The organism is Mesorhizobium sp. CCNWLY176 (assembly GCF_037153935.1).
GTDB classification, from domain to species: Bacteria; Pseudomonadota; Alphaproteobacteria; order Rhizobiales; family Rhizobiaceae; genus Mesorhizobium_M; species Mesorhizobium_M zhangyense.
Map to the genome: position 1 here is coordinate 57,672 of NZ_JBBBDZ010000002.1, position 57,671 is coordinate 115,342.

The 57,671-nt window shown below is 62.1% G+C and carries 44 protein-coding genes (1 of these 44 only partly in view); 17 read left to right on the forward strand and 27 right to left on the reverse strand.

Annotated features, from left to right (window positions below):
* Window positions 1–206: 206 nt before the first annotated feature.
* Window positions 207–1,415 (forward strand): type VI secretion system-associated FHA domain protein TagH, encoded by a 1,209-nt coding sequence (gene tagH, locus WBQ96_RS03155; RefSeq protein WP_336547343.1) that lies wholly within the window; start codon window positions 207–209, stop codon window positions 1,413–1,415.
* A gap of 30 nt (window positions 1,416–1,445) precedes the next feature.
* On the opposite strand, the gene WBQ96_RS03160 is transcribed toward tagH, so the two are convergent.
* The 14 genes from WBQ96_RS03160 to WBQ96_RS03225 form a co-directional block, all read right to left on the reverse strand.
* Window positions 1,446–2,714 carry an RNA polymerase sigma factor gene (locus WBQ96_RS03160; protein WP_336547345.1) on the reverse strand — a complete coding sequence of 423 codons (1,269 nt, stop codon included), beginning with the start codon at window positions 2,712–2,714 and terminating at the stop codon, window positions 1,446–1,448.
* On the reverse strand, window positions 2,711–3,085 hold the full coding sequence (locus WBQ96_RS03165; protein ID WP_165119841.1) for a YciI family protein: 375 nt from the start codon (window positions 3,083–3,085) through the stop codon (window positions 2,711–2,713). Before WBQ96_RS03165 ends, WBQ96_RS03160 begins: the two co-directional genes overlap by 4 nt.
* Window positions 3,086–3,240: 155 nt before the next feature.
* Window positions 3,241–5,205, reverse strand: coding sequence for an LTA synthase family protein (locus WBQ96_RS03170; protein WP_336547348.1), 1,965 nt, complete (start codon window positions 5,203–5,205; stop codon window positions 3,241–3,243).
* 112 nt (window positions 5,206–5,317) lie between these two features.
* Window positions 5,318–6,586 (reverse strand): branched-chain amino acid ABC transporter permease, encoded by a 1,269-nt coding sequence (locus tag WBQ96_RS03175; RefSeq protein WP_336547350.1) that lies wholly within the window; start codon window positions 6,584–6,586, stop codon window positions 5,318–5,320.
* Window positions 6,586–7,608 carry a branched-chain amino acid ABC transporter permease gene (locus WBQ96_RS03180; protein WP_336547352.1) on the reverse strand — a complete coding sequence of 341 codons (1,023 nt, stop codon included), beginning with the start codon at window positions 7,606–7,608 and terminating at the stop codon, window positions 6,586–6,588. The genes WBQ96_RS03175 and WBQ96_RS03180 overlap by 1 nt, the downstream gene beginning before the upstream one ends.
* Complete coding sequence (locus tag WBQ96_RS03185; RefSeq protein ID WP_336547354.1) at window positions 7,608–8,324, reverse strand: ABC transporter ATP-binding protein; 717 nt, start codon at window positions 8,322–8,324, stop codon at window positions 7,608–7,610. The genes WBQ96_RS03180 and WBQ96_RS03185 overlap by 1 nt, the downstream gene beginning before the upstream one ends.
* Window positions 8,321–9,103 carry an ABC transporter ATP-binding protein gene (locus tag WBQ96_RS03190; RefSeq protein ID WP_091911970.1) on the reverse strand — a complete coding sequence of 261 codons (783 nt, stop codon included), beginning with the start codon at window positions 9,101–9,103 and terminating at the stop codon, window positions 8,321–8,323. The genes WBQ96_RS03185 and WBQ96_RS03190 overlap by 4 nt, the downstream gene beginning before the upstream one ends.
* Window positions 9,104–9,240: 137 nt before the next feature.
* Window positions 9,241–10,452 carry an ABC transporter substrate-binding protein gene (locus WBQ96_RS03195; protein ID WP_336547357.1) on the reverse strand — a complete coding sequence of 404 codons (1,212 nt, stop codon included), beginning with the start codon at window positions 10,450–10,452 and terminating at the stop codon, window positions 9,241–9,243.
* 381 nt (window positions 10,453–10,833) lie between these two features.
* On the reverse strand, window positions 10,834–12,459 hold the full coding sequence (locus WBQ96_RS03200; protein ID WP_336547359.1) for an AMP-binding protein: 1,626 nt from the start codon (window positions 12,457–12,459) through the stop codon (window positions 10,834–10,836).
* A gap of 6 nt (window positions 12,460–12,465) precedes the next feature.
* Window positions 12,466–13,623 (reverse strand): acyl-CoA dehydrogenase family protein, encoded by a 1,158-nt coding sequence (locus WBQ96_RS03205; RefSeq protein ID WP_336547361.1) that lies wholly within the window; start codon window positions 13,621–13,623, stop codon window positions 12,466–12,468.
* Window position 13,624: 1 nt separating this feature from the next.
* Window positions 13,625–14,437, reverse strand: coding sequence for an enoyl-CoA hydratase family protein (locus WBQ96_RS03210; RefSeq protein ID WP_336547363.1), 813 nt, complete (start codon window positions 14,435–14,437; stop codon window positions 13,625–13,627).
* Window positions 14,430–14,918, reverse strand: coding sequence for a MarR family winged helix-turn-helix transcriptional regulator (locus WBQ96_RS03215; protein WP_165119833.1), 489 nt, complete (start codon window positions 14,916–14,918; stop codon window positions 14,430–14,432). Before WBQ96_RS03215 ends, WBQ96_RS03210 begins: the two co-directional genes overlap by 8 nt.
* Window positions 14,915–15,676, reverse strand: a complete 762-nt coding sequence (locus tag WBQ96_RS03220) for an SDR family NAD(P)-dependent oxidoreductase (RefSeq protein ID WP_336547366.1) — start codon at window positions 15,674–15,676, stop codon at window positions 14,915–14,917. Before WBQ96_RS03220 ends, WBQ96_RS03215 begins: the two co-directional genes overlap by 4 nt.
* On the reverse strand, window positions 15,673–17,973 hold the full coding sequence (locus tag WBQ96_RS03225; protein WP_336547369.1) for a bifunctional salicylyl-CoA 5-hydroxylase/oxidoreductase: 2,301 nt from the start codon (window positions 17,971–17,973) through the stop codon (window positions 15,673–15,675). The genes WBQ96_RS03220 and WBQ96_RS03225 overlap by 4 nt, the downstream gene beginning before the upstream one ends.
* A gap of 213 nt (window positions 17,974–18,186) precedes the next feature.
* On the opposite strand from WBQ96_RS03225, the gene WBQ96_RS03230 reads away from it, so the two are divergent.
* A complete protein-coding gene (locus WBQ96_RS03230) occupies window positions 18,187–19,017 on the forward strand; it encodes an alpha/beta hydrolase (protein ID WP_336547371.1) in 831 nt (276 codons plus the stop codon).
* A gap of 47 nt (window positions 19,018–19,064) precedes the next feature.
* Window positions 19,065–19,301 (forward strand): Lrp/AsnC ligand binding domain-containing protein, encoded by a 237-nt coding sequence (locus WBQ96_RS03235; protein WP_165119829.1) that lies wholly within the window; start codon window positions 19,065–19,067, stop codon window positions 19,299–19,301.
* A 45-nt stretch (window positions 19,302–19,346) separates the two neighbouring features.
* Here WBQ96_RS03235 and WBQ96_RS03240 read toward each other — a convergent pair whose 3' ends face one another.
* The 4 genes from WBQ96_RS03240 to WBQ96_RS03255 form a co-directional block, all read right to left on the reverse strand.
* Window positions 19,347–20,111: a heme ABC transporter permease gene (locus WBQ96_RS03240; RefSeq protein WP_336547373.1), complete on the reverse strand. Its 765-nt coding sequence runs from the start codon at window positions 20,109–20,111 to the stop codon at window positions 19,347–19,349.
* 83 nt (window positions 20,112–20,194) lie between these two features.
* Window positions 20,195–21,970: a glucan ABC transporter ATP-binding protein/ permease gene (locus tag WBQ96_RS03245; RefSeq protein WP_165119827.1), complete on the reverse strand. Its 1,776-nt coding sequence runs from the start codon at window positions 21,968–21,970 to the stop codon at window positions 20,195–20,197.
* A 244-nt stretch (window positions 21,971–22,214) separates the two neighbouring features.
* The gene (locus WBQ96_RS03250) at window positions 22,215–30,767 is read right to left on the reverse strand and encodes a GH36-type glycosyl hydrolase domain-containing protein (RefSeq protein WP_336547375.1); all 8,553 of its coding nucleotides are present in this window, start codon (window positions 30,765–30,767) and stop codon (window positions 22,215–22,217) included.
* A gap of 369 nt (window positions 30,768–31,136) precedes the next feature.
* A complete protein-coding gene (locus WBQ96_RS03255; protein WP_336547377.1) occupies window positions 31,137–31,481 on the reverse strand; it encodes a RidA family protein in 345 nt (114 codons plus the stop codon).
* Window positions 31,482–31,765: 284 nt separating this feature from the next.
* Here WBQ96_RS03255 and aztA point away from each other — a divergent pair, with 284 nt between their 5' ends.
* The 8 genes from aztA (at window position 31,766) to WBQ96_RS03295 (ending at window position 41,105) form a co-directional block, all read left to right on the forward strand.
* Window positions 31,766–32,608 (forward strand): zinc ABC transporter ATP-binding protein AztA, encoded by an 843-nt coding sequence (aztA, locus tag WBQ96_RS03260; RefSeq protein ID WP_336547378.1) that lies wholly within the window; start codon window positions 31,766–31,768, stop codon window positions 32,606–32,608.
* Between the two features lie 8 nt (window positions 32,609–32,616).
* On the forward strand, window positions 32,617–33,483 hold the full coding sequence (gene aztB, locus WBQ96_RS03265; RefSeq protein ID WP_336547380.1) for a zinc ABC transporter permease AztB: 867 nt from the start codon (window positions 32,617–32,619) through the stop codon (window positions 33,481–33,483).
* A 22-nt stretch (window positions 33,484–33,505) separates the two neighbouring features.
* A complete protein-coding gene (gene aztC, locus WBQ96_RS03270; protein ID WP_336547382.1) occupies window positions 33,506–34,450 on the forward strand; it encodes a zinc ABC transporter substrate-binding protein AztC in 945 nt (314 codons plus the stop codon).
* Between the two features lie 174 nt (window positions 34,451–34,624).
* Window positions 34,625–35,824 (forward strand): zinc metallochaperone AztD, encoded by a 1,200-nt coding sequence (gene aztD, locus WBQ96_RS03275; RefSeq protein WP_336547384.1) that lies wholly within the window; start codon window positions 34,625–34,627, stop codon window positions 35,822–35,824.
* Between the two features lie 71 nt (window positions 35,825–35,895).
* Window positions 35,896–37,098 carry a zinc metallochaperone GTPase ZigA gene (zigA, locus tag WBQ96_RS03280; protein ID WP_336548170.1) on the forward strand — a complete coding sequence of 401 codons (1,203 nt, stop codon included), beginning with the start codon at window positions 35,896–35,898 and terminating at the stop codon, window positions 37,096–37,098.
* 197 nt (window positions 37,099–37,295) lie between these two features.
* Window positions 37,296–39,368 carry a 3-hydroxyacyl-CoA dehydrogenase NAD-binding domain-containing protein gene (locus WBQ96_RS03285; RefSeq protein ID WP_336547385.1) on the forward strand — a complete coding sequence of 691 codons (2,073 nt, stop codon included), beginning with the start codon at window positions 37,296–37,298 and terminating at the stop codon, window positions 39,366–39,368.
* 31 nt (window positions 39,369–39,399) lie between these two features.
* Entirely contained in the window at window positions 39,400–40,584 is a 1,185-nt protein-coding gene (locus WBQ96_RS03290; protein ID WP_336547386.1) for an acetyl-CoA C-acyltransferase, read from the forward strand.
* Between the two features lie 179 nt (window positions 40,585–40,763).
* Entirely contained in the window at window positions 40,764–41,105 is a 342-nt protein-coding gene (locus WBQ96_RS03295; protein ID WP_336547388.1) for a TIGR01244 family sulfur transferase, read from the forward strand.
* Window positions 41,106–41,122: 17 nt separating this feature from the next.
* Here WBQ96_RS03295 and WBQ96_RS03300 read toward each other — a convergent pair whose 3' ends face one another.
* The gene (locus WBQ96_RS03300; protein WP_336547391.1) at window positions 41,123–41,590 is read right to left on the reverse strand and encodes an Lrp/AsnC family transcriptional regulator; all 468 of its coding nucleotides are present in this window, start codon (window positions 41,588–41,590) and stop codon (window positions 41,123–41,125) included.
* A 136-nt stretch (window positions 41,591–41,726) separates the two neighbouring features.
* Between WBQ96_RS03300 and hppD the strand changes: the two genes are divergently transcribed.
* Window positions 41,727–42,839 carry a 4-hydroxyphenylpyruvate dioxygenase gene (gene hppD, locus WBQ96_RS03305; protein ID WP_336547392.1) on the forward strand — a complete coding sequence of 371 codons (1,113 nt, stop codon included), beginning with the start codon at window positions 41,727–41,729 and terminating at the stop codon, window positions 42,837–42,839.
* On the opposite strand, the gene WBQ96_RS03310 is transcribed toward hppD, so the two are convergent.
* Genes WBQ96_RS03310 through hmgA form a run of 4 tightly spaced genes read right to left on the reverse strand, consistent with a single transcriptional unit; the run spans window position 42,840 to window position 46,628 of the window.
* A complete protein-coding gene (locus WBQ96_RS03310) occupies window positions 42,840–43,394 on the reverse strand; it encodes a DinB family protein (RefSeq protein ID WP_165119816.1) in 555 nt (184 codons plus the stop codon). It abuts the gene before it with no gap.
* Between the two features lie 28 nt (window positions 43,395–43,422).
* Entirely contained in the window at window positions 43,423–44,436 is a 1,014-nt protein-coding gene (locus tag WBQ96_RS03315; RefSeq protein ID WP_336547393.1) for a fumarylacetoacetate hydrolase family protein, read from the reverse strand.
* A 12-nt stretch (window positions 44,437–44,448) separates the two neighbouring features.
* Entirely contained in the window at window positions 44,449–45,318 is an 870-nt protein-coding gene (locus tag WBQ96_RS03320) for an MBL fold metallo-hydrolase (protein ID WP_336547394.1), read from the reverse strand.
* Window positions 45,315–46,628: a homogentisate 1,2-dioxygenase gene (gene hmgA / locus WBQ96_RS03325; RefSeq protein WP_336547396.1), complete on the reverse strand. Its 1,314-nt coding sequence runs from the start codon at window positions 46,626–46,628 to the stop codon at window positions 45,315–45,317. The genes WBQ96_RS03320 and hmgA overlap by 4 nt, the downstream gene beginning before the upstream one ends.
* A 76-nt stretch (window positions 46,629–46,704) precedes the next feature.
* Between hmgA and WBQ96_RS03330 the strand changes: the two genes are divergently transcribed.
* Window positions 46,705–47,163: a MarR family winged helix-turn-helix transcriptional regulator gene (locus tag WBQ96_RS03330; RefSeq protein ID WP_336547397.1), complete on the forward strand. Its 459-nt coding sequence runs from the start codon at window positions 46,705–46,707 to the stop codon at window positions 47,161–47,163.
* 16 nt (window positions 47,164–47,179) lie between these two features.
* Here WBQ96_RS03330 and tdh read toward each other — a convergent pair whose 3' ends face one another.
* Both tdh and WBQ96_RS03340 read right to left on the reverse strand, forming a co-directional pair.
* Window positions 47,180–48,214: an L-threonine 3-dehydrogenase gene (tdh, locus tag WBQ96_RS03335; protein ID WP_091912020.1), complete on the reverse strand. Its 1,035-nt coding sequence runs from the start codon at window positions 48,212–48,214 to the stop codon at window positions 47,180–47,182.
* Window positions 48,215–48,267: 53 nt separating this feature from the next.
* On the reverse strand, window positions 48,268–49,455 hold the full coding sequence (locus WBQ96_RS03340; RefSeq protein ID WP_336547401.1) for a glycine C-acetyltransferase: 1,188 nt from the start codon (window positions 49,453–49,455) through the stop codon (window positions 48,268–48,270).
* Window positions 49,456–49,622: 167 nt separating this feature from the next.
* Here WBQ96_RS03340 and WBQ96_RS03345 point away from each other — a divergent pair, with 167 nt between their 5' ends.
* Window positions 49,623–50,603 carry an isopenicillin N synthase family dioxygenase gene (locus tag WBQ96_RS03345; protein WP_336547403.1) on the forward strand — a complete coding sequence of 327 codons (981 nt, stop codon included), beginning with the start codon at window positions 49,623–49,625 and terminating at the stop codon, window positions 50,601–50,603.
* 124 nt (window positions 50,604–50,727) lie between these two features.
* Window positions 50,728–51,846: a mandelate racemase/muconate lactonizing enzyme family protein gene (locus WBQ96_RS03350; protein WP_336547405.1), complete on the forward strand. Its 1,119-nt coding sequence runs from the start codon at window positions 50,728–50,730 to the stop codon at window positions 51,844–51,846.
* Window positions 51,847–51,909: 63 nt separating this feature from the next.
* On the opposite strand, the gene WBQ96_RS03355 is transcribed toward WBQ96_RS03350, so the two are convergent.
* On the reverse strand, window positions 51,910–53,115 hold the full coding sequence (locus WBQ96_RS03355) for an acyl-CoA dehydrogenase (RefSeq protein ID WP_165119808.1): 1,206 nt from the start codon (window positions 53,113–53,115) through the stop codon (window positions 51,910–51,912).
* A gap of 243 nt (window positions 53,116–53,358) precedes the next feature.
* Here WBQ96_RS03355 and WBQ96_RS03360 point away from each other — a divergent pair, with 243 nt between their 5' ends.
* A complete protein-coding gene (locus WBQ96_RS03360; RefSeq protein ID WP_336547406.1) occupies window positions 53,359–55,434 on the forward strand; it encodes a putative bifunctional diguanylate cyclase/phosphodiesterase in 2,076 nt (691 codons plus the stop codon).
* 16 nt (window positions 55,435–55,450) lie between these two features.
* Here WBQ96_RS03360 and WBQ96_RS03365 read toward each other — a convergent pair whose 3' ends face one another.
* Entirely contained in the window at window positions 55,451–56,311 is an 861-nt protein-coding gene (locus WBQ96_RS03365; RefSeq protein ID WP_165119806.1) for a DMT family transporter, read from the reverse strand.
* Window positions 56,312–56,415: 104 nt separating this feature from the next.
* Between WBQ96_RS03365 and WBQ96_RS03370 the strand changes: the two genes are divergently transcribed.
* Window positions 56,416–57,671, forward strand: the 5' portion of a protein-coding gene (locus tag WBQ96_RS03370; RefSeq protein WP_336547407.1) for an aminotransferase-like domain-containing protein. The gene runs 145 nt beyond the window's last position; the window shows 1,256 of its 1,401 coding nt (coding positions 1–1,256); its start codon is at window positions 56,416–56,418; the stop codon falls past the right edge of the window.

Here is a 57,671-nt window from a genome sequence, read left to right on the forward strand (position 1 = left end):
ATTGCGCAATATGACTGTCAACTTTGCATAGAGCATTTGTTATATAAATATAGCCTGATTATATTCCACCATAAGATGTATAAAACGGGTTTGCCTCCCCCCTTTGTCGCCCAAAAATCCGTGACGCCTTCCCCCGTATGGGACCCACCAGGGCGATAGACACCGGGCCGCCGCGATTGCCATCCATCTGTCGCGGCGGTTAGACTGTGACGTTAGCTATCGGGATCGCGCGCCCCAAGCCGCTGGCCACTCGCGACGGACTTTTCCTGATGACGATCAACCTGACGATCGAGAACCTGACCGAACTGCCGACCGGCGGACCCACCCGATTCCGGTCGCAGGATCGCAGCTTCGAGATCGGGCGGGAAAATTGCGACTGGGTGCTGCCCGATCCGAACATGTTCATTTCCGGCCGGCACTGCGAGGTCCGGCATGAGAGTGGCAGCTATTGGCTGCATGATCTCTCGCGCAACGGAACCTTCGTCAACGGGGCGACCCAGCGCGTCAAAAGCCCTTATCAGTTGAACGATGGCGATCGGCTTCAGATCGGCCATTATCTCGTTTCCGTGGCAATATCCGCTGATGCCGGTGTTCAACAGTCGCAAGCGCCTTGGGGACCGGAGAATGTCTGGGGAACCGACGCTCCGCTGAGCCCACGGCCTGTCCAGCCCGCATCGTTCGATCCCCTTGGTGCCGTGCCGGTGCGTCCGCTGGATGACTTTTCGTTTCCGTTTGAAAACGCGCCTGCTGCGGCTCCAGCGCAACCGGTAGCGCAGCCGTTTCAGCCGCAGGCTACGCCACGGCCCTCACCGGCCCCCGCTCCGATGGGTGCGGCGCAGTCTGGCGACGCGGAGGCGCTGTTGCGGGCGATAGCGGTCGGGGCCGGCGTCTCGCCGGATATTTTCATGCAGCGCGACCCCTCCGATGTCGCCGCAGAGATCGGGCTCGTGCTGCGCACGGCGGTGGAGGAACTCGCTTTGCTGTTGAAGGCACGCGCATCCGCCAAGGTGCTCGCCCGGAGCAACAGTCGTACGATGATCGGCGCGGTCGACAACAACCCGCTGAAATTCGTGCCGCGCCCCGAGGAAGTGCTGGAAATCATGTTCACCCGGCGCCGGGCCGGCTATCTCGACGCCAAGCACAGCATCGACGAAGCGTTTCGCGACCTCAAGACCCACGAATTCGCGACCTTTGCCGCGATGCAGACGGCACTGTCGCGGTTGCTCGAGGATTTGTCGCCCGAGGCTATCGAGAAGAAGGTGCCAGCGTCCGCCTTCGCCTCCAGGAAGAGCCGCGCCTGGGACACCTTCGTTGCGACCTGGGAAGCCAAGGAAAAGCCGCATGAAAACGGCATGCTGGATGTGTTCCTGACCTATTTCGCCGACGCCTATGCGAAGGCGTCAAAGCCGAAATAGCGCATCAGCGTTCTTGCGATTTGATGAGGCTCAGGCCCGCTTGCCGGAGCGCGGGCTGGCGTCCTTCATCAGGCGATCGATATGCATCCTGATATGGGCCGCTTCAGCGGCGGTGTTGGCCCGGGCGATCGCACAGTCGAAGGCGACGCGGGCTTCTTCGTTGCGGCCAAGCTGCATCAGCAGGCCGCCTTTCAGGCCATGAAAATGGAAATAACCGGATAGCCGCTCTTCCAGCGGCTCGATCATCTCGAGTGCAGCGGCGGGACCCTTTACTTTCGAAACGGCAACAGCGCGGTTGAGCGTGACCACCGGCGATGGCTGCAAGCGTTCCAGCGTGGCATAGAGCAGGTCGATCTCGGCCCAGTCGGTATCTTCCGGTCGCGCAGCGCGGGCATGGAGTGCTGCAATCGCAGCCTGCACCAGATATGGCCCGACACGACGGTGCCGCATTGCCTTGTCGATCAGGGCCAGCCCCTCGTCGATCATCTTGCGATTCCAGAGGTTTCGGTCCTGATCTTCGAGCAGAACGATCTCGCCGTTTTCATCGAAACGGGCGGCCGTGCGTGCATGCTGCAGGAGAAGCAGTGCCGTCAGCCCCATGATCTCGGGCTCGGTCTGGAACAGCCGCAGCAAGAGCCGCGCCAGCCGGATCGCCTCATCGCAGAGCGGTGCGCGTGCATGTGCCTCGCCGGGGCCGGCGGAATAACCTTCGTTGAAGATCAGGTAGACCATCGCCGCGACGGCCGCCAGCCGCTCGGAGCGCTCCACCGCGCCGGGCGTCTCGAATGGCACGTCGGCGCCCTGGATGCGGCCCTTGGCGCGGGTGATGCGCTGTTCCATGGCGCTTTCGCCGACCAGAAAGGCCTTGGCGATCTGCGTGACCGAAAGACCCGAAACGATGCGCAGTGCGAGCGCAATCTGCTGAGCTGCAGGCAGGTCGGGATGGCAGCAGATGAACAGCAGCCGCAGGATATCGTCGCGGTAATCCGCCCCGTCCAGCCGTTCGGCCATGCTGGTCTCGGCGTCTTCCAGATCCGATACCAGTTCCTCCGGCGGCAGCGGCTGCTGCTTTGCCCTGCGCCGCGCGGCGTCGATGCCGGTGTTGCGCCCGACGAAGATCAGCCAGGCGGCGGGATCGCGCGGCGGGCCGTTCTTCGGCCAGGTCTTCAGGGCGCGCAGGCAGGCTTCCTGAAAAGCCTCTTCGGCGGTATCGAGGTCGCGAAAATAGCGCAGCAATGCACCCACCGCCTGCGGGCGGGCCGCCGTCAATGCCGCTTCTATCCAGTGGGGGTCGGTCATGTGGGTGCCGGTCCGGGCCTGAAAATGGAAATGGGACGAATTTCATAGGAACCCGTGCCGGGATTGGCGACGGCCAGTTCGCGTGCCACCTCGACGGCCTCGTCGAGCGAGGCGCAATCGACGACATAAAAACCGAGGAACTGTTCCTTGGTCTCGGCAAAAGGACCGTCGATGACGAAGGGTTCGTCGCGGGTCTTGCGCAGGGTCGTTGCGGCAGTGGTCGGCATCAGGCGCGCGACCGGGCCGAGCTTGCCGGCTTTGGCGAGCTTTTCCTGCACGACGGCAAGATCGGCCATCACCTTGTCGTCCTCTTCCTTGGTCCAGGAACCGACGACATCTTCGGAATTGTAGCACAGGATGGCATATTGCATTGGGGTCTCCTTCCCTAAAGACGAATGGGCAAACCAATAGCCGACAGCGGGCAATCAATAAATGTCTGCGATTTTCAAAGAGTTGCCCCAGAATGCAAAAAGGCCGGAAGAATGCGTCTTCCGGCCTTGGTTTCAGGCAATGTCGGTGGCGCGCGTCAGTTGGTCTTGGCGTACCACGGCGCCGTCAGTTCGCCCGTCTTGAAGGCGCGTGAAGCCGTTTGATAATAGGCGATGGCTTCTTTCGCCAGCGTCGCGTCGACCGGCCCCGGCGTCGTGTCGAAAGTGATCGGATCGACCGTAAAGCTCTCCACCACCTTGCCCGGCTTGAGCACCGTCAGCTTGTTGTTCTTGTAGTAGCCCAGCGATTGATAGTTGCTGATGAACACGCCCTGCGGATCGGCTTTCAACTCACGCGCCGAGCGGCCGTAGAAGTAGGATTCTCCCGGCTTGCCGAGCACATCGAGCAGGGTCGGCGGCACGTCGAGTTGGCTGATATTGTCGGTGAAATGACCGGGCTTCACGATTCCGGGGCCGTAGAAGATCATCGGGATATGATAGCTCTCGACCGGAAGCTCGACCTTGCCAGCCACGGAAGCGCAATGGTCGGCGATGATGACGAACATCGTGTCCTTGAACCACGGCTTCTTCGACGCCTCGTCGATGAAGCGGCCGATGGCGTAATCGGTGTATTTGACGCCGCCTTCATGCCCGCCCGGCGACGGCACATCGATGCGCCCGTCCGGATAGGTATAGGGACGATGGTTGGTGGTCGTCATGATCTGCACGAAGAACGGCTTGTTTGCCGATTCGGGCTTCGACAGCATCGCATCGACATTGGAGAACAGCGCTTCGTCGGCAACGCCCCAGACGTTCGCGGCCGGGATGGTCTCGGCAGGAAATTCGGTGCGGTCGAAGACGGCATAGTCGTTGCCCGAGTAATAGGCGGCCATGTTGTCGAAATAGCTGTAGCCGCCATAGGCGAAGGTGGAGGCATAGCCGTCATGCGCGAGAATGCCGCCGACCGTCGTCAGATGCTCATTGTTGGGACGGCGCACGATCGCCTGCCCCGGCACTGGCGGCGTGCCGAGCGTCGTCGCTTCAAGGCCGCGCACGGTGCGCGTGCCGGTGGCGAACATGCGGTCGAAAAGCAGCCCCTGACCGGCAATGCGGTCCAGATTGGGCGTCCAGCCGCGCTTGTCGCCAAGCGCGCCGACAAACTCGCCCGAAAGGCTCTCGACGGTGATCATGACGATGTTCTTCGGACGCCGCAGCAGGAAGTCGGGCATGGGTCCCGAGGCATCGTTGGCAACAGCCGCTTCCGACGCCGGGCCTGATTTCTTCACGCCGAGATCCCTGAGGATCGTCTTCGCCTGACCATCCGGGATCGTCGCATAGAAGCGGTCGTAATCGAGCTCATTGCGGCGAAACGCTGCGACCAGGCTGAAAAGCCCGTTGCCGGACAGTTCGTTGGCGTAGTTGTTGGCCGAGACATACATCTGGTCGAGATCGACGAAGGTGTAGGCGGCAAGCGGCCAAAGGACGAGAAGAGCAACGAGGACAATGCGGGTTGTTTTGCTGTAAGTGCTCGCTTCAATTTCTAGAAACCAGCCACGCATCAGCCAGACAGCGCCGGCGGCTAGCAGACCGATTGCGGCCACCAGCGTCTTGATCGGATAGGATTGCTCGATATTGCCGATCACCTCCTGCGTGTAGATAAGATAATCGAGCGCGATGAAGTTGAAGCGGTTGGAGAACTCCAGCCAGAAGAAGAACTCACCGATCGCGGTGAACAGAAGCACGGCTATCAGCAGCCATGCAACGAAGCGCCCGAGATAGGTGTGAAACCGGGTATGCCGCCATTTCTCCGGCGTAACGGCTGCGGCAAACAGGAATGGTATGAGGATAAAACCTAGCGTCGCCAGATCGAACCACAGGCCGCGCAGGAAGATGTAAGGCCAGGACGACACCGGCACATTGTCAAAGCCGGTGAAGACGGTCAAAGCCAGCCTTGTCGCGAGAAAGATCGCGAAAGCCGAGATGCCATAGAGCATCGGCAGCGTGTTCCAGAGGTCAGACAGGGTACGATTGGGATGGGAAGTGGTTACGGAGGTGATGGCCACGGCAGGCACGCCTTTGCGAAACGATCAAATGTCGTCAAACGCCGCGCGCCGCAGCGCCACATGGCGCTGCCAATCCGGAAATTCGGTGCGTGCGGGTCCGGCCCGCCAGCACTCACTCGTATTTTGTGACTTTTTCGGGGAGAAGCCCTTTCGGCGCAAAACGCAGCACCAGAATGATCGTCAGGCCGATGACGAAGACGCGCATCTGCAGCGCCCGCGTCGGCAGGTCTGCGGGTGGCGCGATATCGAACACTTGCTGGATGAGGTTCGCGCCGTGCTGGAACAGGAACAGCGCCGCCGGCTCCGACATAGTCCAAATGATGTAGACCAGAAGAGCACCGAAGATCGCGCCGAGATTGTTTCCCGACCCGCCGAGCACGACCATGATCAGCACCAGGAAGGTGTGGTTGATGGGCGAGAATCCGCTCGGATCGAATATGCCGCCGAAGGTGACGAGGGCCGCGCCGCCGATACCGACGATGAAATTACCGAGCACGAACATCTCGAGCCTGCGCCGGTTGACGTCCTTGCCGACTGCCTCGGCGGCGAGTTCGTTGTCGCGGATGGCGCGCATCATGCGGCCCCATGGCGAGGCCCAGCCGCGCTGCAGCAGCACGAAGATGACGACGATCATCGCAGCCGTGACGCAGAGATAGGCCGAACGCGCGGCGATGAAACCGATCTCGGTTGCGGTCGGCACCGGTGACGGCAACGGCGAGACGGTGAGCGTGCCGCGGGTCAGCCAGTCGGCGTTCTTCAGGAATGCCCTGACGATCTCGGCGATGCCGAGCGTGGCGATCGCCAGATAGTCGGAGCGCAGGCCGAGCGTGATGCGGCCGATGAACCATGCAAGCACGGCGGCGAATAGCCCGCCGACCAGCCATCCCAGCCATACCGGCAGGCCAAAGCCGCCGACGAAACCGGAATTCTGCTCGATGATCGCGGCGGCCGGCGCCAGCGCGCTTTCAGCCATCAGATAGGTTGTGGCGGCGGCGATGATCGTCAGCACCGTGCGCAGCTTCTTCGGCACGCCATAGCGGTTCGAGCGGCTGAGCAGGAAGGTGATGGCCCCGCCGATGATGATGATCAGCCCCATGCGCCCGAGCAGGCCGGGTGCTTCCGACTGCCAGAAGACTGGGTTGAGCGGATAGGAGATCAGCATAGTGCCGAAGGCGGCAATCGCGATGAAGCCCATGACGCCGGCGTTGAACAGGCCGGCATAGCCCCACTGTATGTTGAGGCCGAGGGCGACGATCGCCAGGCAGCTTGCCTCGACCAGCATGCGCAGGCCATAGGCATTGCCCTGCCAGATGAAGACGAGCGCGACGATGACGGCAAGGCCGCCCAGCAGGGTGATGGTGCGCAGATCGATCGACTTCATCACAGCACCTTTCCCTTGAAGATGCCGTTCGGCCGCCAGATCAGCACCGCGACGAGAATGACGAAGGGCACCACGATCTTGTACTCGGTCGGCACGAAGGCGATGCTGGCGGGAATCTCGATCCAGTCCGGCAGATGCGGTTTCAGCGGCCTGAGCAATATCGACCAGTTGAACACGGCAATCGTCTCGGTGAAGCCGACCAGCAGCCCGCCGCTGATCGCGCCGTAAGGCTGGCCGATGCCACCGACGATCATGGCAGCCACGATCGGGATCAGAATGTTGAAGCTGAGGTCAGGCTTCAGGCTGACATCCATGGCCAAAAGCGTGCCGGCAGCGGCTGCAAGGCTTCCCGCGATGATCCATGTCGTGCGCACGACCTTGTCCGTGCTGATGCCGGAAATGCGGGCCAGATCGGCATTGTCCGACATTGCGCGCATGGCCTTGCCGGTGCGCGAGCGCGTCAGGAACAGGTGCAGCGCGACGATGGCAACGACCGTGAAGACGATCAGCAGAAGCTGCGGTTCGGTTATGATGATGTCCTTGCCGGCAAAGGGAATGCGGTAGATTTCCTTTGATGTGACATACATGTTGCGCGGCGCGGTGCCCCAGATCAGGCGGATCAAGCCCTGCAGCATCAGCATCACGCCGAAGGAAGCGATGACCAGCGTGATCGGCTTGGGGTTGGTCTTGCGCAGCGGCTGATAAAAGGCCTTGTCGAGGCCGACGGTTATCAGCGCGGTGATCGCCATCGCTATCGGCATGACGACGAAGGCCGTCGGCAGCCCGACCGCCGCACCAAGACCCGGCATTGCCATGGTCAGCACGAAGGCGATGAAGGCGCCGAGCGTCATCAGGTCGCCATGGGCGAAATTGGCGAAGCGCAATATGCCCCAGACCAGCGTCAGGCCGACCGCGCCCAGCGCATAGACCGAGCCGATGATAAGCCCGGCGACGACCACCTTGTTGATGAAGAAGACGATCTCGTTGATCGGCACGGCGGAGAGGAAACCAACCTGTTCCATCAGTGTTTTACTCCCCCGCCGAGGAAGCTTTCTGCCACTTCCGGATTGTCGAGCAGCGCCTGCCCGGTGTCGGTGAAGGAATTCCTGCCGCCGGCAAGCACAAAGCCCTTGTGTGCGATGGCCAGCGCCTGGCGCGCGTTCTGCTCGACCATCAATATGCCGACGCCCGATGCGTTGATGGCGATGACGCGCTCGAAAATCTCGCCCATGTAGCGCGGCGAAAGGCCTGCGGTCGGCTCGTCTAGCAGAAGCAGCTTCGGTTCCATCATCAGCGCCCTGCCGATCGCCACCATCTGGCGCTGGCCGCCGGAAAGCTCGCCTGCCGGCTGCTTCTGCTTGTCGCGCAATGGCGGGAAATATTCGAACATCTTTTCAATGAGATGGCGAAAATCGTCGCGCCGGACATAAGCGCCCATTTCGAGATTTTCGCGCACGGTCATCGCCGGAAACACGTTGAACTCCTGCGGCACGAAGGACAGCCCGCCGCGCACGAGATTTTCCGGCTTTGCGTTGGTGACGTCCTTGCCGTCGAAAACCACGCTGCCTTCCGAAACGGTCAACAGACCGAACAGTGCCTTCAGCGACGTCGACTTGCCAGCGCCGTTGGGACCGACAATGACGCCGATCTCGTTGGCGCCGATCTCCATATTGACGCCGTTCAGGATGTTCGCTCCGCCATAGCCGGCATGGACATCTGTCATCTTCAGGATGCTCATGCGGCATCCCCCACCGGCGCGCCGCCGAAATAGGCCTCGATGACTTCCGGGTTCTTGCGGATTTCGGCCATCGGCCCCTGCACCATGACGGAGCCTGCCGCCATGACGATGACGGGATCGCAAAGCCGCGCGATCAGGTCCATGTCGTGCTCGATGACGAAGAAGGTCAGCCCCTTGTCGCGGTTGAGCGTTTCGACCACGGAGGCGAGATCGTTGAGCAGCGTGCGGTTGACGCCGGCAGCCACCTCATCGAGCAGCACGACCTGCGGGTCGGCCATCATCACGCGGCCGAGTTCCAGAAGCTTCTTCTGGCCACCGGAGAGATTGCCGGCGCTCTCGTTCTTGACGTGGGTCAGCCGAAGAACCTGCAGGATTTCCTCGGCCTTGCGCCGGGTTTCCAGTTCGTCGCGCACGACCTTGCCGCGCCGGAAACAGGCGTCGAAAAAGGACTCGCCGGATTTGCCGGCGGTCACCACCATCAGGTTTTCCAGCGATGTGAGATGCGAGAATTCCTGCGCGATCTGGAAGGTGCGCGACAGGCCGTGCTCGAACAGCTCGTGCGCCGGCATGCCGGTCACGTCCTTGCCGTCCAGCCAGATCGAGCCGGAGGTCGGCGCAAAGGCGCCAGCGACCATGTTGAACATGGTGGTCTTGCCGGCGCCATTGGGGCCGATCAGCCCCGTGATCGTGCCGCGCTCGACCTTGAGCGAACAATTATCGACGGCCAGCACACCGCCAAAGCGTTTGCTGACGTTCCTGACTTCGATGAGCGAGCTCACGCCACCCCCACTATTTTCCCGTTTTTCTTTTTTGGACGCTGTCGAAACCGTTCTCCCGCTATCCCCATAGCCGGCAGTCTCGCGCATCGATCTTGGAAGGAGGTCCGGGCGAACCCGGACCTCGCGCCTCGAAAGGCTTACTTGGCAGCGGCTTCCTTGAAGCCCTTGCCGTCGACGACCATCTCGATGACATTGCCAGGCACGTCGCCGTTCTTGTCGAACTCGTGGCTGCCGGCAGCGCCTTCGTAGTTGATGTCCTTGCCTTCGGCGATCAGCTTCTTGGCCTTCTCCCATTCGCCGGGCAGGATCACCTCACCCGGAGCCGAGGAGACTTCGCGGAGCGCCGCGCTCAAGCCTTCGCGCGAATCCTTGCCGAGCTTCTGGATCGCCAGCGAGATCAGGAAGGCAGCGTCATAGGACTGCGCTCCGAAGTTGGCGTTCGGGTCGAGGCCGGCATCCTTGGCGATCTTGGCGTAGACTTCCGTACCCGGGCTGACCGAGTTGCCGATGCGGGTCGCGACCATGCCATCGACCTTGCCTTCGCCGACATTCTTGACCAGCGCGTCGCTGACCATGCCGTCACCGCCGGCGAACTTCGAGAAGTCGCCGCCTTCGAGCGCCTGGCGGATGATGGTCGAGCCGGAGCCGTCGACATAGGCGAGAACGACCAGCGTGTCGGCACCAGAAGCCGCCAGCGAGCCGACTTCTGCGCGGTAGTCGGCCTTGCCATCCTCATGCGCTTCCTTGGCCGAGACGGTGCCGCCGAGCGTCTTGAAAGAGCCTTCCAGCGCGTCGGCAAAGCCCTTGCCGTAGTCGTTGTTGACATAGGTGATGGCGATGTTGTCGGTGCCCTTGTCCTTCAGGATCTTGGCCAGCACTTCGCCGCTGTAAGCATCCGACGAGGTGGTGCGGAACACCAAATCCTTGTCGTCGAGCGTGGTCAGCGCCGGCGAGGTGGCGGCCGGGGAGATCAGGAGAACGCCGCCGGGAATGGCAGCATTGTTGGCGGCAGCGATGGTCTCGCCCGAGCAGAGCGGGCCGACGAGGGCCGTCACCTTCTCGGAATTGACCATGCGGTCGGCGGCATTCGAGGCAGCCGTAGCGTCAGCGCAGGTCGAGTCGCCCGAGATGATCTCGAGCTTTTGCCCGTCGAGAATGCCGCCCTGGTCGTTCACATCCTTGACCGCCAGCTTGGCCGCCTCGAAGATCGGCGGCAGCATGCTTTCGATCGGGCCGGTGAAGCCGCCGAGAAAGCCAATCTTCACATCGGCCTGGGCCGATGCTGCGCCTGCCATGATGGCGGTGCCGACCATGGCGGTTGCCAGAAGCCGTTTGGTGATGCGTTTCATGATAGTTTCCTCCGAATGTTGCGTATGAGACTTGCCCGCCTTGGTGCTTTGCTGCGCCAAACCGGGATTCCGAACCGGCAGGTCAACCCGACGTCACGCCTTTGAAGACGTGCTCGCCGCCCATTTTCCAGCCCTGGTCCGGTCCTACAGAAGAGCGCCAATTCCAACAAGCCTCCCAGCTTGAAACGAACCGCACTCCGTTTTCGGCAATCCTCCTTTGCCGATATTTCGCCGGCGGCGGGTTTAAACCCTTGTTTCCGGCATCTCTAAACAACCAGCCTCAGACAGGCAGAGAAATCAACAGGCTTTTGCGTCATTCGACCAGCGAAAGCAGGTGACGAAAGGGAAGCTGATCGATAATGCAGCATGCCCTTGCGCCTCTCAATTGACGGTCCTGCCGCGCAGTGCGAAGCGCTGGATTTTTCCCGTCGCAGTCTTCGGCAGTGCGTCGACGAACTTGACCGAGCGCGGATATTTGTAGGGCGCGATGACCTGCTTGACGTGATCCTGCAACGCCTTGATCGTCGCGGCATCGGCCGGCACATCAGCCACCAGCACAATATGCGCCTGCACGATCTGGCCGCGCTCCTCGTCATCGGCGCCAACCACCGCGCATTCGGAGACGAAATCGTGGCTCAGCAGGGCTGCCTCCACTTCCGGTCCGGCGATGTTGTAGCCGGCCGAGATGATCATGTCGTCGGAGCGGGCGGCGAAATGGAAATAGCCGGCTTCGTCCTGGTAGAAGGAATCGCCGGTCAGGTTCCAGCCGTCGCGGACATATTTCGCCTGCCGCTTGTCAGCGAGATAACGGCAGCCGGTCGGCCCGCGCACCGCCAGCCTGCCGATTTCGCCGCGCGGCTTCTCGTTCATCTCGTCATCGACGATTTTCGCCTGATAGCCGCCGACCGGCTTGCCGGTGGAACCGGGGGCGGAATCGCCGAGCCGGTTGGAAATGAAGATATGCAGCATCTCGGTCGCGCCGATGCCGTCAAGCATCGGCTTGCCGGTCTTCTTCATCCAGGCATCGTAGATCGGCGCGGGCAGCGTTTCGCCGGCCGAAACCGCGATGCGCAGCGAACTGAGATCCGCGCCCTCCTCCATCGCGGCCAGCATGACGCGGTAGGCGGTCGGCGCGGTGAAGCTGACGGTCGCCTTGTAGGTCTCGATGATCTCGATCATCTTCGGCGGCGTCGCCTGTTCGAGCAGGGTTGCGGCGGCCCCGAAGCGCAGCGGGAAGATCGCCAGCCCGCCTAGGCCGAAGGTGAAGGCGAGCGGCGGCGAGCCGACGAAAATGTCATCCGGCGTCACCGACAGAACTTCCTTGGCGTAGGCGTCGGCAATGATCAGCAGGTCGCGATGGAAATGCATCGTCGCCTTGGGCTCGCCCGTCGTGCCGGAGGTGAAGCCGAGCAGCGCGACATCGTCGCGGCCGGTCGGCACGGCTGCGAATTTCACCGGCTTGTCGAGGGCGATGCGGTCGAGTTCGGCATCGTGATTGGCGGTGCCGTCGAAGCCGATGACCTTTTTCAGGAAGCGGCTGTCCTTGGCGCAGGCGACGAGTTCGTCCTTGATGCGCGTGTCGCAGAGCGCAAATTCGACCTCAGCCTTGTCGATGATCTGGCCGAGTTCGCCGGCACGCAGCATCGGCATGGTGTTGACGACGACCGCGCCCGCCTTGGTGGCGGCGAGCCAGCAGGCGACCATGGCAGGGTTGTTGGCCGAGCGGATCAGCACGCGATTTCCGGGCTTTACGCCATAATTCTCGACCAGCGCATGGGCGATGCGGTTCGACCAGTCGGTGAGTTCCTTGTAAGTGCGGCGGCGGCCATTGCCGATCAGCGCGGTATGATCGCCAAAGCCCTTGGCGACCATTGCATCTGTGAATTCGACACCGGCATTCAGCACTTCCGGGTAGTCGAAGCCGTCGAGCAATAGTTCCGGCCACTCATCATCCGGCGGCAGGTTGTCACGTGTGAAAGTGTCGGTATGCGCCGATGGTCCCAGCATTTGTTATTATCCCCTCGCCAGTGTTTGCCTGGCTATTATGATTTTCTGCACGTCCGACGCGCCCTCATAGATGCGCAGCGCCCGGATTTCGCGATAGAGGCTTTCGACGACGCTGCCCTTGCGCACGCCGTCGCCGCCATGGATCTGCACCGCCTTGTCGATCACGCACTGGGCCCGATCCGTGGCGTAGAGCTTGGCCATCGCCGCCTCGCGGCTGACGCGGGCAGCGCCAGAATCCTTCAGCCATGCGGCGCGGTAGACGAGCAGTGCTGACGCATCGATGTCGAGCGCCATGTCGGCGATATGGCCCTGCACCATCTGCAATTCGGACATCGGCGCGCCGAACAATTCGCGCGAGGTCGAACGCGCGATGGATTCATCCAGCGCCCTGCGCGCAAAGCCGAGGGCTGCCGCCGCGACCGTCGAGCGGAACACGTCGAGCACCGACATGGCGATGCGGAACCCATCGCCCGGTCTGCCGAGCATGGCCGACTTCGGCACGCGGCAGTTCTGGAAGGACAACCGCGCCAGCGGATGCGGCGCGACCACCTCCAGCCGCTCGGCAATCGACAGGCCTGGCGTATCGGCGGGAACGATGAACGCCGAAATACCCTTCGCGCCCGACCCTTCGCCGGTGCGGGCGAAGACGGTGTAGACATCGGCGATGCCGCCATTGGAGATCCAGGTCTTTTCGCCATCGAGCACGTAGAAATCGCCGTCCTCGCGCGCGGCGAGATCGAGATTGGCGACGTCCGAGCCGGATTTCGGCTCGCTCAGCGCAAAGGCCGAAAGCGCCTTGCCGGCGCGGGTTTTGGTCAGCCATTCGCGTTTCTGCTCGGGCGTGCCGAACAGCGAAATCGCGCCGGTGCCGAGGCCCTGCATGGCGAAGGAGAAATCGGCAAGCCCATCATGACGCGCCAATGTTTCGCGGATGATGCAGAGGCTGCGAACGTCGAGACCGCTTTCGGGATTTTCCGGATCGACAGCCGAATGGGTCAGCCAGCCGCCCTCGCCCAGTTTTGCCACCAGTTCGCGGCAGGCGGCATCGACATCGCCGTGGTCGCCATGCCTGATGTTGGCAGCGGCCCAGGTCTCAAGCCTGTCGGCCAGCGCCCGGTGAGGGTCTTCGAAAAACGGCCAGTCGAGAAAGCTGCGGTCCGGCATCTCAATCGCCCTGGAAAACGGGTTTCTGGTGCGCGACGAAGGCGTCGTAGGCGCGCTTGAAGTCCAGCGTCTGCATGCAGATGGCCTGCGCCTGCGCCTCGGCCTCGATCGCCTGCTCAATCGACATCGACCATTCCTGATTGAGCATGGTCTTGGTCATCATGTGACCGAAATTCGGGCCGTCGGCGAGGCGTTTCGCCAGCGCCAGTGCCTCGGCGTCGAGCGATGCGGGCTCGACGATGCGATTATAAAAGCCCCAGCGCTCGCCTTCCTCCGCGCTCATGCTGCGGCCGGTGTAGAGCAGCTCGGACGCTCGCCCCTGCCCGATGATGCGCGGCAGGATCGCACAAGCGCCCATGTCGCAGCCGGCGAGGCCGACGCGGGTGAACAGGAACGCAGTCTTTGCCTCGGGCGTTGCAAGGCGAATGTCGGAAGCCATGGCAATGATGGCGCCGGCGCCGACGCAGACGCCATCGACAGCGGCGATGATCGGCTTGCCGCAATTGACCATCGCCTTGATCAGGTCGCCGGTCATGCGGGTGAAGCGCAACAGGCCCTTCATATCCATGTCGAGCAGCGGGCCGATGATGTCGTGGACATCGCCGCCCGAGCAGAAATTGCCGCCGTTGGAGCCGAACACCACGGCCTTGATGTCGTCGGCATAGACCAGTGCGCGGAACGCGTCCCGCAGCTCCGCGTAGCTGTCGAAGGTCAGCGGGTTCTTGCGCTCCGGCCGGTCGAGCGTGATGACGGCAACGCCGTCCTCAACGCGCCAGCGGAAATGTTTCGCGACGTAGCCCGCCATATCAGTCATCGCCATTCACCTTTGCTGTCAGTTTCGGCGAATTGCCGATTGTATCGAGGTGGCCGATCATCTGCTCGCAAGCTTCCGGCGGCAGCTCTTCCAGAATGGCGCTGACCCATGTCGCATGCGCTGCCGCCATTTTGGAAAACTCCTCGTTGCCCTTCTTCGTCAGGCGCACCAGCGTGGCGCGCTTGTCGCCGGCCACCGGCACGCGCAGCACCAGACCGTCAGTCACCAGGCGCTCGATGATGCCGGTAACATTGCCGTTGGAGACGCGAAGGGCGGCTGAAAGCTCGCTCATCTTCAAGCCGTCCTCGAAGCGGTAGAGCGCGGCAAGCACGTCGAAGCGTGGCAAGGTGGTGTCGAACTCGACGCGCAGGTTCTCGCGCACCGTCGCTTCAACCAGCCTCGTCGCCTTGAGCAATCGCAGCCAGACACGCAGGCGCTGCCTGGCCGTGTCGGGAGCTTCGCCCGGTTGCGGCATGCTCATACTTCGCCTCCCGAAATGGACAGGGCCTGCCCGGTGACCGAGGCTGAATGCGGCCCGCAGAGATAAAGCACGCTTTGCGCCACCTCTTCCGGCAACACGAAACGGCGCTGCGGGTTGGTCTTGGTCAGCGAGGCAATGGCCTCGTCGCGGCTCTTGCCGGTCTTTTCGACAATGGTCTCGATCGAGCGCTCGAGCATCGGCGTCAGCGTGAAGCCGGGGCAGACGGCGTTGACGGTGATGGCGGTGTCGGCGAGTTCCAGCGCCAGCGAGCGCGTCAACCCAAGGACACCGTGCTTGGCGGTGCTGTAGGCGGAAACGTAAGGGTAGCCTTTCAGGCTGGAGGTCGAGGCGATTGCGATCAGCCGGCCCTCCCTGCGCTTCATCATACCGGCAAGCGCTGCCTGGAAGGTCAGGAAAACGCTGGTCAAATTGACGTCCAGCATCTGCCGCCACAGATCGAGACTGGTGCGGTGGAAGGGCGCGCTTTCGGCAGCCCCCGCATTGGCAACGACGATATCCAGTTCGCCGACTTCGTCGGCGATGCGCTCGAACAGCGCCTTCACCGACGCCTCGTCGCTTACGTCGGCGGTCATTGCGATGATGTTTTTCGAGCCCACCGAAAGCTCCTGAAGCGGCTCCATGCGGCGGCCGGATATCACGACGGTGGCGCCGGCGTCAGCGAGCGAGCGCGCGATCGCAGCGCCCATTCCCGAGCCGCCGCCCGTCACCAATGCGCGTTTGCCGGAAAGGTCGCTCATACCGCGCGATCCTGTGCCGCCATCTCGGCAGCGCGTTCGGCCAGGCGGCGAATCTGGTCGCCACCGGGCTGATAGGGAGCGGGCCATGCCTCGACTGTGTCGCCGAGCGAGGCTGCGGCGCGCAGTGTCCAATAGGGGTCGGTCAGATGCGGGCGGGCGAGGCAGACGAGATCTGCGCGGCCGGCGAGCAGGATCGAGTTGACGTGGTCGGGCTCGTAGATGTTGCCGACCGCCATGGTCGCCATGCCGGTCTCGTTGCGGATGCGGTCGGAGAACGGCGTCTGGAACATGCGGCCATAGACAGGACGGGCAAGCTCGGTCGTCTGGCCGGCGGAGACGTCGCAGATATCGACGCCAGCCTGCTGGAACATTTTTGCGACCTCGACGGCCTCCTTCGGCGTCACGCCCTTGTCGCCGACCCAGTCATTGGCCGAGATGCGTACCGAGATAGGCTTTTCGCGCGGCCAGACTTCGCGGACGGCATGGTAGATTTCCAGCGGATAGCGCATGCGGTTTTCCAGCGAGCCGCCATATTCGTCGGTGCGGTTGTTGGTCACCGGCGTGATGAAGGACGACAGCAGGTAGCCGTGTGCTGCGTGGATTTCGAGCATGTCGAAGCCGCAGCGATCCGCCATTTCGGCAGCCGCCATGAACTGATCGCGGACAAGATCCATGTCGGCGCGCGTCATCGCCTTTGGCGTCTGGTTTTCAGAAGACCAAGGTTGCTCCGAAACCGACATCAGCGGCCAGTTGCCGTCTTTCAATGGCTTGTCCGTGCCTTCCCAGCCGACGCGGGTGGAACCCTTGCGGCCGGAATGGCCGATCTGGGCGCAGATTTTTGCCACGGTCTCGGTGTGGACGAAATCGACGATGCGCTTCCAGGCGACCTCATGTTCCGGCGCATAGAAACCGGGGCAGCCGGGCGTGATGCGGCCCTCGGGGCTGACGCAGGTCATCTCTATATAGAGCAGCCCCGCCCCGCCCTTGGCGCGCTCGCCGTAATGCACCAGATGCCAGTCTGTCGGCGTGCCGTCGACGGCCTTGTACTGCGCCATAGGCGAGACGACGACGCGGTTCTTCAGCTCCATGTCGCGCAGCTTGAACGGCGCAAACATCGGCGCGCGGCGGGTGCCTTGCGGCGCACCTGCCGTTTCCTGGAACCAGCCTTCGGCACTTTCCAGCCAGGCCTTGTCGCGCAGGCGCAGGTTTTCATGACTGATGCGCTGCGAGCGGGTCAGCAGCGAATAGTTGAACTGGACCGGGTCGAGATCGAAATAGCGCTCGACCTCCTCGAACCATTCCAGCGAGTTGCGCGCCGCCGATTGCAGGCGCAGCACCTGGATGCGGCGCTCGTCCTCGTAGCGGGCGAAAGCCTGCTCGAGCGTCTTTTCCGTATGCACGAGTTCGGCAAGGGCGGCAGCACTTTCAAGCGCCAGCTTGGTTCCCGATCCGATCGAGAAATGCGCGGTCGCCGCCGCATCGCCCAGAAGTGCGATGTTCTTGTAGGACCAGCGCTTGCACAGCACGCGCGGGAAACTCAGCCAGGCCGAGCCGCGAATGTGGTTGGCGTTGGTCATCAGCGCGTGGCCGTCGAGATGTTTTGCGAAGATGCGCTGGCAGAGCGCGATGCTCTCCTCTTGGCTCATCTCGCCGAAGCCGAATTTTTCCCAGGTCTCGGCGCTGCATTCGACGATGAAAGTCGCCGTGTCGTTGTCGAACTGGTAGGCGTGCGCCCAGACCCAGCCGTGTTCGGTTTCCTCGAAGATGAAGGTGAAGGCATCGCCGAATTTCTGATGCGTGCCGAGCCAGACGAATTTGCAGGCGCGCACGTCAATGTCCGGCTCGAACTCCGCGGCGAATTCGCTTCGCGCCTTGGAGTTCAGGCCGTCGGCAGCAACGACGAGATCATATTCCTCGGCATAGGCGGCGACGCTTTCGACATTGGTCTGAAAGCGCAGTTCGACGCCCAGTTCACGCGCCCGCTCCTGAAGCAGCATCAGAAGCTGCTTGCGGCCGATGCCGCAGAAGCCGTGACCGGTGGAGACGGTTTTCGTGCCCTTGAAATGGACGGCGATATCGTCCCAGTAGGCGAAGTGCGAGCGGATGGCGGTGGCACTTACGGGATCGTTGGCGGCAAGGTTGGTCAGCGTCTCGTCGGAGAGCACGACGCCCCAGCCGAACGTGTCGTCCGGCTTGTTGCGCTCGATGACGACGACCTCCGAATCCGGATCGCGCAGCTTCATGCTGATCGCAAAGTAGAGGCCGGCTGGCCCTCCCCCGAGACAGGCGATCTTCATCAGCACCAACTCCGATTGACCAAGAGAGGATGGCACCCTGACTTAATAATTTCAAGCATGAAATTTCAAGCTTGAAATTAATCGATGGTTCGCAGAAGCTGCCTCCAGCTGGATCAACAAGCCGGCAGGTTTTCGCCCTTGCGGGACGGCCGGGCGAGATGGTCAATAACGGGATGGTGCGCCACTGACGGCGCTTGGTTAGCGAGGCTGGGAATGTCTGCAAATTCGATCACGGACTGGAGCGACGCCTATTCCAATGGGGCCTATATCCCCGACGCCAGTGCGTTTCCCGGCAAATGGCAGGTGATGGCGTCGGCATTCCGCGATGATTTGCGCGCGGCAAAGCGGCTGCGCGAGGACATTTCCTACGGCCCGCATCTGCGCAACCGTTTCGACCTGTTCCTGCCGGAGGGAACGCCCAAGGGGCTCGTCGTCTTCGTCCATGGCGGCTACTGGATGTCGTTCGACAAATCGGCCTGGTCGCACCTCGCCCAAGGGTCGCTCGCCCATGGTTATGCGCTGGCAATGCCGTCCTATGTACTCTGCCCGGAAGCGCGGATATCCGACATCACCAGGCAGGTCGGTGCGGCGATCACTGCGGCAGCAAAGGAAGTCGCGGGGCCGATCCATCTCACGGGCCATTCGGCCGGCGGCCATCTGGTCAGCCGCATGAACACTTCGACCTCTCCGCTCGATGCCGACGTGCTTGCACGGCTCAAGAAGACGGTGTCCATCTCGGGCCTGCACGATCTGCGTCCGCTGATGAAAACGAAGATGAACGAGACCCAGCGGCTGGACCTTGCTGAAGCGCGGGCGGAAAGTGCCGCCCTGCTCGAACCGCTCGACGGCATCGATATCACCTGCTGGGTCGGCTCGGCCGAGCGCCCTGAATTCCGGCGGCAGAACGCGCTTCTGGAAAATCTCTGGAGCGGTTTCGATGTCAGCGTGTCGAGCGTGGAAGACGCCGGCACGCATCATTTCGATGTCATAGACGGGCTTGCCGATCCCGACCACAGGCTGGTGCGGACCCTGCTCGGCGTGTAAAGAAGGCTCGCGGGCATTGCCCGACCTGAAAGTGATCCGGAGGTTCCATGCAAACCGTATTCGTCCAGCTGCAATGCACGCCCGGCCAGACCTATGCCGTGGCCGACCAGCTTTACGAGCGCGAGGTGGCTTCGGAGCTCTATTCTACCAGCGGCGACTACGATCTGCTGATGAAGGTCTATATCGAGGACGATGTCGATATCGGCAAATTCATCAACGAGAACGTCGCCAATGTGCCGGGCATCGTGCGCTCGCTGACGACGCTGACCTTCAAGGCGTTCTGACGCTGCTGCGACCTTGATTCAAGGTCGCGATACAACCCACTGTTTTCAGGCAGGTTTCCGGTCGGCGCGGCGCGCTGCGATGTAGCGCATCGCGGTGACGCGCCGGCGCATGATCTCGGTGCGCATAGCCATCAGGTGCAGCGTGAAGAACAGCACCGTGAAGCCAAGCGCCATGGTCATCAGCGGCCAGAGCAGGCTCGGATGGATGGTCGGGCCGCCGAGGCGGAATACCGACGCCGGCTGATGCAGTGTATTCCACCAGTCGACCGAGAATTTGATGATCGGGATATTGATGAAGCCAACGAGCGTGATGATGGCGGCAGCGCGCGCCGATCGTGCGGGATCGTCGAGTGCGCGCGTCAGCGCGATGATGCCGAGATACATCAGAAACAGGATGAAGACCGAAGTCAGCCGCGCATCCCACACCCACCAGGTGCCCCACATGGGCTTGCCCCAGATGGAGCCGGTGATCAGCGCCAGCGCGGTGAAGGCCGCGCCGATAGGCGCTGTGGCCTTGAGCGAGACATCGGCGAGCGGATGTCGCCAGACCAGAGTCCCAAGTGCAGCCAACGCCATCAGCGAGTAGCACATCATCGCAATCCAGGCGAACGGCACATGGATATACATGATGCGGACGGTGGTGCCCTGCTGGTAATCCTCAGGCGCGGCGAAGCCCAGATAGAGGCCTATAGCGAGCAGCAAAACGGAAAGACCCGCCAGCCAGGGCACAAGCCGGTCGGCAAGCGCCAGGAAGCGGGTCGGGTTGGCAAGATCGATGAAGCGGCCGGGCCGCGCGCTCGTGTCACTCATGACGTTTAATTAGCCCGGTCCGAGCGTTCGGGCAATGCGAGAGGTCGCCGCAGGACGACCTCCCATAGTCTTAATCCGGCCGATCAGGCCGCGGCAGCGGACTGCGAGACATGGCTGAGGGCGCGCACGTCCTCATCGGTCAGCAGGCCGCCGGCGCGAAGCAGGCTGGCGAAGCGGCCATTGGTGGCCGACAGTTCGGCGAAGCCACCCATTTCCACGATCCTGCCCTTGTCCATGAAGAGGACCAGGTCGGCATCGCGAACCGTGGTAAGGCGGTGCGCGATGATGAAGGTGGTGCGACCCTGGCGAACACCGTCGATCGCTTCCTTGACCCGCGATTCCGTCTCGACATCGAGCGCGCTGGTCGCCTCGTCGAGCACCAGGATCGGCGCGTTCTTGAGGATGGCACGGGCGATGGCGATACGCTGGCGTTCACCGCCGGAGAGCTGGCCGCCACGCTCACCAACCTTGGTGTCGTAGCCTTCGCTCTTCGACAGGATGAACTCCTGGGCGGACGCAGCTTCAGCAGCCGCATGAACCTCGGCGTAGGTCGCTTCCTCGCGGCCGATGCGGATGTTCTCCTCGATCGACCGGTTGAACAGGCCGGCATCCTGGAACACCGTCGCGATCGACTGACGCAGCGACTTCTTGGTAACGGTCTTGACGTCGATACCGTCGATCAGGATGCGGCCTTCCTGTGGCGTGTGAACACGCTGGAGCATATTGATCAGCGTGGTCTTGCCCGCACCGGTCGGGCCGACGATGGCAACCGTCTGACCAGCCTGGACTTCAAAGGAGACGTCCTGCAGGCCCTGCCCCGAATTGGGGAACTCGAAGCTGACATCCTCGAAGCGGATGTGGCCGGTGATGTTGTTCATCTCGCGCAGGCCTTCCGGCTCCTTGCGGTCAGCCACGGAGTCTTCCAGTTCATAGAAGGCTTCCAGCTTGGCGCGGGAGTCGAAGATCTGGTTAGCAAACTGCGAGATCTGGTCAAGACGGCTGATCAGCAGCGTCGCGAAGCCGATGAAGGCAACGATATCGCCGATGCGCAACTCGCCGCGTGAAACCAGCAAGGCACCGATCATCAGCACGACCATCATCGAGATCGTCGAGGCAAGGCGGTTGAGCGCGCTTGCCAGCGCCCACCAGTCGAGCACCGGATACTGTGCCTGGATCAGATCGCCGACATGCTTGCGCAGCCGCTGGGCTTCCTCGCTGAAGCGATTGTAGCTCTGCAGCACGGCAACGTTGTTGACCGAGTCCGTCACATGCGAGAACACCTCGTGATAGTGGCGTTCCACCTTGGCTTGCCCGTCCTTGGTCTTGTGCATGACGACGCGGCCGATGATCAGGTAGAGCGTGCCAAGCACCAGCAGCACCAGCGACATGCGCAGGTCGAGCGAGATGGCGGTGGGAATGAGCAGCAGCAGCGCCACGGCGGTGGTCAGGTGCGTGCGCATGAATTCAAGCCAGAGGCTGAACAGCGTCTCGACCGCACGCAGCATCGTGTGCAGGGCGTTGGACGTCCCCCGCACCTGGTGCCACGACAGCGGCATGGTGATGACGCGTTCGAAGGACTCGCAAAGCACGCCGGCACGGCGGGCATGCGCCAGCCGGTCAGCGCCACGAGCGACGAGCACGTAAGCGAGAATGTTGAATGCCCCGAGCCCGGCCCAGAGCATCAGCGTTGAGAAAACCTCGCGCTTGTCGGAGATGGCATCGATGACACGGCCGAACATGATTGGTTCGGCAATGGTTACGATGGCCAGGACGACATTGGCCGCGCAGATGAAAAATACACGCTTTTTTTCAGTAGAAAGATACCGAAGTGCGCGGAAGTAGATTTCAAGCAATGACACGAAACTCACTCCGTGAGAACAAAAACCGTGCAGCGCTCCATTGCTCGTCCCAACATTGTCTGCTGCACCGCAAGACAATGTTCACATACAGCCTCAGTTCCATTTTTTCGAAACAACATCGGGCAACGCCCCGTAATCTGCCGTGATCGCCTAAGGAATTGAGTTTTAATGAAAAATGGCACCGTTACGGCAAAATCATGGCAGATGATTTAACCTTGGTTCCGACCTGGAAATATTCTTTTCTTCAGGACGGAATCCGAACAGTCACCTCATTCTCGCCAGTCGTTCGCAACTCGAACGAGGCACCTTTCGATCGCTTTCCATTGACGTCGACCGTCACCGCTTTCGCGGTTTTGTCGCGCGTCACACGGATGCGGTAAATACAGCCTCCAATATGAACGGTAGCTGAATAACCGTCCCATTCGCTCGGCAAAACGGGATCAATCGTAAGGCGCGAGCCACGTTTGCGGATTCCGAGGATGCTTTCCACCGCCGCGCGGTACAGCCAGCCGGCAGAACCGGTGTACCAGGTCCAGCCGCCACGGCCGCCCTTTTCGCCTTGGGAATAGACATCGGCGGCGACCACATAGGGCTCGACGCGGTAGCGTTCGGCGCCATCCTCATCCTGCGCGTGGTTGACCGGGTTGAGCATGCTGAAGCAGCGCCAGGCGTCGTCTGCCCGCCTCATTTCAGCCAGCGCGATGACAAACCAGGTGGCGGCATGGGTATATTGGCCGCCATTTTCGCGCACGCCGGGCGGATAACTTTTTATGTAGCCGGGATTCTTTTCGGTTTTCGAGAAGGGCGGCGTGAAGAGTTTGACGATCTGTAGCTCGTCGTCGACCAGTTGCTTGATCGCCGAGTCCATCGCCGTCTTCGACCGAACAGGGTCACCTTCGCCCGAAAGCACGCTCCAGGACTGGGCGATCGAATCGATCTGGCATTCCTCGGAGTTGCGCGAACCTAGCGGAGAGCCGTCGTCAAACGAGCCACGACGATACCACTCACCGTCCCAGCCAGCCGTCTCCAGCGCCTGTTTCAGGCTGCGCGCGTGCTTTTCCCACTTGTTGGCGCGCTTGGTGTCGCCCTGCTCGCGGGCGATTGGTGCGAGATCGCCGATCGTCTTCAGGAGGAACCAGCCGAGCCAGACGCTCTCGCCCCTGCCCTCCTCGCCGACGCGGTTCATGCCGTCGTTCCAGTCGCCGCCGAGAATCAACGGCAGGCCGTTGGCTCCGGTGCGCTGGATGGCGAGATCGAGCGCGCGGGCGCAGTGCTCGTAAAGCGTAGCCGACTTCTTCGACTTCTCGGGCGTGAAGAACGCATCATGTTCGCCATCGTGCAAGGCCGGCCCTTCGATGAAGGGAATGCTTTCCTTAAGGATGGAGGCGTCGCCGGTGACATTGACATAATGCGCAGTCGCATAGCCCAGCCAGACGACATCGTCGGAAATCCGGGTGCGGACACCCGCATCCGTGCGCGGCAGCCACCAATGCTGGACATCGCCTTCCACGAACTGGCGGCGGGCGGCATTCAGGATCTGGTCATATGCCAGTTGCGGATCGTGCATGAGCAGCGCCAGCGTGTCCTGTAGCTGGTCGCGGAAGCCGAACGCGCCACTCGCCTGATAGAATGCTGAGCGTGCGCGGATGCGGCAGGCGACGCTCTGGTACGGCAGCCAATGGTTGACCATGGCGTTCAGCGCCGCGTCGGGTGTCTCGACCTGGATCGTGTCGAGGAAGCCGCGCCACTCCTTGTCGTTCTCGGCCAAGCGCTTGTCGAAATCGCGCTTGCGGTGCTTGGTGACGAAGGTGCTGGCCTCCTCCGGCGAACCGGCATCGCCGAGCAGGAAGAGGATCGTGACCTCGCCACCCGCGGGTATTTCGATGTCGCGCGCGATCGCCGCGCACGGGTCCGTGCCAGCCTCGACCTTGCCGGACAGCGCCAGCCCGCCGGTCACGACATGCGGCGCCTCGGCGGTGCCGTTTCTGCCGATGAACTCGCTGCGATCGGTCGTCACCGACTGTGCGTCGCCATCGCTCGCCAGGAAGGCGACACGATCGCCGAAGTCCAGACTGTAGGCATTCTTCGCCAGAAGCGCGCCGGTCGCCGCATCCTGCGAGGGTACGATCGTCGGGGCGGATTTCGCGCGATTGGTGCCGAGCACCCATTCGGCATAGGCATAGATGCGCAGCCGGGCCGGCACCGCACCGGAATTGCGGAGGCGCAGCCGCGAAATCTTGACCGGGTCCGCCGGATCGACGATCTGCGTGACTTCGGCGAAAAGCGAGCCGCGGGTCGCGTTGAAGACTGAGAAGCCCTGCCCGTGGCGGGCCTCGTAGACGATCGACGGATCGCGCAACACGCCGGCGAAAGGCGAGAACGCCTTCCCGCTGGCAAGGTCGTGGATATAGATCGCCTCGCCGGGACGGTTGCTGACCGGGTCGTTGGACCACGGCGTGAGCTGGAAGTCGCGGCTGTTGCGGCTCCAGGTGAAGGATGCGCCTTCGGCTGAGGTGTGGAAGCCGAACGACGCATTGGAAATGACGTTGATCCACGGCTGCGGTGTCGACTTCTGGCCGCCCAACCGCACGACATAGTCACGGCCGTCGCGGTCGAAACCGCCAAAGCCGTTCCACAGAGTGAGGCCCTTGCCGTTGGCAATGACGGGCTTGCGCGACGGTGCTGTCGGCTGCGCTTCTGCGGAAGCGTCGGTCAGAACCAGGGCTTCGGTTGCCATCAGCGCATCGCGCGCCTGCAATGCGGCGGCTTCGGCGCGCTCGATCTGGTCGAAGATAGTGCCGTTGCGGGTGTGGAGCGCTACGCGCGCCGAAGCCAGCAGTGTCTTGTAGGACGTCTCGTCCATGAGATCACGGCGCACCGCAAAGATATGCTGACGCGGACCCAGTTCCTTGCCGCGCATGCGGCTGTTGTCGCAGAGCCATTCGATGGACTGCTGCAGATCCTGCACGTAGGAAGACGCCTGTTCGTTGACGATCACCAGATCGGCGACGAGACCGCGCGTGCGCATATATTCCTGGAAGCGCAGCGCCTGCGCGACGATCTCCAGATCGGCAACGTCGCCGATCCTGACCGCGAAGATCGGATAGTCTCCCGAAATCGCCATCGGCCACAGAGCCGACTGCCGCCCGAGGCCCGAGGCCACGGTTTCGGCCGGCACGCGCAGGAACGGATCGGGATAGAGCAGATACCGGGCAAGCTTCTGAACATTGGCAGCGTCGGCAAGGCTGAGGCCGAGATGGCGCGTCTGCACCTGCGAGCGCGTCCATGCCAGCATGGCCTGGCGCGAAAAGCTTTCGGCGTGATCGAGCCGGGTCATCGTGCCGTCGATCTCTTCGCGATTGGCGCCGACGATGGTCCAGAAGGTGAGCGAAACCTTCTTGTTGGCCGGCACCCGCACGCGGCGGCGCAGGGCCATGACGGGATCAAGCACGAAGCCGGAATGCCCGCCAAGCTTTGCGCCCGGATCGAAGGCAGCGGCGTCAGTGATGGTGCGCCCACGGCCGATGAAGGCGCGGCGGTCGGTTTCGGCTTCCGTGTCGCGGGTCAGGCCCGAGGCATCGGTGATGAAATGGGCCGCCGCGATATCGGGCTCGTTGGTCTCGCGCTTGCGCCGCGTGGCGAAGATGGCGCTGTTGCTGGCCGATATCTCGGTCTCGACGAACATCTTCGAGAATACGGGATGCGCGCTGTCATTGGCTTCCGGCGCCAGCACCCATTCGGCATATGATGTGACCTCGATGTGGCGGTCGACATTGCCATCATTGGCAATCGTTATGCGCCGGCCATCGCCATTGCCTTCCGAGACGACGATGCACTCGACCTCGGAGCGCAGCGTGCCGACCGATTTTATGAAGGTTGCCTTGTCGTCGCAGAAAAGCGTCTGGGCGTGTTCGGATTCGGCGCGCTTGGGCTCCGCCGTCGCCGACCACCACTCCCCCGTGTCAATGTCGCGAAGGAAGAGATAGCTGCCGAAACGGTCCTCGGTCGGGTCGGCCTGCCATCTGGTGATGGCGAGATCGTTCCAGCGGCTGTAGCCGGAGCCGGTCGCCGTCACCATCACGGAATAGCGGCCGTTGGACATGAGATTGGTGGAGCGCAGTGCCCGCGCAGGCTCGATCACCAGCCGGGTATCAGCGCTGTGCTCGACAGTCTCGGCCTTGCCGCGCTCGTCGGCCTCGGTGCGTACCGTGGTCACAGGAATGTCGCGCGGCGCCTTTTCCTGAAGCAGGAGTTCGGCGGCCTCGATCACCGGATCGCTGTGGAAGCGGTCACGCATGCGGCCTTCGAAAATGGCGTTGGCGACGGATACGATCGACATGCCCTGATGGTGGGCCATGTAGTTGTAGACGACGGCATGGTCCGTGCCTTCCGGCACGCGCTGCGGTGTGAAGTCGACGGCATCGTAATAGCCGTAGCGGCCAAGCGCACCGATCCTGCGCAGGCGCTCGAGGTTCTGCACCGCCTCATGCGGCATGAACTGCGCGGCCAGCACCGTGGCATAAGGCGCAATGACGGTGTTGTGCGACAGACCGCGCTTCAGGCCGAGGCCCGGCACGCCGAAATTGGTGTACTGGTAGGTCATCTCGCGGTCGCGGCCATTGTAGGCGGCTTCCGAGATGCCCCACGGAATGTGCTTCGAGCGGCCATATTGCATCTGGCGGCGGATCACCAGCTTGCTGGTCTGGTTGAGAAGGCCGCCCTGCGGCTCCTTCATCACCAGCGGCGGCATCAGGTACTCGAACATCGAGCCCGACCAGGAGATCAGGGCTCCCTTGAAGCCGATCTCGACCAACGGCCGGCCGAGCCGGAACCAATGCTCGGTCGGAATGTCGCCCTTGGCGATGGCGAACAGGCTGGTCAGGCGTGCTTCAGACGCAAGAAGATCGTAGCAGCTTTCGTCGAGCTGATGTTCCTCGACACGGTAGCCAATCGACAGCAGCTTGCGGTCCTTGCGCAGCAGGAACGAAAAATCCATCTCGAAGGCAAAGCGGCGCGCGCGTTCCTGAAGGCTCTTCAGCTTGGTGCGCAGCGCCTCGATCGACTTCTCGTCGCTGTGGGCATCGTGGACATGCGCTTCGCATGCAGCTTCCAGCTTGGCCGCCCATTCGGTCAGAACCTCGCTTTTCGCGGAGCCGACTTCCGTATGGATCGCGCTTGCCAGCTTGCGGAACTCGCCGGACAGCACTGCCAGATTGATGGTGCGGATCGAAGCCATTTCGGGCTGCTGCTTGATCGTCTCGACCGCGCGGCGCATGCCGTCGATGCGGTCGCGCAGCCGCTGGCGCAGCGGCCGGAGCTGGCGGCGATCGTCTGGCAGTTCGTTGAGGCTCTCGTCGAGAACCGCAACCGCGTCGAGCAGGCCGTCGAAATCGCCCTGGAGATGCACGGATGGCGCCTCCGCCCATTCGGCGCAAGCGGCAGCGACCGCGACGAGATGGCCGGCGAGGTTGCCGCTGTCCACGCTCGATACATAGAGCGGATAGAGCGGCCGCAGCGTCGTGGTATCGTACCAGTTGAATAGATGGCCCTGATAGCGGCCCATGCGCTCGACCGTGCTCATAGTCTGATCGATACGCTCGGCAGCATCGGCAAGGCTGATCCAGCCAAAGTCACGAGCGGAAACGACAGACAGGAGATAAACGCCGATATTGGTCGGCGACGTCCGGGTGGCAACGACCGGATGCGGCGTTTCCTGGAAATTGTCCGGCGGCAGCATGTTGTTGTCGGCATTCACAAAGGTCTCGAAATAAGCCCATGTGCGCCGCGCCACGATGCGCAACCGGTCGACATCGTGCCTGGAAATGCGAAGCCTGTCCTCGGTTTCGGCCGAACGGCTGATGAGCCAGGCGAAAGCCGGCGAGCCGGCCCAGAAGATCGCGAAGAAGAAGGCGACGAAGCTGCCGGTCGAATCCGCGGCCACCGGAATGGCGAGGCCGGCAATGGCGATGATTACCGCGCCGCGCATCATCCTGTAATAAGACAGGAGATCGTTGCCACCGGTCTTGTGCGCCTGCGAGGCCGTGCGCCATTCGAGCAGGTTTTGCCGGCTGACGAACAGCCGGTAAAGCGTGCGCACGATCGCATCGCCCATCATCCAGGCGCTGTGGGCCATCAAGACCACGCGCAGCGCCACCATGGCGGTGCCGAAGGCAACATCGCGGGCAATCGCGCTGAAATGGCCGCGCGCGGTCGCATCGCGGCTCTTCGGCATCAACGAGTTCACGATGTCGAAGGTCGGCGCCATGAACAGGCTGAGAATGAGCAAGGCCTGCCATTGCGCGGCCTGCGTGAAGGGCAGCAGCGTCCAGCCGCCGATCGAAGACATGACCCAGAAGATCGGCGTCAACGTGCGGCGCAGATTGTCCACCATCTTCCAGCGGGAAAGCGCGGGCACACCCGACTTCGGATCGAAGATGAAGCCCAGAAGCTGCCAGTCGCCGCGCGACCAGCGATGCTGGCGCGATGCGTCGACGGAATAACGCGTCGGATAATCCTCGACCACCTCGACGTCGGTCACCAGCGCCGAACGCGTCAACGCGCCTTCGAGCAGATCGTGGCTGAGAATGGAATTCTCAGCGATACGTTCCCGCAGCGCCGCTTCCAGCGCGTCGATATGGTAGAGGCCCTTGCCCGTGAAGGTGCCGTCGCCGAACACGTCCTGATAGAGGTCGGACACGGCAAAAACGTAAGGATCCAGGCCGCGATTGGCCGAGAACACGCGCTGGAAGAATGAAGCCTCGTCGCCACTGGTCAGTGTCGGCGTCACGCGCGGCTGCAGGATCGCGTAGCCCGCCGTGATGAGGCGGTGGTCGGCATCGAATTCCGGCCGGTTCAGCGGATGGCAAAGCTTGCCGACCAGACGCTTCACCGCATCGCGGGTCATCTTGGTGTCGGCGTCGAGCGTCATGACATGGACGACGCCTTCCGGGAGCGGGGCATCCGGCGGCAGGAACGTCGTGTCACCATCGCCGCGCAAAAGCAGGTTCAGTTCGTGCAGCTTGCCGCGTTTGCGCTCCCAGCCCATCCACGTCTTTTGGGAAGGGTTGTAGAGCCGGCGCCGGTGCAGGAGATGAAACAGCGGCGCGCCTTCGACGGGATAGCGCTGGTTGAGCTTGGTGATCTCGGCACGAGCATAATTGAGGATTTCGAGATCGCCGGAGGTCTGCTCGCTTTCGCTGTCCGGCCAATCCGACAGCAGCGCATAATGTATCTCGCCTTCCATGTTGGCCAGATGATGCACTTCGAGCTGCCGGATGTTCTCCTCGACATCGTCGCGCGACCCGATCAGGGATGGCACCACCACCAGCGTGCGCGCTTCGGCCGGCACGCCTTCCTTGAATTCGTAGCCGACCAGCCGCGTCGGCTTCAGGAACAGAAGCACAATGGTGTTGAAGAACGCCATCGCGCCTTCGCTCGCCGGCACGCAGAACAGGACCAGCATCAGGATGATCGCGGGGGTAGAAAGGCCTATTCCGGCCAATGCAAAGCCCGACATCGTGAGAAGCAGAACGGTAAGCGCGAAAACCGGCACGACGATGCCGGCCCAGCCGGTGCTCTTGAAAGCGCGCAGAAGCCGGAGGCCAAAATCCGGCCTGAAGCCGATTTCCTTCTCCAGTTCGAGCCGGCGCGGCCCGACGAGGAAAAATCCGACATCGTTGCAGTTGGCAGCCTTGGGGTCGCCTGGCTCGCCGGCCTGCTCGGCCATGTCGATCGCCTTCTCGGCGACGTCGTATTCGCTGCGCTTGGACCGCCGCGCCAGATCCTCGATCGCCTGGCGATACTGGTCGCGCGACTGGAAATCGAGCGCGCCGAAATTGCTGCGCTCGCGCAGCAGCCCGTCGACCGGGCTGACCGACTCGAACCATATCGTCCAGTCGACGTCGTTGAGCAGCCGCAGGCCCTTGATGATATTTCCGGTGGTGACGTTGCCGCTCGACAGCGTCTGGTGTTCCTTGATGATGATTTCTTCGGCGTCGGAGCCGGATTTTTCGAGCTGGTCCTCGAGCCAGACAAGCGCCCTGCCCGAATTCTGCGAACCGTCGCGGAGGCGATGGAGGAGCTGCGTGGCAAAGGTCGTGTCGCGGGCATGCTCGGTGTAGCTCGACAGGATCGTCTTGCGATCGTCGCCATCGACGAAAGCGAGCACGCGGTCGGCAACGTCGTTTGCGATCTGGCGCATCTCGTGCGCCCTGTTCACGCGGACGGCCAGCCGGCGCAAATTCTCGATCAGCACGAAGCGCAGCAGCGAAGGCAGCGCCCACAATTCGCCGATATGCATCGGCTCGACCGACTGATAGCCGTCGACGAGCGCCTTGAACATGTCGGCCAGAACGGTGCTGTCAGAATGCGCGACATAAACCCAGGCAAGAACCAGTGCGCGCGGCACGACCGCACTGTTGGAAAGCGTCATCGTCGGCAGTTCGCGGTAGAAACGGCGCGGCAGGTCGCGCTTGATCTGGAAGATCGTTTCCTCGACCAGATAATTGTTGTCGAGAAGCCACTGGCCGGCCGGCGTTATGGCGTCGCCCTTCGCCTGCGCTGCATTGGTGGCACGATAGACGGCGAGGATCTTTTCCGCGTTCTCGCGGTTGCGGGCCTGGAAATCGAAAGGCTTGAGCCCGTAGAAGTCGGTCACTTCATTTCGGGCCAGACTTTCGCCCAATGCCCTCAGGTGGTCTTCTGGAAGGTAGTTCGAACGTATGGGTTGCTCGGCAACCGCCGGAAAAATTGCAACTGTCTTTTCCTCCAACGCGGCAGGATCAGTCTGAACGTTCATCAATATTAAATCCGCTCAACAAAAAGGGTGCCGCGTCTCGCAACGCAGCCATTATATGGCCAGAACCATTCGGAATACGATTGGTTGCATCACACGTCGGCTAAAATATTATTTTGCCTTGCAATATGGGCCTTCGCGGAAATGTGTCGGACATTTCCCTGTCAAAAAAATGTCAATTGGATCAACCGATAGTGACAGGATGCAAATCCCTGTCTTTTTCGCGGTTCGATGCCCGCAGTTGAGCACGATCACGAACACAGTCCAAGACGCGATTGCCACGGGCGGACGCCTGAAATTTGGCAAAAGAAATTCCGGCATATCTCGCGCCGCCGGTGGGTGCCGGGGCGCGAGACGTTCCTGTCAGTCCGATCAGGCTGCGGCCGTGATGATGATCTCGACCTTGTATTCCGGAGCCGCCAGCTTGGCCTCGCCGGTAGCGCGAGCAGGCGTGTTGCCCTGCGGCACCCAGCCGTCCCAAACGGCATTCATTTCGGCGAAGGTGCTCATATCGGCAAGCCAGATGATCGCCTGAAGGATCTTCGTCTTGTCGGAACCGGCCTTGGCCAGCAGCTCGTCGATGGAGGCCAGGATGTCCCTGGTCTGCTCGGTGACGCTGGTGCCGGGCTTGCCGACCTGGCCCGCCAGATAAATCGTGTTGTTGTGGATGACGATATCGCTCATACGCGGACCGACATCGATGCGGCGGATGGTCATGGACTTTCTTCCTTCCTTGGTTCGTTGCCGCGCGCCTCTCCAAAGGCAGCCCGCCAACTTCGTCTTGCCCATAAAGGGCGAGTTCGAACAGCCTCTTAAATTTCGGCCCGTCGCGCGGCAAGAGCCAGCTGCGGCAAATCAGCGAGATATGCCTGTCCATTGTGGACGGCGAACCGGCGCGCCATGAATCCACCGCATTTGCCTAGCCCTATCGTTGACTAATGTAATAACATCACATATCCAAGGCCATCGATCGAAAGATCGCACTTGTTCCAGATGGTTCCATGACCGACCCATGCCTGACATTCCACGACCTGACGCTTGGCTATAACAGCCATCCAGCGGTCCATCATCTGAACGGGGCGGTGAAGACGGGATCGCTGACCGCGGTCGTCGGCGCCAACGGCTCCGGCAAATCGACGCTGATGAAGGGTATCGTCGGCGTGCTGAAGCCGATGGCCGGAACCTGTCTCAATACCAAGGGCGCGCGCATCGCCTATCTGCCGCAGCAATCGGAACTCGACCGATCCTTCCCTGCCCGCGTCGTCGATCTCGTTTCCATGGGCCTGTGGCCGCGCCGGGGACTGCTCGGACGCTTCACCAAAGAAGACCGCGACGATGTTGCCAAGGCGCTGATGGCGGTCGGGCTCGAAGGCTTCGAAAAGCGGCCGCTCGACACGCTTTCCGGCGGCCAGTTGCAACGCACGCTGTTTGCCCGCGTGCTGGTGCAGGACGCCGACCTGATCCTGCTCGACGAACCGTTCAACGCGGTGGACGCCAAAACCGTTGGCGACCTGATCCTGCTGATCAAGCGCTGGCATGGCGAAAACCGCACGGTGATGGTCGTCGTTCACGACCTCGAACTTGTGCGCGAGCATTTTCCCGAAACGCTGCTTCTGGCGCGCCAGCCTGTTGCCTGGGGCGCGACGAAAGAGACCTTGCGCCCGGAAAACCTGTTGCGCGCGCGCCGCTTCGACGAGGCCTGGCACGACAACGCGCCCTGGTGCGAGCCGGACGGCCTTGCGCATGATCATGACCACGCGCATTCCCACGATCACAGCCACCATCATCACGACCATGGCGAGAGCCGCGAACATGACCACGAATCCGGTCCAAGGGCGGCCTGAGCAGCACCATGTATGATTTCCTGATCGCCCCGTTCGTCGAATTCGGTTTCATGCAGCGCGCGCTTGCCGGCTCGCTGATGCTGTCGCTCGGAGCCTGCCCTGTCGGCGTCTTCCTGATGCTGCGGCGCATGAGCCTGACCGGCGACGCCATGGCCCATGCCATTCTGCCGGGTGCGGCGGTCGGTTTCTATATGTTCGGTCTGCAGATCCTGCCGATGACGATTGGCGGACTTATCGCCGGCGTCGTCGTCGCACTGGGTGCAGGCGTTGTTTCGCGCTTCACCATCCAGAAGGAGGACGCCTCGATGGCTGCCTTCTATCTGGTGTCGCTGGCGCTCGGCGTGCTGATGGTTTCGATAAAGGGCTCCAGCGTCGATCTCATGCATGTGCTGTTCGGCACCGTGCTCGCCCTCAACAACGAAGCGCTGACGCTGATCGCCATGATTTGCGGAACCACGCTGCTGACGCTGGCGATCTTCTGGCGCGCCATCATCGCCGAATGTCTCGACCCCCTGTTCCTGCGCTCGGTCAGTCGCCTCGGCACGCCGGTGCATTTCATCTTCCTCAGCCTGGTCGTGCTCAATCTGGTCGGCGGGTTCCAGGCGCTCGGCACGCTGCTATCGGTCGGCCTGATGATCCTGCCGGCCGCCGCCGCCCGCTTCTGGACGGCCCGCGTCGAGCGCATGTGCGCGCTGGCGATCCTCATCGGCTTTGCCTCCTGCATCGCCGGCCTGCTGATTTCCTATCACCAGTCCCTGCCCTCGGGCCCGGCCATCATTCTTTCCGCCGGTGCGGTCTATTTCTTCTCGACCATCTTCGGTACGCGCGGCGTCTTCAACACGCGCCTGCGCCATCACCGCCACAGAACCGCCTGATCAACATCAAGGAGATCTATCTATGCTCAAGACAATCCGGCTTGCCGCCCTCATGAGCGTTATAACATTAACCCCCTTCGGCCTGGCTTCCGCCTTCGCCGAACCGCTGAAGGTCGTCGCCAGCTTCTCGGTCATCGAGGACTTTGCGAAAAATGTCGGCGGTGACCGCATCGAGGTAACCACCATCGTAGGTCCCGATGGCGACGCCCACGTCTATGAGCCGAAGCCGGCCGACGCGGTCGCGATGTCCAAGGCAGATGTCGTTCTCGTCAACGGCCTGCATTTTGAAGGCTTCCTGCAGCGGCTGGTCGAAGCCAGCGCCACCAAGGCGACCATCGTCGAACTGACCAAGGGCGTCGAACCGATCAAGATGAAAGAAGAATTCGAGGAAGCGGAGGAAGGCGAAGCCGCCGGAGGTCACGCCCATCACCACGGCGACACCGATCCGCATGCCTTTCAGTCGATTGCCAATGCCAAGATCTATGTGAAGAACATCGCCGACGCCTTCTGCGCCGCTGACGCGGCAGGCTGCGACACCTACAAGGCCAACGCCGACGCCTATACGCAGAAGCTGACGGAAACCGAAGGGGAAGTGAAAGCGGCTATCGCCTCGATACCCGAGAGCAAGCGCACGATCATCACCTCGCACGACGCCTTCGGCTATTTCGAGCATGAATACGGGCTTACCTTCCTGGCGCCCGAAGGCATTTCCACAGAAGCGGAACCTTCGGCTGCCGACGTTGCCGCGCTGATCAGGCAGGTTCGGGAAGACAAGGCTTCGGCGGTGTTCGTGGAAAACATCACCAACACCCGGCTGATCGAGCAGATCGCGAGCGAGACCGGCCTCAAGGTCGGTGGAACGCTCTATTCCGACGCGCTGTCGCCCAAGGACGGCCCGGCCTCGACCTATATCGACATGATGCGCAACAACATCACCACGATCAAAGGCGCGATCCTCGGGAGCTAAGTACCGATCCGCATAAACTGAATCAGGTTCGCTCTCCAACCGGCTGATAAACTGCGATCTTTCCTTGAACGCTGTTGGATCCGAGCCTCTCGACAACTTCCCCTGACAGGCGGGACGCGCTCCCGCCTTTTCGGAGACATGTTTGTTATGTTATTACATTATGAAAGGAAGAATATGCTTCACCTGCTCAAGACGGTTTCGGCCGTAGCCCTGCTTACTGGCATCGCAGCCACATGTGCCTTCGCGGAGGAAAACACCGCATGGCGGTTGTTCATCTCCGATCATGGCGAGCCGGTCGTGCGTGCGCTCGACGCTGGAAGCGGCAAGGAACTCGGCAAGTTCGCGACCAGGGCGCCGACCAGCCTCGCCCGCAGCGACAGCGGACAAACGATCTTTGCCGTGCAGGGCAAAGGCGACATCGTGCAGGCGATCTCCAGCGGCATTTCCATCGGCGATCATGGCGACCACGGTGACCTGAAGGTCGAGGAGGCGAAGCTGCTGGACGTTGAATTCGCGGGCAAGAAGCCATCGCATTTCGTCGATCATGGCGGCGATATCGCGCTGTTCTTTGACGGAGAAGGCACTGCCCGCATCACCAGCGAGAAGGATGTTCTCGACGGCAAGACGGACACTCGAGAAGCGAAAGCCGATGCGCCGCATCACGGCCTGGCGGTGGCTTTCGACGGTCATGTTCTGCTGACTGAGCCAAATAAGGAAAAACCGGACGAACTGCCTGTCGGCATCCGCGTTGTCGATGCTTCAGGCGCGCAGGTCGGTGACGTGCATTCCTGTCCCGACCTGCATGGTGAAGCCGCCTCTGGCAATATCCTCGCCATTGCCTGCGCCAAGGGCCTGCTGATCGTGACCAGCGGCGACAAGGAGCCGTCCATCGAGTTCCTGCCCTACTCGGAAACGCTGCCCGAGGGAAAATCGACGACGCTGGTCGGCGGCAGGGGCCTGCAATATTTCCTCGGTAATTACGGCCCGAGCGCAGTGGTGCTGATCGATCCGACTTCGCAAGACGCTTTCAAGCGCATCGAACTGCCGACGCGGCGCGTCCACTTCGCCGTCGATCCGGTGCGGCCGAAATTCGCTTACGTCTTCACCGAGGACGGCATGCTGCATCAGCTCGACGTCGTTTCGGGCGCAATCACCAAATCACTGCCGCTGACCGAGCCCTACAGCATGGACGGCCACTGGAGCGATCCGCGCCCGCGCATCGCAGTTGCCGGCGACGCCATCTACGTCACCGACCCGCTGAAGAGCACGCTCCACGTCATCGACGCGAAAGGCTTCGAGAAGACAAGGGACATTCCGGTCGAAGGCAAGCCCTTCAACATCGTCGCGGTCGGCGGCTCCGGCGAAATGCACTGATCGTCGCCCTGCCCGGCCGGACCGACCGGGCACTCTTCCCGCAAGGAGAACCAATTATGCCTGAAAACCATGTGCGAAAACGCCTGCCTGTCACCGTCCTTTCGGGCTTTCTCGGCGCTGGCAAGACCACACTTCTCAACCATGTGCTCAACAATCGCGAAGGCCGCCGCGTGGCGGTCATCGTCAACGACATGAGCGAGGTCAATATCGACGCTGCCCTCATCCGCGATGGCGGCGCCAATCTGTCCCGCACCGACGAGCAACTCGTCGAAATGACCAATGGCTGCATCTGCTGCACGCTGCGCGACGACCTGCTGACGGAAGTTCGCCGACTCAGCGAACAAAACCGCTTCGATTATCTCTTGATCGAATCAACCGGCATCTCCGAGCCGCTGCCCGTCGCCTCGACCTTCGATTTCCGCGACGAGAACGGCGACAGCCTTTCCGATGTCGCCCGCCTCGATACGATGGTCACGGTCGTTGATGCCGCGAACCTGCTGAAGGACTATTCGTCCAGCGATTTCCTGCGCGATCGCGGCGAGACGGCGGGCGATGGCGACGAGCGCGCGCTGGTCGACCTCCTCGTCGAGCAGATCGAGTTCGCCGACGTCGTGGTGCTCAACAAGATCGGCGATGCCCGCCCCGGCGAGCGCAACATGGCGCAGCGTATCATCCGCTCGCTCAACCCGGATGCGGAAATCGTCGAAACGGATTTCGGCAAGGCGCCGCTCGAAAAAATCCTCGATACCGGGCGTTTCGATTTCGAAAAGGCGCAGGAACATCCGCTCTGGTACAAGGAACTGAACGGTTTTCGCGACCATGTCCCCGAAACCGACGAATACGGCATCACGTCTTTCGTCTATCGCGAGCGCCGGCCTTTCGACCCGCTCAAGTTGCAGTCCTTCATCAACCGCTCATGGCCGGGCGTAGTCCGCGCAAAGGGGTTTTTCTGGCTGGCGACGCGGCCGCATCATGTCGGTGAACTAAGCCAGGCCGGCGCTCTGGTTCGCACCGGCAAGCGCGGCCTGTGGTGGGCGTCGGTTCCGAAAGACCAATGGCCGGACCATCCGGAATGGCACGTCGCCATGAGGCCCTATCTCGACCCAGTCTGGGGCGACCGCCGGCAGGAGATCGTCTTCATCGGCTGCCATCCCATGAATGAGGTGCGCATCCGCGCCGAGCTCGATGCCTGCCTCGTGCCCGAGACTGATTTCGAGCCGCGGCGTTGGCGCGACATGCCCGACCCCTTTCCAAGCTGGGCACGGGCGGCATGAGCGCGCTCTGAAAACTTCCACCGGCTGAATTACGCCTTCGCCCCTCCCAAGGCGATTGACCGGGCCTCCCGTCTTCAACATACTCGGTAGTATGTCGCTGGCGGGAGGTTACGCATCTTGTGCGCTCGCAAAAACTCCCGCAAAACGCGACCGGTTTTAGGATGAGGCGCTTGCTGCGCCACCAGGGAGTTTCTTGCATGACCAATGCCGTGACCATCGCCCACGACGGCGACATCGCCATCGTGACCATCGACAATCCGCCGGTGAATGCGATGAGCTTTCATGTTCGCGAGCCCTTGTTTGCCGCGTTCAATGCATTGCGCGAGGATAGTTCGGTCGCAGCGATCGTTATCACCTGTGCCGGGCGCACCTTCGTTGCCGGTGCCGACATCACCGAATTCGGCAAGCCGATGCAGAAGCCGGAACTGCGCGACCTGATCGCAAACCTTGAAACCATCGACAAGCCGACGGTGGCGGCCATTCATGGCACGGCGCTCGGCGGTGGGCTGGAACTGGCGCTCGGCTCCCATTTCCGCGTTGCCGATGCGGGCGCAAAACTCGGCCTGCCCGAAGTGAAACTCGGCATTATTCCCGGTGGAGGCGGCACAATCCGCCTGCCGCGTCTCGTCGGCGCGTCGAAAGCACTCTCCATGATCGTGTCCGGAACGCCGATCGGCGCGAAGGATGCGCTGGCAAGCGGACTTGTCGATGCGATCATCGAGGGCGATCTGGTCGCCAATGCCGTCGCCTTCGCGCGGCAGAAAGTGGCAGAGGGCGGCTCACTGCTGGCCGTGCGCGACCGCAACGACAAGATCGAGGGCACTGACCTCGCTGCCTTCGATAGCCAGGCGGCCGAACTCGCCAAGAAGGCGCGCGGGCTTGAGGCGCCGATCGCTTGCGCCCAGTCCGTCCGCAACGCCGTCACCCTGCCCTTCGACGAGGCTTATGCCCGAGAGCGGGAGTTCATCACGAAACTCATTGCCAGCGACCAATCGCGCGCCCAGCGGCATCTGTTTTTCGCCGAGCGCGAGGCGGCCAAGGTACCGGGCGTCGGCAAGGACGTGAAGCCGCGCGACGTCAAGCGCGTCGGCGTCATCGGTGCCGGCACGATGGGCGGCGGCATCGCCATGGCGTTCGTCAATGGCGGCATTCCGGTAACATTGCTGGAGATGAGCCAGGAAGCGCTTCAGCGCGGCCTCGGCATGATCGACAAGAATTATTCGATCTCGGTTTCGCGCGGTTCGCTGACGGAAGAAGCCAAGGCCAAGCGCCTTGCCGCCTTCTCCACGACCACGGACTACGCCGACCTTGGCGATTGCGACCTGATCATCGAGGCCGTGTTCGAGGAAATGTCGGTCAAGAAGGAAGTGTTCGGCAAGATCGATGCGGTGGCGAAGCCCGGCGCGATCCTTGCCACCAACACGTCCTATCTCGACGTCAACGAGATCGCGGCCTCCACCAGCCGGCCGCAGGACTTCCTCGGCCTGCATTTCTTCTCGCCGGCCAATGTCATGAAGTTGCTCGAAATCGTGCGCGGCGCGCAAACTGCTCCTGACGTTCTGGCGACCGTGCTGGGCGTCGCCCGCAAGATTGCCAAGGTGCCGGTGGTCGTCGGCGTCTGCCACGGCTTCGTCGGCAACCGCATGCTTGCCGCGCGCGGTCAGGACATGGAAAATCTGCTGCTCGAAGGTGCTTCTCCCGAACAGATCGACAAGGTCTTTGCCGATTTCGGCTGGCCGATGGGGCCCTTCCAGATGTGGGATCTTGCCGGCCTCGACATCGGCTGGCGCAACCGCAAGGCGACCGGCAAGACGGCGATCATCGCAGACGCGCTTTGCGAACAGGGACGCTTCGGCCAGAAAACGGGCAAAGGCGTCTATTTCTACGAAAGCGGCTCGCGCACGCCGACCCCCGACCCGGAAGTCAAGGCGCTCATCGAGAGCAAGGCCAAGGAGCTCGGCATCGAGCGCCGGACGATTTCAGCCGAGGAGATCAACGAGCGCACGCTCTATCCGATGATCAATGAGGGCGCGAAAATCCTCGAGGAAGGCATCGCAGCACGTGCATCCGACATCGATATCGTCTGGGTCAACGGCTACGGCTTCCCGATCGGCAAGGGCGGCCCGATGTTCTGGGCCGGGCTGGAAGGCATCTCGAAAATCGTCGATCGCCTCGAATATTGGTATGCCCGCAATGGTGACGATGCGTTCAAGCCCTCGCCGTTGCTGAAAAAGGCGGCCGAGACCGGCAAGTTTTCCGACGACGCTTGATCGGCGCAACCCAGAACTCAAGGAGAAAGAAATGGCAGACGCCGTCATCGTATCCACAGCGCGCACGCCGATCGGCAAGGCCTATCGTGGCGCGCTCAACGACACGCCGGGCGCCACGCTTGGCGCCCATGCAATCGCTGCCGCCCTTGCCCGCGCCGGGATAGAAGGCGGCGAGATCGAGGATGTTGTGATGGGCTGCGCCTTGCAGCAGGGCACGACCGGCCTCAATATCGCCCGCCGCGCCCTGGTTACCGCCGGCCTGCCGGTCAGCGTTGCCGGCACTACCATCGACCGGCAGTGCGCCTCGGGGCTTCAGGCGATGGCGGTTCTTGCCAACGCCATCCGCAACGACGGCGTCACGGCGGGCATCGCCGGCGGACTGGAATCGATCAGCCTCGTCCAGAACGAAAAGATGAACAATTTCCGCCTGATCGACGAGAAACTGATGGCAATCAAGCCGGACATCTACATGCAGATGATCGACACGGCCGAGATCGTCGCCAAGCGCTACGGCATCTCGCGCGAGGCGCAGGATGAATATGCGCTGGAAAGCCAGCGCCGCGTGGCTGCCGCCCGCGAAGCCGGGCGTTTCGACAAGGAGATCGCGCCGATCAAGACGACGATGGCCGTGGTCGACAAGGAGACCAAGGAAGTCTCCCATCGCGAGGTCGAGCTTGCCCATGACGAAGGGCCGCGCGCCGACACGACGGCGGAAGGGCTGGCCGGCCTCAAGCCCGTGCGCGGCGAAGGCCACGTCATCACCGCCGGCAATGCCAGCCAGCTTTCCGATGGTGCCGCCGCCTGCGTCATGATGAATGCCACGGAGGCGGAACGACGCGGCCTGACGCCGCTCGGCACATTGCGCGGCTTCGTTGCCGCCGGCTGCGAGCCCGACGAGATGGGCATCGGCCCGGTTTTCGCCGTGCCGCGCCTGCTTCAGCGCCACGGCCTGAAAATCGATGACATCGGCCTCTGGGAACTCAACGAGGCGTTTGCGGTGCAGGTCATCTACTGCCGCGACAAGCTCGGCATCGATCCCGAAAAGCTCAATGTCGATGGCGGCGCCATCGCGGTCGGCCACCCATACGGCATGAGCGGTGCGCGGCTTGCCGGCCACGCGCTGATCGAGGGCAAGCGTCGCGGCGTGCGCTATGCCGTCGTCACCATGTGCGTCGGTGGCGGCATGGGGGCTGCCGGACTGCTTGAGATAAACTAGCTCTCAAACTGAGTCCGGTTTCGGCGGCAACCGTCTGTCTTCGAAGGATTTTCTTCGATTGGTCGAAGGAATGAAACCGGATGGTGGTTGCAGTTGGAAAAATTGCAATCGCAGGAGTGTCGCCGAACCGCGGCACAGCCTATATGCTGGATGCAAACCAGCTTCGACGAGGGATAACCATGGAATACCGCCAGATCTCCGATGACTACTCGGTGTCGGGACAGATCAGCGCCGATGAGGTCGCCACGATCAAGGCCGCCGGCTTCAAGAGCGTCATCTGCAATCGCCCTGACGATGAGCAGCCGGGCCAGCCCTCCGCCGCCGAAATCCGAAAGGTGGTCGAGGCCGCCGGCCTGTCGTTCCGCCATATACCGATTATCAGCGGCCAGCCGGTGACGCCGGCGGATGCCGAGGCCATGGCCAAGGCGCTGGATGAGATCGAAGGCCCTGTCTTCGCCTATTGCCGTTCGGGCGCGCGCTCGACCAACCTGTTCATGGCGGCCCAGCCATTCAGGAGCTGAGCTCTCGCGCCCTGCCCTCAAAGCGGCAGGGCTGACGTTTCCTTCAACGTCTGCAAGACGATAGCCGTCTTCACATGCTGCACGGATTCGTGCGGCAGAAGCACGCCGTTGACGAAATCCGCCAGCGATTTCAGGTCCGGCGTCACCACTTTCAGGATGTAATCCATCTCGCCGGTCAGCGCATGCGCCTCCTGCACTTCGGGAAGCCTTGAAAGCAGATCGGAGAAGCGCTGCGCGTTGTCGCGATTGTGCGTGGCCAGCGTCACCGAGATGACGTTGACCAGCGAAAAGCCGAGCTTGTCGCGGTCGAGCACGGCGCGGTAGCCCTGGATAAAACCGTCATCCTCCAGCCTCTGGCGCCGCCTGGAACACTGTGACGGCGACAGGTTCACGCGCTCCGAAAGATCGTTGTTGGTGAGCCGGCCGTCGGCCTGCAGAAATGCCAGTATCTTGCGGTCAAATTGATCAAGACGCGTATTATCCATAAGTTTTGGCCATTTCTTGCATGATGTACGCACATTTTCATCATTTCAGGCGCTCGAATGCAAGCACAATGCACGGCGTCGGGATTATCATGCATCCACACTGAGATTCCGGCTCTTGAGCCGACAGGAGGCAATCATGGGTCCCTTCCCGCACGACGCACCGCCCGCCACGATCAGCGAAGCCAATCCCGCTGGCACCGACGGTTTCGAGTTCGTCGAATTCGCCCATCAGGAACCGGAAAAGCTGTCCGAACTGTTCGAGCGCATGGGCTACAAGCCGGTTGCACGTCACCGGACGAAGAACATCACCATCTGGCGGCAGGGCGACATCAATTACATGCTCAACGCCGAACCCGGCTCCTACGGCATGAAGTTCGTGGAACAGCACGGTCCCTGCGCGCCTTCCATGGCCTGGCGGGTCGTGAATGCAAAGCATGCTTATGACCACGCGGTCGCCAAGGGCGCGACGCCCTATGACGGTGACGACAAGACGCTGGACGTGCCGGCCATCGTCGGCATCGGCGGCTCGCTGCTCTATTTCATCGAGAAGTACGGTGCAAAAGGCTCGGCCTATGACGCCGAATTCGAATGGCTCGGCGAGCGCGATCCCAGGCCCGAGGGCGTCGGTTTCTATTATCTCGACCACCTCACCCACAATGTCTATCGCGGCCAGATGGACAAATGGTGGGCCTTCTACCGCGAACTGTTCGGCTTCAAGCAGATCCACTTCTTCGACATCGCCGGCAAGATGACCGGACTGATCAGCCGCGCCATTACCTCGCCTTGCGGCAAGATCCGCATCCCCCTGAACGAATCCACCGACGACAACAGCCAGATCGAAGAGTATCTGCGCAAATACAAAGGCGAAGGCATCCAGCACATCGCCGTCGGCACGGATGCGATCTACGAGGCCACCGACAAGCTGGCCGGCAACGGGCTGAAGTTCATGCCCGGCCCACCCGAGACCTACTACGACATGTCGTTCGACCGTGTGAACGGCCATGACGAGCCGATCGAGCGCATGAAGACGCACGGCATCCTCATCGACGGCGAAGGCGTGATCGACGGCGGCATGACCAAGATCCTGCTGCAGATCTTTTCCAAGACCGTGATCGGTCCGATCTTCTTCGAATTCATCCAGCGCAAGGGCGACGAAGGGTTCGGCGAAGGCAACTTCCGCGCGCTGTTCGAGTCGATCGAGGAAGACCAGATCCGCCGCGGCGTGATCAAGATGGATGCGGCGGAGTAGCTATTCCAAACGGCTGGGCTGCAATCCCAGCCGTTCCACCTCTTCCTTCCGAAACCGCAGATCGTAATCGAGGAAGAACTCGTCGAGTTGCGGCGGCTTGACAGAGGTGCCCGACAGCATCGCATGCACCTGGCCGCGATGGTGAATCTGGTGCACGAAAAGATGGGAGAGCAGGTCGCCGATGCGCTCGGGGATTTGACCCGCCTCGTCCCGGTCGGTTGTCACCCGCCTCTCAAGATCGCTCCTTGAAAGAGCGTCGCAATAGGCGACGAGCTGGCGATCGAAGTCTGCCTGCGCGGCTGCAAGCTTGCCGGCATCTTCGAAATCCGTGAGACGGCCGAAGATCGCCAACCCCTCGCCCACCTCTTCGAGCATGTCGAAATAGAACAGATCGACCGCGTAGATGTGGTTCAGCGTCTCCTTGATCGAGGGGAAGAAGCTGATGCGCGGCGCTTCGAACTCGCCCGGTTGAAGCGCGACCACCGCCCGATAGAGCCGGTCGTTGGACCAGAGGTTGTTGCGCGCCATCTGGCGGTTATGGCTCAGAAGGTCCATCGCGTCCTCCCCGAACAGGCTTGTGCTTTCAGCCCTCGTATCGCTGCACGGTCTGCTCAATCGCGCCGAAGATCGAGCGGCCATCCGCATCCTTCATTTCGATGCGCACGGCGTCGCCGAAGCGCATGAAGGGTGTTTTCGGCGCGCCACCGTCTATCGTCTCGATCATGCGGATTTCGGCAATGCAGGAGTAGCCGGCGCCGCCTTCGGAGACCGGCTTGCCGGGGCCGCCGTTGAGCTTGTTGGAAACAGTGCCAGAACCGATGACCGAGCCTGCCACCAGCGGCCGGGTCTTTGCCGCATGGGCGACCAGTTGCGGAAAGTCGAACGTCATGTCGACGCCGGCATTGGCGCGGCCGAACGGCTTTCCGTTGAGATCGACCTGAAGTGGCAGGGTAACCTTGCCCCCGTCCCAGGCGTCGCCCAATTCGTCCGGCGTCACCGCGACCGGCGAGAAGGCAGACGAAGGCTTCGACTGGAAGAAGCCGAACCCCTTGGCGAGTTCATCCGGTATCAGCCCGCGCAGCGAGACGTCATTGACCAGCATGACGAGGCGGATCGCATCACGCGCAGTCTCGACGCTGGCACCCGCAGGCACGTCGCCAATGATGACAGCCACCTCGCCTTCCATATCCGCGCCATAGGCTTCGTCGGCAAGCAGGATAGGATCACGCGGCCCGATGAAGGAATCCGAGCCGCCCTGATACATCAGCGGATCGGTCAGGAAACTTTCCGGCAGCGCGGCACCGCGCGCCTTGCGCACCAGTTCGACGTGATTCACATAAGCTGAACCGTCTGCCCACTGATAGGCGCGCGGAAGCGGTGAATGCGCGTCGTGCTCATGAAAGCGCTGCGAAGGAACCGCACCCGTCTCAAGCGATTCCGCCAACGCCGCCAGATGCGGCGCGATGCGCTGCCAGTCATCCAGCGCCGCCTGCAAGGTCGGGACGAGGAAGGATGCGTCGGTGTAGCGTGTCAGGTCGCGCGACACGACCACGAGTTTTCCGTCTCGCGAACCGTTCTTCAGCGTAGCCAGTTTCATGCAGTCCTCCCTTTATGCGGCTTGTTCGTCCGCGAATTCCACAACAAGGCCATCGCGGCCAATCGTCAAGCCACCCGTCCATGTTTTCCTGACGGCGGCAACCCAATCGTCTTCGCCGAACTCGGGATCGTCCGCCGGTATCAGATGATTGAGCACGAGCCGGCCGACATTCGCTGCCTTGGCGATCCGCCCGGCATCGGCAGCCAAAGTGTGGCTCGCCATCAGATGCTCGCGCAGCCTTGCGCCATTGCCGGTGCGCGCCACCAGTCGCTCGACGCCTTCTTCCAGCATGGCCTCATGGACGAGGATGTCGGCATTTTTGGCGAACTCGGCGAGGGGCGGAAAGTAGGCCGTGTCGGCGGAAAACACGATGCTTTTGCCACTGCGTTCGAAGCGCAACGCAAAACATTCCGTCACCGGCGGATGATCGACGCGCAGCGCCGTGACGCTCAATCCATCTGCCGCCAGCACCGGGCCTTGGCCGAACTCCAACACCGTCACCAGATCACGGATGTCTGGCCGGCCCTCGTCGACAATGCGAATGTCGATGTCGAAGGCCATGGATTGCAGGAAGCCGCGCCAATAGTCGGAGGTCCCTGCCGGGCCGAAGACTTTTACCGGCGTCGCCAGTCCGGCCGTCCAGGCCGTGTGGATCAGCGGCCCGAGTTCCAGCACGTGGTCGGAATGCAGATGGGTGATGAAGATCAGGTCGAGTTGCTTCAGGCTGATGCCGGCGTCGGTCAGGCCGCGCGTGACACCCAGCGCGCAATCGACAACGATCGTTCGTCCGCCGAGTTCGAGCAGCGACGATGTCGGCCAAGGGCCGCCCGGCCTGATCGCCGGCCCGCCCTTGGTGCCGAGCAGAACCAGTCTGTTGCTCAAGACCAGTCGCCCTCCGGCGTGCCGTTGAAGCGCTTCCTAATATCCTTCCAGCAATCGATATAGTCCTGCTGCAAGGTCGGCAGTTCGACGCCGTAGCGCGTCAGCATCTGGGGAAAGCGCGTCTCGAACATGAAGGCCATCGTGTTTTCGAGCTTATGCGGCTTCAGCTCGACTTTCGAGGCCTTTTCGAAGCCAGGCGCGTCCGGCCCATGGGCCAGCATCATGTTGTGCAGGCTGATACCGCCGGGCACGAATCCTTCCTCCTTGGCATCATACTGGCCATGGATCAGACCCATGAACTCGCTCATGATGTTGCGGTGATACCAGGGCGGGCGGAACGTATCTTCTGCCACCAGCCAGCGCGGCGGGAAGATGACGAAGTCGACATTGGCCGTGCCTTCCTCGCCCGAGGGCGCGGTCAGCACGGTGAAGATCGACGGGTCGGGATGGTCGAATAGGATCGCGCCGACCGGCGAAAACGTCGCAAGATCATATTTGTAGGGCGCGTAGTTGCCATGCCAGGCGATAACATCGAGCGGGGAGTGGTCGAGTTCGGTGACGTGGAACTGCCCGCACCATTTGACGATCAGCCGGCACGGCGTCTCCTTTTCCTCGAACCAGGCGCATGGCGTCTTGAAATCGCGCGGATTGGCGAGGCAGTTGGCGCCGATCGGCCCGCGATCGGGCATGGTGAATTTCGCGCCATAGTTCTCGCAGACATAGCCGCGCACTTCCGCATCCACCAATTCGACCTTGAACACCAGACCGCGCGGCAGCACCGCGATTTCGCCCGGTCTCAGCTCGATCACGCCCATTTCGGTGACGAAATTCAACCGCCCGACCTGCGGCACGATCAGAAGCTCGCCGTCTGCGTTGAAGAAATGGTCGTCGACCATCGAGCGATTGGCGACATAGATGTGGGCCGCCATGCCGGACTGGCCAAGCGTATCGCCAGCCGTCGTCATGGTGCGCATGCCGGCGATGAAGTCCGTCGGCTCCTTCGGCATCGGCACCGGGTTCCAGCGATACTGGCCGAGCGCCAACTCATGGTCGTCGACATTCGGGGCGCTCTTCCAAAGCGGGTAATCAGCCGCCTTGAACCGCCCCGTATGCTTCACGCTCGGCCGGATACGATAGAGCCAGGAGCGCTCATTGGTGCCGCGCGGTGCGGTGAAGGGCGAGCCGGAAAGCTGTTCGGCATAAAGCCCGTATGCCGGGCGCTGCGGCGAATTGCGGCCCTGCGGCAGCGCGCCGGGCAGGCTTTCGGTCTCAAAATCGTTGCCGAAACCCGGCATGTAGGAAAAGACCATGGTTTCCTCCCATGATTGACCAGAATTGGTTACAGATGTAACCATTGAAAATGTAACTATCAATGGTGATTGGAAGATGCTTGACGACAAGCTGGAACTGGAGAGTTTCCTGCCCTATCGGCTCTATCATATCGCCAATCTGGTCAGCCGCGAGTTTGCGAAGATCTACAAGGACAGACTGGGTCTTACCCGCCCAGAATGGCGCGTTCTCGCAGGCCTCGGCCAGCATGGACAGATGACGGCAAAGGCGATCGGGGAACAGTCGGCCATGCACAAGACCAAGGTGTCGCGCGCGGTGGCCGAGCTGGAGCGGCGGCGCTGGCTGACGCGCACCCCCGACGAAGCCGACCGCCGTGTCGAAAACCTGACGCTGACGAAAGCGGGCCAGACCGTCTATGCCGAGATGGTGCCGCTGGCGCGTACATTCGAGCGCCGGTTGTCCCGGGCCATGGGCGCGGCGCGGTTTGCGGAATTCGAGTATGGGCTCGAACGGCTGGAGACATTCATGCACGAAGGCGGCATGTCGGAAGAATGACCGCCACCGGTTGCCCTCACCAGTCCATCACCACCTTGCCAGAATTGCCGCTGCGCATCGCATCGAAACCCTGCTGATAGTCGTCGATGCCGATGCGGTGGGTGATCAGACCGGAAACATCCAGCGGGCCCTGCACCAGCGCGATCATCTTGTACCAGGTCTCGAACATTTCGCGGCCGTAGATGCCTTTCAAAGTGAGCATCTTGAAGATGACCTTGTTCCAGTCGATCTCGAAGCCGGTGGGCGCGATGCCGAGGATGGCGATCTTGCCGCCATTGTTCATCGTGTCGATCATGTCACGGAAGGCGACGGCCGAGCCCGACATTTCGAGGCCAATGTCAAAACCCTCGGTCATGCCTTCCTCGCGCATGACATCGCGCAGCTTTTCCTTCGACGCGTCGACCACGTGATGCACGCCGAGCTTGCGCGCAAGCTCGAGGCGCACCGGGTTGATGTCGGTAATGACCACCTTGCGCGCGCCGACGCATTGCGCCACCAGCGCGCCCATGATGCCGATCGGCCCGGCGCCCGTCACCAGCACATCCTCGCCGACCAGATCGAATGACAGAGCCGTATGCACGGCGTTGCCGAGCGGATCGAAGATCGCTGCGATTTCATCGGGCACGTCATCGGGGATCGGCACGACATTGTGCTGCGGGATTGCCAGATACTCGGCGAATGAGCCCGGCCGGTTGACGCCGACGCCCAGCGTGTTGCGGCACAGATGACCCCTGCCCGCACGGCAGTTGCGGCAATGGCCGCATACGATGTGGCCCTCGCCCGAGACGCGCTGGCCAACATGATAGTCTTTCACCGCGGCGCCGAAATCGACCACCTCGCCGACGAACTCATGGCCGGTCACCATGGGAACGGGCACGGTCTTCTGCGCCCACTGGTCCCAATTGTAGATATGAACGTCCGTGCCGCAGATCGCCGATTTTCGCACCTTGATCAGCACGTCGTTGGGGCCGATCTCCGGCACCGGAACCTCTTCCATCCAGATACCGGGCTCGGCCTTGGCCTTCACCAGTGCGCGCATCATGTTGGACATGATCTTGTTCCTCGAATCTCTTGATCCAGAATCGTTTTCAGAAAGAGTCTTGCTCAGGAAATAACGCCCAATTCGCGTCCGACCGCGCCAAAAGCCTCAACCGCCCGATCTATATCCTCCAATGAATGCGCCGCCGACATCTGCGTGCGGATGCGTGCCTGGCCTTTCGGCACGACCGGGAAGGAAAAGCCGATGACATAGATGCCGTGGTCGAGCAGTTTTTGCGCCATTTCCTGCGCCAAGGTGGCATCGCCGAGCATCACCGGGATGATCGGGTGATCGGCGCCAGCAAGCGTGAAGCCGAGTTTCGACATGCCGGCGCGAAACCGAGCGGCGTTGGCGTAGAGCTTTTCGCGCAGGGCACCGCCATTCGCGATCAGTTCCAGCACCTTGATCGAGCCGCCGGCAATCGAGGGCGCCAGCGTGTTGGAAAACAGATAAGGCCGCGAGCGCTGGCGCAGCCAGTCCACCACCACGGCCTTGCCCGAGGTGTAGCCGCCGGAAGCGCCGCCGAGTGCCTTGCCGAGCGTGCCGGTGATGATGTCCACCCTGCCCTCGACGCCGCAATGTTCGGCCGAGCCACGCCCATGCTTGCCGACGAAGCCGACGGCATGGCTGTCGTCGACCATCACCATCGCACCGTATTTTTCGGCGAGGTTGCAAACGCCCTTCAGATTGGCGATGATGCCGTCCATGGAAAACACACCGTCGGTGGCGATGAGCTTGAAGCGGCTGCCTTCGGCCTTCTTCAGCTCTTCCTCAAGGGCTGCCATGTCGTTGTTGGCATAGCGGAAGCGCTTTGCCTTGGAGAGCCGCACGCCATCGATGATGGAGGCGTGGTTGAGCGCGTCCGAAATGATGGCGTCTTCTTCGCCCAGCAGCGTCTCGAACAGGCCGCCATTGGCGTCAAAGCAGGAGGAATAGAGGATCGTGTCCTCCATGCCGAGGAAGCCGGAAATCTTCGCCTCAAGCTCCTTATGCTCCTCCTGCGTGCCGCAGATGAAGCGCACCGAGGCCATGCCGTAGCCGTAGCGGTCGAGTGCGGCCTTGGCGGCGTTGCGCAGTTCGTCGCTGTCGGCCAGGCCGAGATAGTTGTTGGCGCAGAAATTCAAGAGCTTCTTGCCGCCGACAGCAATCTCGGCCGATTGCGGCGAGGTGATCACGCGCTCGGATTTGTACAGCCCGGCTGATTTGAGCCCGGAAATCTCGGTTTCGAGGTGGGAAAGGAATGTCTTGCTCATGCCGGGTCGCCTCGTTTCATGAACCGACTCTGCCGTCGGGCGTGTCTCCGTTCTATCGGAAATACGACCGCAGGCAGGCATTCGTCCAATAGAATCCATCAACCTGCTCTGGAAGCCGGTTTGGCGGCTGGCTAGGATCGCGCGTCAGTTCATATCTGGGGTTCACTATGGCCGCGCAGTTTCCTGTCTTCGATCTCGGACGTTTCGAAAAAGCGGACGCTGCGGAGCGCCAGCGGCTTGGCACCGAAGTCGACGCAATCTGCCGTTCGACGGGTTTTCTGGCCATCGCCAACCATGGCGTGCCGCAACAGGTCATCGATGCCGTGTGGGGCAAGGCACATGATTTCTTCGACCTGCCACTGGGGGAGAAGCAGAAGGCGAAAGCGCCGTACAAGGGCTACCCCTACGGCTATCTCGGCCCCGAACTGGAAGCGCTGGCAAAATCGCGCGATGTCGACAGCCCGCCCGATCTCAAAGAAAGTTTCAATGGTGGGCCGCTGAGCGTGCCGGCCGGCATGACCGACGAACAGGCGCTCGCCTTCTGCTATGCAGCGACGATATGGCCCGACGCACCGGACGGTTTCGTGCCGGCGTGGAAGGCTTATTACGCCGCGCTTGAAGATCTCGCCGCCCGCATCATGCGGCTGTTCGCAGTCAGCCTCAAACTGCCGGAAGACTATTTCGATGCCTTCATCGATGCCCCGATCAGCGCACTACGCGCGCTGAACTATCCGGAACAGACCGTGCCGCCAAAACCCGGCCAGCTTCGCGCCGGGGCGCATACCGATTATGGCAGCCTCACCATCCTGCTGCCGCAGGCAGGGTCCAGGGGCCTCGAACTCATCACGCCCGACGGCAACTGGACGCCCGTGCCGCCGGTGCCGGGCGCCTTCGTCATCAATATCGGCGACCTGATGGCGCTGTGGACGAACGACCGTTGGGTCTCGACCATGCATCGCGTGGTCAACCCTTCGCCTGAAGACGGCGGCATGGCGCGACGCCAATCGCTGGCTTTCTTCCACCAGCCCAATTGGGATGCCGAGATCATCTGCCTGGAGCAGTGCCTCACGCCCGGCGAAGCGCCGAAATACGCGCCGGTGCGTTCCGGCCCGTATCTGATGAGCAAGTTCCAGGCGACGACGAAATAATCCGCGCGGGCGAGAGCGGGCGTTATCACAAAAGCGACTTGGTTATCCGGCGCATCCTTCGCGTCAGGCGGGTACAGTCGACGCTAGACTGCGTGCAAAGTCACTCCAACACGCAGGGAAACGCATGCCGCCGGCAACCGCCATCTCAAGCATCCGCCTTTACCGCCAATGGCAGCCCTTTCGCGACGGCACTTATCGCTGCTCGGGCGGACGCAGCGCTGAAGGTTTCGATTCGACGATTGTCGAGATCAGTTCGCGCGACGGATTTGTCGGCTATGGCGAGATGGCCCCGCTCGGCAGCTTTTATGATCCGGCCTTCGCGGAAGGTGCGCGCGCGGCGATGCGCGAGCTTGCGCCCACTTTGCTCGACCACGACGCCGCAGGCATCGAAGCACTGAACCGGCGCATGGACTTGCTGCTCAAGGGGCACCCTTACGCGAAATCGGCGATCGACATGGCTCTGTGGGATCTGGCCGGCCGGCGCAGCAGCCTGTCGCTGGCGTCCATGACCGGCGGGGCGGAAGGTTCAAGCCTGCCTCTCTACCGCTCGCTCGCGCAGGAAGCACCGGAAGCCATGGCGGTGCGGGCGCGGAAATATGTTGCCGAGGGTTATCGCCGGCTTCAGGTCAAGGTCGGCCTCGATGTGGACGAGGACATTGCGCGGCTGGAAGCGGTTCGCGGCGCTATGCCCGCCGGCACCGTGCTCTTTTGCGATGCCAATGGCAGTTGGGGCACCGCGGAGACGCGCCGTTTCCTGATGGCGACCCGCGACATCGACTACGCGCTGGAGCAGCCTTGCGCGAGCTACGACGAGAACCTCGCCATCCGCCGTGCCTGCGAGCGCCCGTTGGTGCTGGACGAGACGATAGACAGCGCCGATGTGCTGCTGCGGGCAATCGCGGACGGGCTGGTCGACGGCATCACGATAAAACTCGCCCGCGTCGGCGGGCTGACCAAGGCCAAGCTGCTGCGCGACATCGCCATCGCGAAGAACCTCAAGATCACGATCGAGGACACCGGCGGCGCGCAGATCGATACGGCTGCCTATTCCGGCCTGCTGCTGTCGACACCGGAAGGGCTCAGGCAGCACACCGTCGATTTTCACAACTGGGTGACGGTTGCCAATGCGCGGGCCGAGTTCAGGATTGCCGATGGCGCGATGACATTGCCTGACGGTCCCGGCTTGGGGATTGAAGTCGATATGTCGGCGCTGGGTGAACCAATCTTCGCCTGCGGTGCCTGAGTATCCCAAAAATTCAGCCGGGCACCTGGCCCGGCTGAATGAACATAAACGCCTAAAGCTCTCTCAGAAAAACGCCTGCAGCCCCGTCTGCGCTCGTCCGAGGATCAGCGCGTGGACGTCGTGCGTGCCTTCATAGGTGTTGACCGTTTCCAGGTTCTGCGCGTGGCGCATGATGTGGTAGCCGATCTGGATGCCGTTGCCGCCATGCATGTCACGAGCCTGCCGGGCGATGTCCAGCGCCTTACCGCAATTGTTGCGCTTGACGATGGAGATCATCTCCGGCGCAAACTTATGCTCGTCCATCAGCCGGCCAACGCGGAGCGAAGCCTGAAGGCCGAGCGCGATTTCGGTCTGCATGTCGGCCAGCTTCTTCTGGAAAAGCTGCGTCTGTGCCAGCGGCTTGCCGAACTGCTTGCGGTCGAGGCCATATTGCCGTGCGCGGTGCCAGCAATCTTCGGCAGCACCCATCGCACCCCAGGAAATGCCGTAGCGGGCGCGGTTGAGGCAGCCGAACGGACCTTTCAGGCCCGATACATTCGGCAGCAGCGCGTCTTCGCCGACTTCGACGCCTTCCATGACGATTTCGCCGGTGATTGAGGCGCGCAGCGACAGCTTGCCGTCGATCTTCGGCGCCGACAGGCCCTTCATGCCCTTTTCCAGCACAAAGCCGCGGATCTGGTTGTCATGGGCGGCCGACTTCGCCCAGACGACGAACACGTCGGCGATGGGCGCGTTGGAAATCCACATCTTCGAGCCGGAAATCTTATAGCCGTTGGCCGTCTTCTCGGCACGGGTCTTCATGCCGCCCGGATCGGAACCGGCGTCCGGCTCGGTCAGGCCGAAGCAGCCGATCCACTCGCCCGAGGCGAGCTTGGGCAGGTACTTCTTGCGCTGTTCCTCCGAGCCGTAGGCATGGATCGGATACATGACCAGCGACGACTGCACGCTCATCATCGAGCGGTAGCCGCTGTCGACGCGCTCGACCTCGCGCGCAACCAGCCCGTAGGTGACGTAGCCTGCGCCGAGGCCGCCATATTCTTCCGGGATGGTGATGCCGAGCAGGCCCGCATCACCCATTTCGCGGAAAATCGCCGGGTCCGTCTTCTCATTGAGATAGGCGTCTTCGATGCGCGACGCGAGCTTGTCGACGGCAAAGGCTGCTGCCGCGTCGCGGATCATGCGTTCGTCCTCGGTCAGCTGATCCTCCAGAAGGAAAGGATCATTCCAAACGAAGGAGGCCGCGCTCCCCACCTTTTTTTCGACGTTCATGGCGTTTCCCAGATTTATTTGAAGCTTGAAATATTACTCTACCGCAGAACGCTTGCAAGGGCAAAAGCTTTTGATGCCCCATCTACCAAATGCGATCGCCGATCGCAAAAAAATCTCTGCCTTTCGCGGTATTTTGTGTGAATAAATGAAAACTTTCACAACGACTTGTCCAGTCGTTAACTTTTTTGTGCGGATGATCCCACCGCACAACTGACATCGCGGGTTTAAGGGGCTATCCGGGACATGTCGCAGCCGCAGATCAATGCCGGTTCTGACCGGCTTATCCTGCTTATCAAGGGCGCATATTGGGTCGCGCTGCTCATCATCGCGGCGATGGCGACGGCGTCGTTCATCATGCTGCAGCAGATGATGGCCGCCCAGCAACGCGACCAGAGTTTGCTGATACTGGCAAATACCCAGAAAGCCCTCTCGCAGCGTGTCGTCTTCCTCGCAAGCGCGGTCGACAGTGCCGCGCGCGACCAGCAGCCCGCGCTGGTGACCGCGTTGCGACAGGCAACGACCGAATTCGAGCAGAATTACGATCTCCTTCTTGAGCGGACGGGTGCAAGCGCTACATCCGAAGCACGCCTCGACCCCAACACGATCGAAAGCGTGCTTTTTGCGAAACCTTATCATCTCGACTTCTTTTCGACCGGCCTTGCCGCCAATGGCTGGCGCTTCATCTCGGCTTTCGAATCCCAGCTCGGCATGGGCGGCGGTGTCGTTCAATACAAGCTGGACGCCGGGCGCGCCTCGCTGGATGAAACCGTGGCAAGCGCGACGCTGGCCGGTTACAGCGCGCTTGGCGACCGTATCGAAGCCTTTGCCAACCAGCGCCTGACCAGCCTGCTCGATCTCCATCGCATGCTGTACTACGCCATCATCGGCGTGATCATCATGGTGGCGCTGTTCATCTTCCAGCCGATGTCGAACATGATCCGCCGCAGGACGCTTGAGCTGGTCGACGCGCGCAATTCCATGGCCTTCATCGCCGTGCATGACGGATTGACCGGCCTGCACAATCGCACTTTCCTGACCGATCATTTCGACGCACTGATAAAAGGCGCGCACCGGCGCAGCGAGCGCCTTGCCGTGGTGCAGCTCGATCTCGACCGCTTCAAGCAGATCAACGATACGCTCGGCCATGCCGCGGGCGACTATGTACTGGTGGTCACGGCGCAGCGCATGCGCGATGCCTGCCGCGCTTCCGATCTCTGTGCCCGCCTGGGCGGCGATGAGTTCGTCATGCTGCTGAACGGCGCGGGCACGACCGAAGACATCAACATGGTTGCCCGGCGCATTCTCGATCGCATCAACGATCCGATCGTCTATCAGGGCAAGCTGATCAATCCGGGCGCTAGCGCTGGCATCGCCGTCTACCCGGTCGACGCCGACAACGCCGAAGACCTGATCGTGCACGCCGACCTCGCGCTCTATTCGGCCAAGAAGCTCGGCGGTGGCGGGGTTTCCTTCTTCTCGGAAGAGTTGCGGCGCGAACTGGAGCACCGCCGCGAGCTCGAAAGCGACCTCAAGCAGGCGATTGCCGACGAATCCTTCAACGTGTTCTTCCAGCCGCAAATATCGATGTCGAAGAACAGCATCACCGGCATCGAAGCGCTGGTGCGGTGGAAGCACCCGGAACGCGGCATGGTTTCACCCGGTGAGTTCATTCCGGCGGCGGAAAAATCAGGACTGATGGTGGCCATCGGGCGCATCGTCATCACCAAGGCCATCGGCGCGGCAGCCGAGTGGCATCGCGACGGCATCGATTTCGGCCGCCTCGCCGTCAATGTTTCCGGGGCCGAACTGCGCGAGATCGATTTCGACGCCTTCCTGTTCGAAACCCTGGAGAAAGCCGGCCTTCCGGCAGACAAGCTGTCGCTGGAAATCGTCGAATCCGTCATTCTCGACGACGAACAGACCGGCATAGCCGCCAAGCTGCGTCATATCCGTTCTGCCGGTGTCCACCTTGAGCTGGACGATTTCGGCACCGGCTACGCCTCGCTCAGCCACGTCAATCCGAACGAGATCGACCGGCTGAAGATCGACCGCCGCTTCGTCCAGAACATCGACGCGAATGGTGACAACTCCAAGATCGTGCGCGCCATTACCGAACTCGCCCGCGGCCTCGGTATCTCCATTATTGCAGAGGGCGCGGAGACGGACGAGGAACTGAAGTCGCTCCTGTCCGTCGGCTGCGACCAGGTTCAGGGCTATTCCATCGCCTTCCCGATGCCGGACGAGACAGCGCGCGAATGGATGATCGCGCGCGGCGCCAAAAAGCCGAAATTGACGGTTTTGCAAGGAAACAGGGCGTAGCCTTCCCCAAACTGCATCAGGCGAAGCGTTTCGCTCCCGCCACGCACAGCACGACCGCGCCGGTGACCGCAATCATCGACCAGCCGACCGTCTCATGCAGCAAGGTCGCGGCAAGGACCAGCCCGAAGAACGGCTGAAGCAGCTGCAACTGGCCGACCGCGGCGATGCCGCCCTGCGCCAGACCACGATACCAGAAGATGAAGCCGACCAGCATGCTGAACAGCGACACGTAGCCAAGGCCGAGCCAGGCCTGACCGCCAATACCGTCCCATGACGATGGCAGGGTATAAAGAGCCAGCGGAATCATGACGGGAAGCGACAACACGAGCGCCCAGGAAATCACCTGCCAGCCGCCGAGCCTGCGCGACAGCTTTGCGCCCTCGGCGTAGCCCAGGCCACAGGCAATGATTGCGCCGAGCATCAGGCTGTCGCCGACTGGCGATGCTTCAACGCCCTGCATCAGCGCAAAGCCCGCAACCAGCGCGCTGCCGATGCAGGAAAACAGCCAGAACGCCGGCTTCGGCCTTTCACCCCCGCGCAGAACGCCGAAAATGGCCGTGGCAAGTGGCAGCAGGCCAACGAAGACGATGGAATGCGCGGCAGCGACGTATTGGAGCGCAAGCGCCGTCAGCAGCGGGAAGCCGACGACCACGCCGAGCGCCACAACGACCAACGAAACGAGGTCGGCGCGCGCGGGCCGCTTTTCGCGGAAGATGACGAGAAAGGCGAGCGCAAGGACAGCCGCGATCGTCGCCCGCGCAACGGTCAGGAATACCGGATCGAAATCCGCCACCGCTGCACGCGTGGCCGGCAGCGATCCGCTGAAGATCAGCACGCCGACAAACCCGTTGATCCAGCCGCTCGTGACCTTTTCCATTTCATCTGTTCCGTTTTCAGGCGGTATCGTTTGTGGCGGCTGGTATTTCCAGAGACAGGGCGGTACAATTCGTACGAACTGTACTGATGACGGAGCCAGCACAGATGACTGTCCATAACCTTCTCGTTGAAGACGGCAGCACGCTGGTCGAGCGCGTCATGCAGGCAATCCGCAAGCGGATTGCGGGCCGCTCGCTCGCTCCCGGGGCGAAACTGCCCTCCATCCGCAGCTTCGCCGAGACCATGCAGGTTTCCAAATCGACGGTGGTCGAAGCCTATGACCGGCTCAGCGCCGAAGGCATTATCCAGTCGCGGCGCGGCGCGGGTTTCTATGTGGCGGGCCACCCGATACCGCTGTCACTTGCCGAAATCGGTCCAAGGCTCGACCGTGCCGTCGACCCGCTCTGGGTGTCGCGCCAGTCGCTGGAGGCCGGCGACCATGTTCTCAAGCCGGGTTGCGGCTGGCTCCCCGCCTCATGGATGCCCGATGCCGGTATCCGCCGCGCGCTTCGCACGCTCGCCCGCGCGGATCAGGCAATGCTCACCGACTACGGAACGCCGCTCGGCCTGCCGCCGTTGCGCCAGCTTCTGTCTCGACGACTGGCCGCGCACGGCATCGAAGCGCCGGCCGGCCAGATCATGCTGACGGAATCGGGAACCCAGGCGATCGATCTCATTTGCCGTTTCCTGCTCGAGCCCGGCGACACGGTGCTGGTCGACGATCCCTGCTATTTCAATTTCCACGCCATGCTGCGCGCGCATCGCGCGAAGGTGGTGGGCGTGCCCTATACGCCGAACGGTCCGGACATCGACCTGTTTGCCCAAGCGCTGACCGAGCATCGCCCGCGGCTCTACATAACCAACTCCGCGATCCACAACCCGACAGGTGCAACGCTGTCACCGGTCACGGCCCACCGCCTGCTCAAGCTCGCCGACCTTCATGACCTTACCATCATCGAGGACGACATCTTTGCCGACTTCGAGCGGGAACCCGCGCCCCGGCTTGCTGCATTCGATGGGCTCCAGCGCGTCATCCATATCGGCAGCTTCTCCAAGACCTTATCGGCCTCGGTGCGCTGCGGCTTTGTCGCGGCACGCGGCGACTGGATCGACGGGCTGGCGGACCTGAAAATCGCAACCACCTTCGGCGGAGCGCCTTTCTCGGCCGAGCTTGTTCTCGGCATGCTCAGGGATGGAAGCTACAGGAAGCATCTCGACGGGCTGCGCGAACGCCTTGCCCGTGCCATGGGCGAAACCACCCTGCGCCTGAAAGCGCTCGGCCTGACACCTTGGATCGAGCCGCGTGCCGGAATGTTGCTGTGGTGCAGCCTCCCGGAAGGCCTCGATGCCGCCGAAATCGC

Bases quoted from the DNA above. Each gene is read 5' to 3' on its own strand.
- WBQ96_RS03160 (WP_336547345.1), bottom strand. From the start codon at position 2,714: ATGACCGACCCCCACTGGATAGAAGCGGCATTGACGGCGGCCCGCCCG.
- WBQ96_RS03165 (WP_165119841.1), bottom strand. From the start codon at position 3,085: ATGCAATATGCCATCCTGTGCTACAATTCCGAAGATGTCGTCGGTTCC.
- WBQ96_RS03175 (WP_336547350.1), bottom strand. From the start codon at position 6,586: ATGAAGTCGATCGATCTGCGCACCATCACCCTGCTGGGCGGCCTTGCC.
- WBQ96_RS03180 (WP_336547352.1), bottom strand. From the start codon at position 7,608: ATGGAACAGGTTGGTTTCCTCTCCGCCGTGCCGATCAACGAGATCGTC.
- WBQ96_RS03185 (WP_336547354.1), bottom strand. From the start codon at position 8,324: ATGAGCATCCTGAAGATGACAGATGTCCATGCCGGCTATGGCGGAGCG.
- WBQ96_RS03195 (WP_336547357.1), bottom strand. From the start codon at position 10,452: ATGAAACGCATCACCAAACGGCTTCTGGCAACCGCCATGGTCGGCACC.
- WBQ96_RS03200 (WP_336547359.1), bottom strand. From the start codon at position 12,459: ATGCTGGGACCATCGGCGCATACCGACACTTTCACACGTGACAACCTG.
- WBQ96_RS03205 (WP_336547361.1), bottom strand. From the start codon at position 13,623: ATGCCGGACCGCAGCTTTCTCGACTGGCCGTTTTTCGAAGACCCTCAC.
- WBQ96_RS03210 (WP_336547363.1), bottom strand. From the start codon at position 14,437: ATGACTGATATGGCGGGCTACGTCGCGAAACATTTCCGCTGGCGCGTT.
- WBQ96_RS03215 (WP_165119833.1), bottom strand. From the start codon at position 14,918: ATGAGCATGCCGCAACCGGGCGAAGCTCCCGACACGGCCAGGCAGCGC.
- WBQ96_RS03220 (WP_336547366.1), bottom strand. From the start codon at position 15,676: ATGAGCGACCTTTCCGGCAAACGCGCATTGGTGACGGGCGGCGGCTCG.
- WBQ96_RS03225 (WP_336547369.1), bottom strand. From the start codon at position 17,973: ATGAAGATCGCCTGTCTCGGGGGAGGGCCAGCCGGCCTCTACTTTGCG.
- WBQ96_RS03230 (WP_336547371.1), top strand. From the start codon at position 18,187: ATGTCTGCAAATTCGATCACGGACTGGAGCGACGCCTATTCCAATGGG.
- WBQ96_RS03235 (WP_165119829.1), top strand. From the start codon at position 19,065: ATGCAAACCGTATTCGTCCAGCTGCAATGCACGCCCGGCCAGACCTAT.
- WBQ96_RS03240 (WP_336547373.1), bottom strand. From the start codon at position 20,111: ATGAGTGACACGAGCGCGCGGCCCGGCCGCTTCATCGATCTTGCCAAC.
- WBQ96_RS03250 (WP_336547375.1), bottom strand. From the start codon at position 30,767: ATGAACGTTCAGACTGATCCTGCCGCGTTGGAGGAAAAGACAGTTGCA.
- WBQ96_RS03255 (WP_336547377.1), bottom strand. From the start codon at position 31,481: ATGACCATCCGCCGCATCGATGTCGGTCCGCGTATGAGCGATATCGTC.
- aztA (WP_336547378.1), top strand. From the start codon at position 31,766: ATGACCGACCCATGCCTGACATTCCACGACCTGACGCTTGGCTATAAC.
- aztB (WP_336547380.1), top strand. From the start codon at position 32,617: ATGTATGATTTCCTGATCGCCCCGTTCGTCGAATTCGGTTTCATGCAG.
- aztC (WP_336547382.1), top strand. From the start codon at position 33,506: ATGCTCAAGACAATCCGGCTTGCCGCCCTCATGAGCGTTATAACATTA.
- aztD (WP_336547384.1), top strand. From the start codon at position 34,625: ATGCTTCACCTGCTCAAGACGGTTTCGGCCGTAGCCCTGCTTACTGGC.
- WBQ96_RS03285 (WP_336547385.1), top strand. From the start codon at position 37,296: ATGACCAATGCCGTGACCATCGCCCACGACGGCGACATCGCCATCGTG.
- WBQ96_RS03290 (WP_336547386.1), top strand. From the start codon at position 39,400: ATGGCAGACGCCGTCATCGTATCCACAGCGCGCACGCCGATCGGCAAG.
- WBQ96_RS03295 (WP_336547388.1), top strand. From the start codon at position 40,764: ATGGAATACCGCCAGATCTCCGATGACTACTCGGTGTCGGGACAGATC.
- WBQ96_RS03300 (WP_336547391.1), bottom strand. From the start codon at position 41,590: ATGGATAATACGCGTCTTGATCAATTTGACCGCAAGATACTGGCATTT.
- hppD (WP_336547392.1), top strand. From the start codon at position 41,727: ATGGGTCCCTTCCCGCACGACGCACCGCCCGCCACGATCAGCGAAGCC.
- WBQ96_RS03310 (WP_165119816.1), bottom strand. From the start codon at position 43,394: ATGGACCTTCTGAGCCATAACCGCCAGATGGCGCGCAACAACCTCTGG.
- WBQ96_RS03315 (WP_336547393.1), bottom strand. From the start codon at position 44,436: ATGAAACTGGCTACGCTGAAGAACGGTTCGCGAGACGGAAAACTCGTG.
- hmgA (WP_336547396.1), bottom strand. From the start codon at position 46,628: ATGGTCTTTTCCTACATGCCGGGTTTCGGCAACGATTTTGAGACCGAA.
- WBQ96_RS03330 (WP_336547397.1), top strand. From the start codon at position 46,705: ATGCTTGACGACAAGCTGGAACTGGAGAGTTTCCTGCCCTATCGGCTC.
- tdh (WP_091912020.1), bottom strand. From the start codon at position 48,214: ATGTCCAACATGATGCGCGCACTGGTGAAGGCCAAGGCCGAGCCCGGT.
- WBQ96_RS03340 (WP_336547401.1), bottom strand. From the start codon at position 49,455: ATGAGCAAGACATTCCTTTCCCACCTCGAAACCGAGATTTCCGGGCTC.
- WBQ96_RS03345 (WP_336547403.1), top strand. From the start codon at position 49,623: ATGGCCGCGCAGTTTCCTGTCTTCGATCTCGGACGTTTCGAAAAAGCG.
- WBQ96_RS03350 (WP_336547405.1), top strand. From the start codon at position 50,728: ATGCCGCCGGCAACCGCCATCTCAAGCATCCGCCTTTACCGCCAATGG.
- WBQ96_RS03355 (WP_165119808.1), bottom strand. From the start codon at position 53,115: ATGAACGTCGAAAAAAAGGTGGGGAGCGCGGCCTCCTTCGTTTGGAAT.
- WBQ96_RS03360 (WP_336547406.1), top strand. From the start codon at position 53,359: ATGTCGCAGCCGCAGATCAATGCCGGTTCTGACCGGCTTATCCTGCTT.
- WBQ96_RS03365 (WP_165119806.1), bottom strand. From the start codon at position 56,311: ATGGAAAAGGTCACGAGCGGCTGGATCAACGGGTTTGTCGGCGTGCTG.